The following is a 57671-nucleotide window of genomic DNA, read 5'->3' on the forward strand; positions in this document are numbered from 1 at the left end:
TAGAAGATATTCGTCAAGGTAAAGTAATAATTGTAGTCGATGATGAGGATCGCGAAAATGAAGGTGATTTTTTGGCTGCTGCCGAGAAAGTAACCCCGGAAATGATCAATTTTATGGCTACACACGGACGTGGATTAATTTGTACACCGCTTACAGAAAGCCGTTGTAAAGAACTTGATTTACGTGCCATGGTTACTAATAACACAGATCACATGGAAACTGCTTTTACGGTTTCTGTTGATTTAAAAGGAAATGGCGTTACAACTGGAATTTCTGCAGCTGACAGATCTAAAACAGTACAATCGCTAATTGACCCAAATACAAAACCACACGATTTAGCCCGTCCGGGACATATTTTTCCTTTGATTGCCAAACAAGGTGGTGTTTTAAGAAGAACCGGACATACTGAAGCTGCAATTGATTTTGCAAGACTGGCCGGCTTTAAACCTGCCGGAGTTATCTGCGAAATTTTGAACGAAGACGGAACAATGTCCCGTTTGCCTGAATTAATTAAAGTTGCTAAGAAATTCAACCTTAAATTAGTTTCGATTGAAGATTTAGTTGCTTACAGAATGCAGCATGACAGTTTAATCATCAAGAAAGAAGATTTCGATATTGAAACTCGTTTCGGTACTTTCAGGCTTAGAGCTTACGAGCAGACTACAAACAAACAGATTCATATTGCTTTAACAAAAGGAACCTGGAATCTTGGTGAACCAATTTTAACAAGAATTCACTCTTCTCAGGTTAACAATGATTTATTAGGCACTTTAACTAATAATGCAGAACAACAGTTAGACGATATGTTTAAGGTTATTAATGAAAATGGCAAAGGCGCCGTTATCTTTATTAACCAGGATATGACTGCTGTAAACTTATTAAACCGAATTGCTGAGCTTAAATCTTTACAATCAAACGGAACATTAAAAGCACCGAAGATCATTATTGATAGTAAAGATTACGGAATTGGAGCTCAAATCCTTCATGACATTGATATTTCTAAGATTAGATTAGTTTCTAATACAGAACAAACAAAACGTGTTGGAATGATTGGATATGGCCTTGAAATAACTGAATATGTAACTTATTAATATGGGAACTGTAGAAGAAAGAATTTTAAAATCGGAGACACGTATTTTTAAAGCGGTTTTCCCTAGTACAACGAATCATTATGATACTTTATTTGGCGGAACTGCGCTTCATTTAATGGATGAAGTCGCTTTTATTTGTGCCACGCGTTTCAGTCGTAAAAAAGTAGTTACTATATCTACAGGTCAAATTGACTTTAAAAAAGCAATTCCGGCCGGAACTTTAATTGAGTTAGTAGCAAAAGTAGACAGTGTAGGAAGAACAAGCTGTAAAATTCACGTGGATATTTTTATGGAACAAATGTATTCTGAACTTCGCGAAACAGTAGTTTCAGGAACTTTTTCGTTTGTTGCTGTTGATGAAAACAAAAAACCAACGCCAATTTTAGACGATTTAGAATAATATTTTTAAAATTCCTTGTTTCGCAAATACTGATAATTAGATACTTAAAAAATTACTCGAAAAACTTTAAAAAAAAGTCTAAAAAAAGTTTTAATAACCAAAAAACAGTCTTATATTTGCACCCGCAATCAGGCAATGATCGCAACATACTGGAGAAATGGCAGAGCGGTCGAATGCGGCAGTCTTGAAAACTGTTGACTGTAACAGGTCCGGGGGTTCGAATCCCTCTTTCTCCGCCAGATGGAGTTTCAAAAGAAACTTTAAAAGTCAAAAGCCTTTAAACACTAGTGTTTAAAGGCTTTTTCGTTTTTACACACTTTTCAAAAAGCACATGTTTTATCAAAGAATGGTTACCCTATTAGTTACCCAGTCTTTTTTTGAATATTTTTTATCAAAAATGGGTAACTAAAACAGAAGAATTCCCCGGGAATTCCCTGCTGTCAATGGGCTCTCTTAAAATTTTTAACTCAATTTGATTATTAATTTTAAAACTAGATAACATGTTAAAAGTAATTTTTTACCAGAAATCCGACAGAGTAAACAAGAACGGCGAATCTCCCATCTATGCACGTTTGAGCTACAATGACAAACAAATTTCAATATCAACCGGACAAGCCATTTTAAAAGAAAGATGGGTCAGCACTAACAACCTTAGAAACCAGCTTAAAATTGAAAAGGAAATAGTAATCAAAAATCTTCTTGATCTTTTCCAGCTTAATGCAGCCAAAAAATTTACTGAACTCTTCAGAATTGATCCTGAGGTTAACCTTCAATTATTAAAAGCTGAACTCACAGGAAAAGTCAAAATCGACCAGCCTGAAGGCCCAACCATAATTCAGATTATGGACACTTACATCTTATTTTTCAACAAAAGAGTTAAATCAGGAGAGCGTGCGCCGGCTTCACTTCAGAAATACAAAAGGGCAAAAGATCTGCTTTTGAATTTCATTACCGTTACCTACAAAAAGGAAGATATGCCAGCATTTGAACTATCAAGCTCGTTTGTCTTTAAACTCGAACAGTTCCTTAAATACGAGAGCAGTTTTAAAGACCAGACAGGCATCAAAAACAATTCAGTGGTAAAGTATATGAAAATGTACAAAACTGCCTGCAATTACGCCATCAAGATGGATTTGATCATAAAAAACCCATTCAATATCTATGACGGCAGACTCAGCGTAAAAGATGCCGTTTTCCTTACACAGCAAGAATTGAACACAATTGAGAATAAAATATTTCCAACGCCTCGTCTGGAAAAGGTTAAGGATATATTTCTGTTTAGCTGCTATACCGGCTACGCCCCTGTCGATGCACTGGAATTGACAGAAAGAAACTTATCCGAAGATTCAAATGGAAACTTATGGATTATGACCAGCAGAGCCAAAACTGCCATTAGAGCCAATGTTCCGGTACTGCCTACTGTTGAGAAAATTATTTCTAAATACAAAAATCAGCAGAAAGGTCTTATCCCGAAAATATCCAATCAGAAAATGAATGCCTATCTTAAGGAGATTGCAGATGTCTGCGGCATAAACAAACATCTTACTTGGTATGTTGCCAGACATACATTTGCCACCACTGTCACTTTGGGAAATGGAGTAAGACTCGAAAACGTATCAGCAATGATGGAACATACCAATACAAAGCAGACACAGCATTATGCAAAGGTTTTAGATGTTAATATAATGGAAGATATGGAAAAACTTAAATCTAAGTTTAAGTAATATTTTATTAAAAACAGTCTTCTATTTCGAAACCTCTTTTCGTAGTTACCTTTAAAAATCTGATTATTTATTTTTCAAGTATGACAGAATTACGGTGAGTCACATCAAAAAAGAAAACTTAAGTAAAATCATGAGACCAAACTCTAGATTCGAATCACAGACATCCCTTATATCGCATATTGCGATATGCAATATGCGATATAAATAATCTATTTATCAACAAAATAGAATTGACTAACATCTCCAATTGCGTCCGCAATGCGGACGCAATTGAAATGAATACTAAAAATGTATATCCCTTTTAGTTTCTTTAGCTGACCATGTTTACTAATTCTAACACAACCGAATATACTAATTTAAACACGTACATATTTACGAATTGAACGGCAGGGAAAAGAAAGAGCCAATTACTGTACTTACTTGATTAAATCTCTTGCAGAAGGAGATAAGCATCAGTGCGGAACTGGCTTTCACACTGCTAATTAATTGGTATCTAAAATCTTACAGAATATTTCCAATTGTGTCGGCAGTGCGGACACAATTTAACTGGTACATTGAACTGATGCAAAATTATTTACAACCATACGGATTGATTTCTTGCATTATAATGAGCAATCCTATTCTCAGGATTTACAATTTATTCAGGATATCAAATTTTTAATTCAAATTCGATAGACAAAATTGACAAAAAAGATAAAATTTCAGTTGAACCCAATAATATAAATATCTTCGTAAAGAAAAAAAAATAAACAATGCAATAAGTATTAATGTTTTAAAAAATATTAAACTATAAAATCGATTGTGATAAATTAACTATTGTTGATTAAAAATAAAACCTGTTTTGCAAATGAAAATCCAATACTGCTCAGACCTCCATCTAGAGTTCCCAGAGAACAAAAAACACATAGTTGACAATCCCATAAACCCAGAGGCAGATATTCTAATTTTAGCTGGAGATATAGTTCCGTTTGCTATAATTGATAAACATCAAGATTTCTTCGATTATATTTCTAGTAATTTCAAAATGACTTTCTGGATACCAGGAAATCATGAATATTACTATTATAACATTGCTGAAAAAAGCGGTTCTTTAGATATCCAAATCAGAGAGAACATAATTTTAGTAAACAACTGTATGAAAGAAATTTTGGGTGTAAATATTATTTTTTCTACCCTTTGGTCAAATATTTCAGAAACAAGGCGCTGGCTAATTCAACAAAGCCTTTCCGATTTTAAAGTAATTAATTGTAATGATAGATTATTAAATGTTGATGATTACAATCTATTACACCAAAAAAGTGTAGAATTTTTACAAAACACATTAAATGAAAAATCAAATAAAAAAACAATTGTTGTAACCCATCATGCACCAACATTTATTAACTATCCTGAGAAATATGCCAATAGCAATATCAACGAAGCTTTTGCTTCGGAATTAGAAAAACTCATTGAAGATAGTAATATTGATTATTGGATTTACGGACACCATCACGTCAACCTTGCTGATTTTGAGATTGGAAATACAAAACTAATAACCAATCAATTAGGATATATTAAGTACAATGAAAATACAGGATTTAATGATAAAGCTATTATTTCGATATAAAACTGATTTCTTTTATACAATAATAACTGTACTTTATTCATTAATAAATTAATTTTCAATATAATAAACCTATATTTGCACAATAAACCTATGTGGTTTATTATTAATTTTATTAGTTTATTCTAATTTATTATGGAAAAATTAAAAGACTATATCCAACAAATACTTGGCGTACAACTCGAAATAAAAGAGTTGCAAAATGAACAATTGAATAAGTTGCCTTTTATATTCATGAGCAATTTTAAATTCTATAGCACTACTTTAAGTAATCACGAATTAATTTTATTGGAACTTAATAAAGAAGATATTCTCAATGCAAGCCAATTGAGAAAGCAAATAGTAGAAATTCAAAAAAAGCTTGAAAAAAGAATAATTATAGTTACTGATACTATAAGCGCACTAAATCGTAAACGACTAATAGAGCATAAAATCAGTTTCATTATTCCTGGGAAGCAAATGTATCTAACAGAATTATTAATAGATATTCAAGATTACGAGAAAGAAAAGGAATTTAAAAAATCTTTCTTGTTACTGCCCTCAGCTCAGCTAATCTTACTATATCAAATTTTACACAAAGACGATAATTTAAGCCAATATACATTCAAAGAACTAGCAGAAAAGTTACAATATACCCAAATGGGAATAACTAAAGCAATAGAAAATCTGAGAAGATTAGCGATAGTGAAAGTTGAAGGAACAAAAGAAAAGAATATTATTTTCGAAAAAGACCTGCAAAAGCTTTGGGGAGATAGTGAACGATTATTAATTAACCCAGTTATGAAAACTGTTTATGTTGATGAAAAGCCAAAAGGATTATTAAAATCTAATACAACTGCACTAGAAGAATATACGGATATGAATCCAAGTGCATTAGAATATTTTGCTATAGAGAAAAAACAATTTTACGAGTTAGAGAAAAACAATAAGTTAGTTAATCTGAATAATGAAAATGGAAATTTTGCATTAGAAGTTTGGAAATACAATCCGGAACTAATCACAAAAGGAATCACAAAGAAAAATAATGTAGATCCACTGTCTTTATATTTAAGTTTAAAAGACAGATTTATTGACGAAAGAACAGATATGGCATTAGACCAAATAATTGAAAAATACATATGGTAAGAGGTTTAGAAATTTTCAGACAACACTTTAAAGAATTCACAGACAACTATATTATCATTGGCGGAACCGCTTGTGATATTGTTATTAATAATGTAGGACTTACACCAAGAGCAACAAAAGACATCGATATCATTTTAGTAATAGAAGCTTTAAGTCCTGAATTTGCAACTCACTTTTGGGAGTTTATTAAACAAGGAAATTATGAAGTAAAAGAAAAAAGCGAAGAAGACCGAAAATACTATCGTTTTCAAAAACCTCAAGTAGAAGAATTTCCATTTCAAATTGAATTGTTTTCAAGAATCCCAGATTTGTTAGATTTAGAAGAACAAGCACATCTAACGCCAATTCCAGTAGATACCGAAATTTCAAGCCTTTCAGCAATATTAATGGATGATGATTATTACAATTTTACAATCAAACATAGCCAATTAGATAACGGCATCCATTTAGCCAATACAGAGGCTTTAATAGTTTTAAAAGCAAAAGCATTCCTAGATTATAAAACCCGAAAAGAGAATGGAGAAAAGATTGATGAAAGACAGTTACGTAAGCATAAAATGGATGTATTCAGATTGTTATTATTATTAACACCTGAAGATAATTTCACAATTCCTACAAGTGTAAAAGCAGATATAGCAAATTTTACTGAAGCTGTAAAAACAGATTTACCAGATAAACAAATTTTTAAAGAAATGGGTGCTGGAAATGTAAACGTAAAAGAATTATTTGAGCAATTAATTAAGGTTTTTTAATATTTAATAAAAATAAGCAAAGTATCTGTCAAAAATAAAAAACTTTAGAAATTTTAAAGGAGTATTATTTAATGTAAAACTCTCAACAGCGTTGAGAGAAATTCAATCTAAGATAATCAATACATTAAAAGACAGCTTAATAAATATTATATGTTAAAACATATAATTAACAATTATATACACATTTTATATGTTTAAACATATAAATTATTATATTTACTTAAATTCGTTGTAAAAGCATATAATTATGACACTTGCAGATTTTGTAAAAGAAAAAAGAAAAGAAGTAAACCTAACACAAGAGGCTTTTGCTGAGCGTGCTGGAGTAGCGCTAACTGTAATCCGAAAAATTGAACAAGGGAAAGAAAACCTTAATCTGGAAAAAGTAAACCAAGTACTCAAAATGTTTGGACATACCCTGGCACCAGTTAATGCAAGAGAATTATCCAAAACCAATAAATAGTAAGGATGAGAAAAGCGGCTATATACTATAAAGACCTCTTAGCAGGAATACTCACGGAAACTGACGAAGGTGAGTATGTTTTTCAATACGAAGAAAAACATATTAAAGAGCACCCAAAGCAGTTTCTCACGTTTACTATGCCGGTAACTCCAAAACCTTATAGCGACAAACGTCTATTTCCTTTTTTTGAAGGATTAATTCCTGAAGGATGGCTATTAGATATTGCTTCAAAAAACTGGAAAATCAATCAAAATGACCGCATGGGCTTGCTTTTAGCATGTTGCCATAACTGTATCGGAGCTGTAAGTGTCCAACCAATACCACAGGAAAATGAATAATAAAAAGTGCTTATATTGTTACAAAGTATTGGATGAAAATACAACCGGAGATTTTCACGAACAGTGCAGTCTGGATTTTTTCGGAACCAAACAGCAGCCATTATTTGAACATTCTCTGAAACAAATGGTTGAATTGGCAAAAAATGTAGTAGAAAGAAGCATAGCTGTTCCAGGAGTGCAACCTAAGCTTTCCTTATCATTAATAGATGACACTATTCAGGAAGGAAACAAAGGACGTCTTACCGTAGTGGGTGCTTTAGGAGGGAATTATATTTTCAAACCACCATCCGATCACTTTCCCGAAATGCCAGAAAACGAACACCTAACGATGCGTATTGCTGAAGCCTTCGGAATAAATGTCGTAAAATCAAGTTTAATCCGGTTGCAATCAGGAGAGCTTTCTTATATTACAAAACGTATTGACAGAACAGATTCAGGAGAAAAAATCCATATGCTAGATATGTTCCAAATTACCGAAGCTTTTGATAAATACAAAAGCTCAATGGAAAAAATAGGTAAAGCTCTTAACGAGTATTCAGATAATACTTTGTTGGATAAAGTTTACTTTCTGGAATTAGCTATTTTCAGCTTTTTGACTGGAAACAACGACATGCATCTTAAAAACTTCTCCATGATAAATATGGGAGATAAATGGACATTAGCCCCAGCATATGATCTCCTAAACGTAGCTATAGTCAATCCAGACGATACCGAAGAACTCGCTTTGACTCTTGAAGGAAAAAAGAAAAAGATCAAATGGGAAAATTTCGAACGATTAGGTAAAATGTTAGAGTTAAACGACAAACAAATTGGAAGTATAAAAAAACGTTTCTTAAAGAACAAAAACATAGCCATTCAATGGATCGATAAGTCATTCTTATCAGAAGAATACAAAGAAAAATATAGAGTACTTTTGGAAGACAGATATATCATACTTCTTCAATAAAAATTATCAAATCAAACACTATTTTTTAAATTTTACCACAACTAAAACCTTTAGCAGGTTTAAAAAAAATCTAATAATTGAAAATGTAGGAAAGAGAGGGTTCCCAGCTTATGGTTCGAATCCTGATCTCCCCATTTACCACAAGCGTTACCAACTTTATATTTCTAGTTATTTTACCAAGTTATTTTTATGTTGCGGAGTCTGAAGTTCCGTACTAGAATGTTTCTCCAGCGAAGCTTCCAGATTAAACAAAGTTTTTATAAATAATTAGTCATCTTGAAATTTCCATTGGTCCAGGCATCCCTGAATTTTAGTTTAGCCCTTAAATTCCAGCATAAAAAAAAGACCAAAAACTGAAGAAATTACTTAACTTTATCTTTCTTACTAGCGTTCGTGTGATAATCCATTTTGAAATCATTTAAGAATTCAAGTAATAGCATAAAAAAAGCATCAGCAGATGAATACAGTAAAAATCGGAGACAATTTTGAAAACAAGTCCTACGACATTATTATTGCTGCATTAAACAGCCAAAAGTTAGGCCTGATACCAGACTACTGCAGTGTTTACAGAAAGAAGGGATATTATTCCGTTAGAAGAAAAAAAGAGATAATATTTGATTTATCCATAGAAGTCAAACCTCCAGGTGCGGACAGACCAACCCTGCTCTACCTTATCGAGTGTAAGAATTATTCATCCTCAATTCCTGTTGATGATGTGGCTTTATTTGCGCAATACAAAAGTGAAATTCATGATTATGCTGTTAAAGGTGTTTTTGTAACTAACAGCAAACTGCAAAGCGGAGCAATCGAAGAGATTAAATCGCATGGCATGATGCTGATCGAGGTGGATGAGGAAAACTATAATATTGTCCACTATAAAAATGAGAGAAAGGATTATCCACAAGATGATATCGATCAGATTATCATCAAAGCCATACAGGGAGCGCTTTTACCGGCAGAAGTCGAAGGTTTAAAGAAATTATCTGCCAAGCATATAGACGCTATTGCCTCCCAACTCATTACCGAGTTCAGACCTGAAATCTTGAATTATGGATTACCTATCCCATTGCCGGAACTTCTTAAACACCTCAATAAAAAACACAAATTGAAGTACAGTTATTCCGATATGGAAAATGAGGCAAATAAACAAGTACTAGGATACTTCGATGCTGAAAAAAATGAAATAATACTAAGTTTATCAATAAAGGACAGCGTGAGAGAACCCTTTGTTGTAGCCCACGAAATAGGGCATTTTATATTACACAAGAACTTAAGGGTAAACAAAGCAAGATATAATAATTTTAAGGATACCAGTTTTAGTCTTTTTGAACAGAGCTATACCCTGAAAAATCCTAAGAACTGGATAGAATGGCAGGCAAACTGTTTTGCAGCAAGTCTACTAATGCCGCAGTTCAGTATTCAGGCCATTCTGATTTTAACCCAGAATAATTTGGGAATCAGTAAAGCCGGAAGTATTTTTCTCGATGACCAGGAATGCAACAGAAGGGACTTCATCGAAATAATCGAAAGGATGGCAGGTCATTTCAATGTATCTAAGCAAAGTATTGAGTACCGTTTAAATGATCTTGGGCTTATAGTGAGACCCAAAACCAGAAAGGAACCGGATGCTGGCAAGGAATTGCTTAGAAGAATCAGTATACTGAATTCAAACCATAATTTTTAGATGCGGGCATCCGAGCATAAGAAAGTAGGAAAATATAAAAGACAGAAAAATGCAACGCTTTCCGCTAAAAGTACTATCCAATATATTCCACATCAGATCAAATCAAGGAGCAGAAGGCTCTTTAAAGATACTGATATTGCCCTCATTTCTTTAAAACGGTGTCAGAGTTGCTCCAAGTCGCCAATAGCACTCTAGACATATCTTTGTGCAAGCGCCAGCTGGTCGTTCTTCACTAAAAATGGGATTGTCTGCAAACCTAAATAACGGCACAAGGCTACTCTGTGCTTGCCGTCCACAATATTGACCTCAGCATTGGTGATATTAAGGATCGGAGGAACCAGTTGAGTTCCTTTTTCTATTGTTTCTATCAACCGGGCAATACTTTCATCGGTATGGATAGTCCACAGATTGTTACAGGGAAATACATCTTCTACGACATCGCAGTAAGCGGCTACTACGTTTTCAAGGTTCAGATTTATCACTGTAAACTCGTCCAGAAAACTTTGCTTATAATCATCCTCAAAAGGGGTCTGCAGTGCATCAAGCATCTTCATGTCCAAAGTTTCGGCCCATTGAATATCTAGTAATAGGTTTCCCGCTTTGGTTCTGCGTTTATATCCTTTAGCTTTTCTACGCAATCTTTTACCTTCTGCAATTCCCGCAATTATTTTGTTGTACATTTCACTGGCTTCCTCCATCGAAATTTCACTCATTAATCTATTTTTCGTTAATATTCTTTATTTTTTACTGCTATCGCTGTTTAGATATTTTCGATAGACACTGCAAAATTAGTCAAAACAGAAATCATAAAATGCGATAATTCCTTATAAAAAAACTATATCTGCATAGGATTATTCTATAAAAAGAGCTTCAATAATATTGAAGCTCTTTTTAATTAACCTAAAAATAAATACATTAATCCTTTTTTTATAAAAATTCTATAGCTGTGAGGCTAATCGATAATAATCATTCACCAGTTCTCCGTAATATTTTCCTTCACTATTCTTATGGCCTTGTTTAAAATCTTTGGTTACATCTGCGGTACCTTTATTATAAGCAATAGCCACATATATCTTCTCATTAGCACTAAGTGTCGATTTGCCTTTTAAAGACGGAATTCTACTTTGCGCGGCATGCAGTTCAGATACTGCAAGCTCAATCAGCTTGTCCATATTTCCCCAACCTTCGCTTAGAAAGAAATTCGGATTACTTTTAAAAAATTGCAGATCGTATTGAAAAATTCCATATCCGTGACAGAACTTATCGGGTTTTGTTTCGTAAATAGTGTTGTAGACCGAGTCCCATCTTCCTATATTTTTCAAAGCCTTTCTTGCAATCTGAAACATTTTATCACCATTAGGATGTGCAAGAAGTTCCGTCTTGTCTTTAGGAAATGCCTTTCTGTTCGGAAAATCCAGGGTATCTCCCGTACAGCTCATTAAAAGATCATCAACAGTCGTTTTATCTATCATCCTGCTCCATACGAAACCCGTTTCCTGGTAAGCAATAGCCATGAGCAGAAACAGATCAAATGGAGTATTATTGATTTTCTCCCAAATCTTATTTTCAAAATTTTGTTTAAACCAAATCAGACTTTTTTCAATTTGAGTGTATTGTTTTACTTTTAAGGAAGTTAAGGTGTTTTTCCCCAATACTCCATCTACCACAAGACCTTTTAAAGCCTGATAATTAGAAACTGCAATTGAAGTCTCTTTATCATAGCTCTGGTCGAAATTTCCATGATAAATTTTCAGTGATGCAAGTTTGCGTTTGGTTTCCTCAACTATGGAATGTTTCATCAAAGGAGTGCTGACATAAAAATTAAAAGGCGGATTACTGTAATCGAATTCAAATGCCTTGTTGGCCTGATAGACCACGTCATTGATTAAAATTCCATATTCCCACTGTCTTCCTGCAATGGTGCTCCTGCAGACATTATCTTTGGAGCTTTTTGCTTCAATTGTCCCCCCTACGCCATCGCTAAAAGCGATATGTCCAATTTTGATTCCTTTATATCCCGGAGATCTAAAAAGAATGGCTCCGTAAGTCTGCGCCGCATCGCTGACACTTATCTGTGTGCAGAGCTTACCTACATCACTGGCCCAGTAGCCGGTATAAGCTTCCTTGCCTCTTATTCCTACTTTAATTTTTGAAGATTGATAAACTACCCAGCTTACAAATTCTGCGCAGTCCCAAGGACCTTTATAATTTGAATTTTCAAATGGCACCATCGCACCAAACACATATTTTTCACCAATATGCTTTTCCGCTAAATCCAGTAATTGCTTTCCTGTTGACATGGTTATAATTATTTATGGTTAAGAATTAAAATCATAAACCAATTCATGTAAAATAGGTCTACAGGCATTTTTGGGGTATTAAAATTAGGTTGTAAAAACAAGCATTTGCTTTGTTTAAAAATTATTGGCGGGTATTTAAATAGCAATAAGTTGATACATTGCCCTGAAAATTTGTGGCAGACCAGCTTAATTAAATTCTTTCGTGCTCAATGAGAGTTAAATCATTCTCAGGATTCAAGTATAGGCCTTAAATGCCAATTAGTTTTAATTACACACCAAAAATAAAAAATAAAAAAGACTCCAACACAAGTATATATACCTGTTTATCAAACAATTAAATCTTTACAAATTATTTTTATCTGGAACTAAACACGCAGGTGAAACCGCAGTAATAATCCAAATGAAACTTAAATTCTAAATCAAATCCTAACAAGAAAAAAAAATGTTACAATAATGATCTAATAAAAAATACAGTTAATAGGATTTATTTTACACTTAATCGAGAAAATTATCGCTCTATTATATAATTCAATAAATTTCCTGCTCAAATATACCTAAGGACAAAAGTTAATTATTAGCCTGCACATACAAATAGTCCCGAAAAGGACAAAGCTTGGTTCAAATGCGTTTATGTCACCGTAATAAATAATTCGCAAAAAATTCTACTCAGAAGTCGATCTTCTACAAGCCGCTAAATTTCTCTTTATTTAGAATCTACATTTTTTTTAAGCCGTTCTCATTTACATACAATTTAAATTAAACCCTTAGAAAAAATTCTTTTCTATAAAATTTAAAATTCTACAATTCTTTTATTGCGATTAACCCTAAAAATAAAATAATTATGATAGCTGTTCTATTTACTTTGTTAACTGCGGGAATTATGGCAGGACTGATTCAATATTTTGTCGACTTTAGAGGCCTACCTGTTTACCAGCCTCCAAAAAAAGAAGCAGACCCTCATAATTTTGAAAAAGAGCTGAAATTATCCTGGATTATTGTATTATACAATTGGATGAAAAGACACTGGCAGTTCGTAGGCTACCTAACCATTGGTACAGCAGGTGCTTTATTAACGCCTCTAATATTGAAATTGACCGATCCAAGCGTTTCAGAAAAAATCGAAATCATTTCTCCATGTTGCTGTGTATTGTGTTTTTGGAATTACCTGATCCTTTTAGGTTATGGGATTGTGTTCGGGTATTCCAGCGTCTGGATTATCAGAAGCATTGGCATACTATTAACCGGGAACTTATTGCGTAATCAGGCTGAAATCCAGAATCAGATTGACAAGCTAAAGCAAAAAATAGAAGAACCAACTCCTAAAAGCCCGCAACCTGATGGCAATGCCCACCTATCTGCACTGACCTCATCAATTAGTATGGAGCACCTTAGGGAATCCCCTGATGATTATTACAACAAAGTAAAGGATGACAATGATAAACATCGATACTACTTCAGCATCAACATGTCTGATAACGATTCTCTTTATAGTTCTTTAAGCCAGCTCTTGAGCAGTACACACAAAATCCAGCCAGCATACCAGCCCTCGATTCATTTGTACCCTAAAGCAGATCGTCATCAGGGTGGTCTATTAAAAAGTATATATTCAGGCAAAAGCTTCGACTTAGAAACAATTCTCTTTCTTGATGCATTACAGGATAAAAAGAGGGCTGAAGCAACCGCAGAAATTAGCCTACACAATCTATCTGCTGAACAAATTCAGACAAAACTGGACAAAATAGAAAAAGAACTTCCTTACAACTGTGAACATGTCATTCCTCAGTCCTGGTTCAGTAAAAAAGAACCGATGCGCGGAGATCTGCATCATCTTTTCACCTGCGAATCGGATTGCAACAGCTTTAGAGGCAATAACCCCTATTATGATTTTCCAGAAATTGAAAATGTAATAAGAAAAGACTGCGGTATTCTTCAGGATAATAAGTTTGAACCTGAAATCAATAAAGGAGTCGTTGCAAGGGCAGTACTGTACTTTCTGACCAGATATCCCCAGGTAATTGATCATGCCATGGGGTATACTGCTGCACACATCCCGATGCTTCTGAAATGGAATGCAGATGAAAAGGTGACACTGTATGAAAGCCATCGAAACCAGACTATTTTTAAAATGCAGGGAAACAGAAATCCATTTATTGACTTTCCTGAATTGGCAAATAAAATAAACTTTGATCAGGCTTTTAAAAATTAATCAGCGCCTGAGAAGGTTCGAGTTTTTTGTTGGAATATTTAAACAGCTCGAGATTATAGCCGTAGTTGTGTGGGAATCGGCAATCTCCGAATTTCCATTATTCTCATCATATTAAAATTTAATCTCGCTTACTCAGTCGTCACTTAATTTGCAAATCAAATAAGCTATACTCTTAAATGGTGCTTACTTTACACTTATGTTTATGGCGTGTCATCTTTTTTCTTTACAAATAGTATTAAAAAAATTTCTGCAATCAAAAAAACATTTTATCTTTGCACCCGCAATGAGAAAATGATTGCGTCTTACTGGAGGAATGGCAGAGCGGTCGAATGCGGCAGTCTTGAAAACTGTTGACTGTAACAGGTCCGGGGGTTCGAATCCCTCTTCCTCCGCCAAATGAAGTTCGAAAAGTGACTTTAAAAAATTAAAAGCCTTTAAACATCAGTGTTTAAAGGCTTTTTCATTTAGAATGGTATCGAACCCTGCTCGAAAAACGGTTACCTTCTTAGTTACCCACTCTATTTTAAACTCTTTTTTTCAAATCTGGGTAACTAATTAAATATTGAATTATGATTAGTTGCTTTTCAGCATTTTATCGATTTTGCCGCTGTCATATAAAAAAACATCTCCCAGCTTAGTATAGGGCAGAATTCCGTTATGTCTGTATTTTATAATGGGTGTTATTGGACAGTCCAAACATTCTTTTCAGATCCTAATTTCTATAGTATTCAGGCCTTAAAACTTTCCCCTGGCTGATTTTTGAATAATTGTTTCCACTCTTGCTAACACGTACTATACTAACTAACTAACTAACTAACTAACTAACTAACTAACTAACTAACTAACTAACTAACTAACTAACTAACTAACTAACTAACTAACTAACTAACTTATTTACTTTCATCACATAAGATAGCTTCTTTTCTTTCTTCATTATTAGGGACGAGGGCGACACCCTATACCATTGCCTTTTTACCAATGAATTTCATAAGAAGAAAAGCTGATTGATACTTTCTGCAGAGGTAGACAGCATCTCGGTTGAAGTCATCGAGGTTTCCCTGAAATCCATGGAAATTATTCAGATTCTGCAACTAAGCAGGAATCTTTATCAGATAAAGGCATACATAAAAAAAAAACCGAACTTTCTTAAAACTGGCTTTACTGCCGTTTTTTTTTATAAAAAAAGATGACGTCGCATTGATAAAAAAACCGCCTGCTTTCGGCCGGAGGGCTGGATTAATTACAGAGGATTTTCATATAAAACAATTTTCCAAGCCGATGCATCGCTATTTTGCTAAAAAAAAGATCCTGTGAAATTGATTTCTTTATCAGGTATCCAATAAAATTCTTACTTTCGAAAAAACTTTACAAAAGGTTTAAAATTTATATTCTAAAAAAATCCTATCAAATTGATGAACTATCCACAACTGCATCTCCCCAAAGATTTTTTGGATAATATAGATAAGGTTTTCCTTCCACCGGTAAAACCCATATTACCAGTCGCACCTGAAAAGCCTTCAAAACTGGAATTACTAAAAATTTTATTCCCTCTGATACTGATCGGAATATTTATGTTTTTTGCAAAACAGAACACACTAGGAATGCTTTTTATCGCACCCTGCATTTTTCTGCTCTTCTCCAATTCGGATAGAAAAAAATATGAAAATGATTTATGGCAGTACAATAAAACATCATCCCAGTACCCGAAACTTCTCAGTCAGTACAGCTATGAAATGGAAATTCTCAAGGTCGATTCCCAGAACTATCAGGATTACAAAAGAAACATCGCAAATGAACGGATACTAAACCTGGCTGCCGCCCACTTCCCTGGTAAGGACTATAAAAAAGGAAAGTCCCACGATTATTTCAAAAGTTTCCTACACCGGTCATTCGGTGAAAAAATTATGGAAAGCGCATCCATTGCAGACAGCAGCTATAAACCTTATTGCAACGGGGAATACATGCCCTATGTTACCGATTTTGCCTATATCGATCCTTATATTAATTTAAGGATCGATATAGAGATCGACGAGCCTTATGACTTAGAGCTCAAAAAACCCATTCATCTTGACGACCTCCAGCGCAATGAGTTTTTTACAAGGAACTGCTGGGTAGTAGTGCGATTTGCAGAAGAACAGGCAGTTCTCTATCCAGAATTGTGCTGCCAATACCTCGAGAAAATCATCGAGGGATTCTACAATGCGCCTGCATCCCTGAAAGATTTTAAGCATAATGTACCGGAAATAAAAAAATGGGATTTGCGTACTGCCGGAATTCTCATCTCAAAGGACCACCGCGACACATACCTCAACGGCAGGGTTTATTATAAATTATAAAAAACAATATGGATATTGCTTCGTTTTTGGCATTAAAAGAATTTGACGGCATCGACGAAAGAATCCGCGATGTGCAACATCAGATGGAGCTCAACCGGTTTAATCTTTTTACCATTTCATCTTATAATTCCTATCTTGAAAATTTTCACAGCGATGTGATTAAACTCCTGCTGGATCCGCAGGAGAGGCATGGACATCACAGTGTCTTTTTGGATCTTTTTTTGGATTATCTGATTTCTTTAGGTGCCCGCATAGACAAAAGCCAATATACGCTTTGCGAGCTCACAAGAGAAAGAGGAAATATCGATATCTGGATCAAAGATCCCACTTCAAAAAGATCAATAATAATTGAAAATAAAATAAACAATGCCAGTGATATGGAAAACCAGCTTGAAAATTATTACAATTATGCCCACCTATGTGGGTTTCAGGTTGATTCCATTCTGTATATAACCCTGCATAGCAATAAGAACGCGCCTTGGACAGACAATATTGAACTTAATTCGAAGATCCTCAATATCAGCGCATTTAAAAACAATGATGACTTATGTCAGGGATGGCTTGAGAAATGTTATGAAATGGCAGCAGACGAACACTCGCGCTCATTTATTTTCCAATACTTAAAACTAATTAAACATTTATCACAGCACGGAATGGACAGAGAGATTAAAGAAGACTTTTATAAGATAGTAAGCAGCGCTGAGGGTTATCAAAAAGCGAAAGCGGTAGCCTCACTGGTAGCAGGATTGGACCAGTACCGCACAGACCTTTTGGTTGAAAAAATAAACGGGGACTATGCCCCTTTTAAAAAAATCTACAGGTACCGTCCCAACCATCAGCTCTTCGAGAGGTATCACGATAATGATATTCTTTTCAAAGTCGATGTGCAGCTTCTCTCGGGCGGCAATGCCCAGATTGATTTCTGGAATCCCGACCAGCCCCACGAAATCCAGAAACATAATGTGTCTGAAAAGCTTAAATCCTTAGGCCTTTATGACGATTTTGAACATGGCGGCGCAGGAGGAGGAATGTATAGATATTTTGATTCAGGCAAGATAGGCTCTATTGAAGAGGTGGATAAGGAGCTTTTCTATTATCTAATGGCTTTTTTCAAAAAACTCAGATGAGAAAGCCCTCTGCATATTCGCTTCTAAACACCTTAATTGATATGAAAAAAGCTACAGCACAAAAACAGCAGGTAAAAACATTTGACAGCCAGTTTTATCTGGTTTTTATTCCATTCTTAATCTTTATCTTCATTATTGTAACGTGTTTCCCTTACTGGTTTACAAGGCCAAACTTCAGCGGGATCGACTTTACTGACAAGGGCGAGATTGGAGACACAATCGGAGGTATTACAGGCCCATTTATAGCCATTGCCGGTGCTGTTCTGACCTTCTTTGCCTTCTGGGTGCAATTCAAGGCAAATGAGCAGCAGAAGCTGGACCTTAAAACAGAACGCTTTGAAAATAAATTCTACGAGCTTCTTTCCCTGCATAAGTCCAACGTCTCAGAAGCCGTAATTGGCAACCTTGACGGCAGGCGCTCCTTTACGGCCATGTTTTATGAACTCAGGCTCAGCTATCATGTTGTGCAGCATATAAAAGAAAAAAAACTTAAATCGAATAAATTAAGAAAAGAAATCAAAAAAATAAAAGAAATTGATGTTCTGGAGTTTGCCTACATGATTTTCTTTTACGGCATCGGGCCCAACTCCGAAAAACATTTTGAACCAGGCCTTACAAAGATTCATAAAGAGTTATTTGTCGATATCAAAAGCTTTATTGAGAAAGAGATTCATAAACCGTATGAAAGATTTCTCAAAAAGCGCCCGGATGCAAAATACTATATGTTTAAAAAAATAGATACAGAAGTAGAGTTGTACTTTTATCCCTTTGACGGGCATGTCAGCAAATTATCTCATTATTACAGACATCTATTCCAGACAGCACGCTTTGTCGTGGATCAGGAATTCTTAGACCATCACCAAAAATACAGCTATTTAAAAACACTCCGGGCACAGCTTAGCAATTTCGAACAGCTGCTGCTTTATTATAATGCAGCTTCATGGTTTGAGGACCAATGGAAAGACTTGTTCATTGAGTACCGTATGATCAAGAACATTCCAATCCCTCTGGCTGATTTTGGCACACCTCCCGAAATCCGCTACAAAACCGAAATTGAACAATACCAGGCAAAAGGCATCAAACTCTTTGAATGGAACAAATAAATATAGTGCATAAAAAGATGCCTTGGCCTGTCTGCACTATCCTATTTTTTTGAACTCAGCTTTGCCGTTACTGTAAATCAGGCAGCATCCGGCTGTTACTCTCTTTTGTACGCACTCTATATAGCCCTGCTTGTCTGTTATAATCATGCTCTTGGGGCTGTTTTTGGGAACAAGCTTATCAAAACGGGTATCGCCACTGAATTCCATTGCCGTCAGTTCCTTTAAAGCGCTTGGATCCGGGCTATTCCATTCTTTGCGAAGTTCTGTGTTGACAGCCGCTATTTTTTTTAGCCCGCCTTTAATGGCCCGCCCGCAGAGCATTGCCACCAAAAAGGCTCTGTAGGCTTGGTTATTGAGAGAGCCCGAGATGTCAACAAATATCTCATCAATCTCAGAACTCAAAAATAAGGCCTGCTGTTGCGCATCAAGATAATCTCTCACATCGGCATTTTCCTGTTCCGGTTTTGAAATTAATGCTGAAAGCCTTTCTGTAAGCTTGTAGGCATTATCGCCGTCCGGTCTGATCTTTCCCATGTAGATACTCCTCTGGGGAAATACAAGCGGCAGATGTTTGCTCACAGGGCCATAGTTTGCCAAAACTATAAGGGCATTTGGCAGTGCCACTGCGTAGTCATTCAAAGCCTCAAGAAAATTTTTTCTGCTGGTTGACTTATGCTGTTTGACCTCCACAGCCGCAATATGCTTTTCAGGTGAAGCCACACTTCCTGCGGGCAGAATTCTATAATCAGGCTGGACAGCCTCTTTTCTCTTCTCGCTGCTTGGATTCTCCAGCGGACTTCTCACCTCGCACCACAATTCCAGAATTTCGTCCCTAGTTTCAATGGATAAAATGTGGGCCTGCTTGAAACCAAGGGCAAGCCTTCCTTCTTGATGATGAAGCTCGACCTGGCAGCCCTCAAAAGCCTTATCTATTCTTGTGAGTATCCATGTTGAATACAATTCATGGCGTTTGCGCCATACTGGAAGGCTCAACAGGTTGAGGAGTTCCTTCACCGATTTTTTCTCTTTTATAGTGACGGTATTTTTGCCAAGAGATGAAACAATTTTTTTCAAATCATTGCAAAGAAGGTTCAACTGCATTTTGCGGTTCCCATCGTGCATCTTTTTAATTTCCTGTACCCTGCCGAATAGTCTTCCTAAAAAAAACTCAGGCCAATAGTCCTGGGCCTGCTGGCGAAGCAGTTTTACATCATTCAGCACATTTTTGTCCCGGTCAGTTTCTCCCCTCCCACCGGCAGCATTTTCAAGGTCATCAAGCGTATGTCCATACTGGCGGCAGGAATTGACAAAAGAATGCCAGATATCCATCAGAACTGCCAGATAATGGTCTAGTTCATCATGCCCCGTAACAGGCGCTCCAACATCGGGTTTATTGAAAACCGCTGTCCTTCCATTCGGCCGGTGTGCCCTCATCCAGTCTCTGGCTAAAGCATTTTCAATAGTTATTCCACTATCATACGTTAGTATCCGGTTCAGTTTGCTTATCTGGTTGGCGGTAATTTCATAAACCGTCAGCTCCCGCTCTAAAACCTGAAAGTGATGCAGCGTCTGGCGGAAATGCTCCAAATTAAACCCAACATCGCTGAGCTCCTTATCAAAATTAAACTGGATTTTAATATTCTCTGCGGAGTACTTTGCCTGATATTTCTCAAAAAAAGCGCAGACCTCAACCATCATCAGGCTGTAGGGTTGAAAGGCCTTAAGCAGGACCTGAAGAAATGCTTCTGTACTGACCCCGCCAGCCACAAGGTTTTCTTCCACACTGCCATAAGTGCTCTTTATGCCCAGCAACGAATAAAGGTTTAGATCTGGATCCTTGGAATTGAAGATCTCCTTGTCGTAATATTTGGTATCAACACCTGCGCCCTGCTCAAGAAAACGCCAAAGCTGGGCTGCATCTTTAATTATGGTCTGTTCTGTTTTCGGATCAATATTTTTCTTACTCATTTACCAAATCGAATTTAATTGCTTGTATTTTTTTCTCACTCAGGCGCCCCAAACCAAATGTTTAATTGGTTATACAGTGATATTGTAGATGGTGGTTAAAAATCCCTAAAATCAATATACTATCATTTTCTTTATAAAATCAGCTTCCTTCTCACTGCACTCCCGAATATAAGAGTCATGAATATCCCTGATAAATTTCGATTTATCTTCTAATGGAAAGTCCTCGGGATCAAAGCGTGTCTCCAGTTCCTCATAATACCAGTCTTTATACATCTGTTCGTCATAGCTGTCTTGCATTTCATTGTAATAAATATGAAGCGACTTAAGTCCATTTACACGTTTATCTACGATATTGAGCACTTTTTGTGCCTTGGCTATTTGATCTGAGTATTTTTCTTCTAATTTAAATACATTGATATTTCCCTTTTCAAATCTTTTACTGCTTGTATCGGTGCAGTCTCCAAAAATCTGCTTATAGTGGTCAGATCCTGGTCCACAGTTAGCATTATATTTTACTTCAATCCCCGTCACTTTTATCCCATTCTTTACAGGACTGAAAAACATCCTCTCGCCAAAGCCGTCCACATAAGGATTCAAATGAAATTCCTTGGTAAATTCAATCTCTCCCTTATTATCAGCTCCATTGCATTCTTTGCCGCAGGGCACAAGGTTGTACATGCACAAAGCCAGCATGGGAAATTTTGCCTGGCAGAAATAGTGGTCCAGCACATGCCCTTCAGCTGTCCCATTTTTTCCTTTCGTATACTTTGCATTCTCCTTGTTGCAGTAGGGGCAGGAATGGACAAAATTATGGGTCCTGAAAAAGGTTTTTGCAGCACCTGAAAGCTCACCATAATCATAAGAAATAGCATAAGAGAGTATTTTGATCTCCATTTCATCAAATCTGCTTTTCAGCGATTCATTGAGATCGTAAAGGTCAGCAGCAGGACACAAAAGCATCTCTTTGAGCTTTTCTGCATTATTTTTTTCCAGCTCGACCAGATAGTCCAGCAACCCCTGGATTTTATATTGTTTTAATTTATTTCGGCTGCCACGATACTTGTCTATAGTATCCAGATAATTTGCTTCATGGAAAGAGTCTTTCTTGCCATGTCTCTTTTTTGCCTCGATCAGCAGTATTATCTTTTTTGTAATGATCTGGTAGCTCCTTATTCCATTATTTTTGGTAATCCTTGAGCTTCCCAGGATGTGCTCAAGAGACAGTTTAAGATGACCTATCCTTTTGAGAAAAGGTGCCAACATTGCTTTAATATAATCATCCTCCCTGTCAGAAGGGTCTTTAATTGTTATCTTTATCATGGGATTTTTTGAAGGTTCTAAGACTGGTTCTCAAATAGGGGTCGCCAATAAGCTCGATAAATTGATCATCCCGGTCTAAAGGATTAGATTGGTTTATTCTTTTGATGAGCGAGATGATCTGATCAGAGGCAAAATCACCTATCAGAGTATCCTCTAGAAAAAAATTATCTGCAAGCAGATCATTTATATTGGCAGCAAATGTCTCTCCCTTATTGGCCTTAACCACTGATCTTCCTTGGCTGTTGCGCTCCAAAAGAAGCACATTGCTGGCTGGTATATCCGAGAGAATAAAAGGGGAATGCGTCAGGATACAGATATTGACAGCTCTTATCCCACTGGACTCCTTTAGATTTTCAAGTGAACTGATAAGATTTTTGACCAGAGCCCTCTGCATCTGTGGATGATAGTACAGCTCTACTTCGTCCAGCACGATATTCACATTGGAATATACAGCCCTTGCAGAGAACGTCGTTGCTTTTTTTGCCTCTTGTCCCTTAGGATGTATCGACTCGATATTGTATAGATGATAAAGTATGGTGTTTAAATTAAAAATCGACTGCTGCTCTCCTGAACTCATATCACTAAGTTTGATATTAGGGCTTTTTGTTTTGGTGTCCATAAATTCAAAGTCAATATTGAAAAAACCAGGAAGTGCAAACTTGATAATATCCTCAGGTTTTGCATGATCAGCCTCCTCTCCAAAAAGTTTCAGATAGTCCTTGAATTCCTCCGGCATGAGTGAAATTGGTCCATATCCTTTGGATTTGTTCCAGATTTTATCGTGTGAATCTGTATTGGCGAATTTCAAAAAGTTAAGCGTCCCGTCAATCTTTCGCATTACATGGCTATTATCGGTAAAGATGTTGCTTTCCGAGTTCAGCTCATCTCTGTACTCCTTGTCTTTTAAAAAATCATAATTTTCATAAATTTTTGAAATTTTCTTCTTGAGATACCCAAAGGCTACAGCACCATAACTGCCTTTTCGGGAATGAAGATCTATTGCCGCCCTTTTTTGCGCAACCTCCAAAGTAAGCGGATCGATATGTCCCAATGCCGGACCATTCTTGGGCGTAAAAATATACTTGGTAACCCTGTATCTTTCAAGCAGCAGATTATCATCTCCATGCATCAGGTCATAAGCCAAGGTTGAAAGAAGGCGCTCGCGGGAGAGCTTTAGCTCATCGTTGATATTGAAATTCCCATCATGACGCATCGGATTGATAACCACAGGGGTCCTGTACCCGTCGTTTTTATGAAAGAGCTTGTTGATCCAGTGTCCAAGGTTTTTTGAATTCAGGCTGTGATGTGAGTAATTAAGGCTTATGGTGTAAAAAAAGTCATTCAGACTGAACTCTTCCAGCGGAAATTTCCCAACATCTGATTGCTGGTCAAACCTGAAATGTTCCACCACTCCGCCTCTGCAGAGCAGTTCCCTGACTTCTCCCTCTGTCTCATAAAGCACTGAAACCTTAAATGATTTGTCAAGGAGCGCTTCTTTTGCTTTTTCCTTTTGAATCTCATTGTTAAGATCAGAAATTCTGTTAAGCAGCTGCGAAGCTGTATGTCTGTATACTTGAGAGAGAGAAGAATAACGCCTCGAATTGATTTTCAGCTCATTTTCACGAATAATCTCGAAGATGTAGGCTTCAAGATTTTCTATCTCTTTTACTTTTTCTTTGTCTATTTTCTCAAATCCATGAAGCTTTGCCGTAAGAATCAGGGACAAGCGGTGTTGTTCAGCTTTGTCTCTTTGATGTTGAAGGTAGCCCCATGCCTTATTAAGAAGGGCATTTTCTCCAGCTGATGGACGTGTAGCAGTTAAATAGACAACATAATAAAAAAGTTCAAAAATTGTGCTCTTTCCAGATCCGTTCTTTCCCGCTACAGCTGAAATATTAAGCTTGATGCCATTGCTCAATTTATATAAATCATTTATTCCCTGATGCCTGTCATTTTTAGTTACTTGTGTGATTTTTTCTTTTCCTACTGTTTTAATATCGTACTGGTGATAGAATTGAAAAGGCTTTCCCAAAGTAAGGCTTTTTGAAAAAGTGCCACTGCAGCCCTTAAGCGGTGTGATGGCGATTAATTTGAAATCATTCATAATTCAGTATTGATGCTGTTTGTAAATATATAGCTAAATTTTTACAATGCTTTTTTCGAAGAAAAATAATTAGGCAAAAACTGCCCGATAAATCTGAGTAGAAAAAGCATTGAAAGACAGTTTTTTATTATAAGCATACTTTTCGAGCAGCTTTGTTTTTTGACAACCATAAATAGATCCCGATCCCAGATTATACTACTGATCCAGAATAATATGGATGTAAATGAAGTTGCTTATCTGATCGGATACAAGCATACAAATTTTACGGCTGTCTTTAAAAAACATTTTGGAGCGACAAATGGTAAATTAAGAATTCATGATAATCAAAGACGATTCATTATATAATTCACGAGCAGATACAACCCTAAAACCGATTAAGAGCCTGCTCTATTCTAACAGCTTTCTCCCCTTTACAATATGGTATTTTACAAATGGGACTGTAATAGCAGTTCCCATTAAATTTGTAATCAACTTCTCCAGAGACTAAAATACCTATTACTTTATTGGTTAGAAAATTAAATACCGGAGAGCCTGAATTCCCTTGAAAACTGTCCAGAGAAGTGTAATAATACAGCCAGTTAGAGCTGTCTTCTACCCTTGCATTAACCGCCACCTTGAGAGGCAGTCCCGAGGGATGGCCAATCATGTAGATTTCTGTATCTTTTGCTGCTGCTTTTACGGAATCTTCCCATTCCAGAGCAGGCCTGTCAAAATTTCTATCAACTGAAAATTCAGCCACATCAAGCTCATCTGATTTATGGATAATTTTTTTTGGATAAAATATATTCCTCGATTCAAAAAAGCTTTCCACCATTCCGTCTGCCTGAACTGTCCTATATCCAAAAATTATAATATAGTCTGAAATCGGCCTCTCCAATACGTGAAGGGCAGTAATCATTGTATTATTCGAATAAATAAAAGCAGTTCCAACACCAGCAACGGACTGGCTGCAAAAAGACTCTGATGGGCATAAATTATATACACCACCAAGAGTCTGCGAAACATCTAGGGCAAAAATACCTTTGGAAACTTCTTGCAGTTTTTCCTTTTCTATGATCATAGCTACAGATTCGCTTTTCTGAAAAATCGAAAACTGCCAGTCAATATCAGGTCTCATCTGAAAAAGCTCAATTCTGCTGTCGTACTGCGACGGTCCGCTTAATCTTTTTCTACTGAACAAATCTTCACTAGGATCCTGTATTTCCCTAAAAGGAACTAAATTGAAACCCTCTAAATCAGACTCTACGAGCCCCTCTCTACTCTCAATTTTTTTCATGCTCTGTACTGATTCCTGATACCAGCTCCTATTTATTTCATCCAGTTTTAACTCTCCTGCACCCTCTTTGTATGGGATTTTTTGGTTAAAATCACGTAAATTCTCAAGAGTAGGATTGACTTTCATCAATGATCTATCAAATCTGATTTTTTCCTTAGTCAGTTCTTCATGCTTTTGCATCAGTCTGGAACTGGTCGTGTCAGTCTGGGCGTAAAATGCCACGCAGATAAAAAAAAATAAAATGCCGAAAATAAATTTCATTTAGTCTTTGTATTTGCTTGATAGCGTCAGAAGAGGTATATCTATGGTTAGGCTTAGATTTAAGCTCCATGAATCCACCGAAGTCAGATCTGTATCAGCATCATTTGGAATATCTCTGAGTTTAGGGCCGTACTGCCCGCCAAGACTCAAAGCGAAAGGCGACTTTCTAAAGCCGTAAGTCAGATACAAACCTGGTGAAAAAATATCATCGAAATTAAAATCAGGCAGTGTCTTAGTGTCATTATTTCCATCAATTCGAAATTTTACAGGTGCGGCGATATCGATTATTGGAATAAAAAATCCCAGGCTGCCTCCCTTTTTACCTGAACTCCATGGCTGAAGATAAAATCCTACCGGAGCAGTAAAGCCAAAAGTGAATGCCGCATCCAGATCTTTAGCAAAAGCGGCGCCGGCAATAACACCGGGAAATGCATTTATGGAAAAATACAATTCCGACTTTTCTTTCAGTGAAGAGCTTCCGACTGGCAGAGCAAATGCTTCGATTGCCTTTTCAACATCTTTGGAATCTTTTGATGCAGCAATATCATTTATAAAATAAATCAGACGGATAGCTTTAATATCATTTATCTTAGTATAAGATTCAACAAGCTGTGGGATAAACTCAGAGATAACAGTTTCTATGATCTGCTCCCCTGTCAATTCATCATGCAGGATTAAACTTAAATATTTGTCTTTAAGGTACTTCTCGATAAGCTTCCAAATTTCCTTTTGAATATCCTCATTATATCCATTTTTCGCAAGCTGCTGTAAAACCTTTTTTTCAATTTCAGAGTTTGATATGCCATAGAACTCCATTAGTTTCTGACTATTGATCCCGTTTTTAATACTTTCTTTAAGCAATTTGATCTTATCATCTAATTCGCTAATTTTCACAGTGTCGACAGTGCTTGCATAATCGCTAAATGCTAGAATATCTTTCTTTAGGGCTTTGAGGTTATCATCGCTTCCCATTTTTATTGCTATAACCTTCAGCCGCGACTCCATTCCTTTTAACTTTTCAACGTTTTTTAAGATGCTTGGATTGGAAAAAGCATCCGGCTTAAAAATGCTGCTTAAAAAATTCAGATCTTCTTCAAGGACAATCTGATCCTCCATGTTCAATAAGTTATGAGCTTGAATATCTGCCTTTCTGAAGTTCAATGGAATCTCTACTGCCTTGATAACGGCATTGGAATACTTTTTCTGGCTTAAATCCAAAACAATTGTATTTGCTATTTTTGCCACATTAAAATAAGGTGCAGTTTTATCTTCAAAACTGATTTCAGCATTAGCAGTCCCATCAGTAATATGGTATTTTTCATTCATCATTAAATCAGCCGTTTTGACAACTTCCTCAGAAAATGAAATAATATCATCTACAAAGCCATATATTTCCTCATACTTTAATTCTTCATTATTTTTCTTTTTCTTTTTTATAGCGAGGCTTTGAGCATAGATTTTTTCAGCATTTTCAGCTATGGAAACCATATTGCTTTTCAGGAAAATGAAACTTTCTAAAGTGTTGTTTACTTCTGAAACGGGAAACTTCTCCATCATTTCACTAATTTTAAAAGGAGTGATGGTACCGTCTTTTTTTAAAAAATTTATATCAAAATATTTTACATTCTGCTGATGGAGCATGCCGAAGTATAAAAAATAGAAGTTGACCTCATTTCCATAGTTTGCGGCAAAATCAACTGTTGCAAATTTAACTTCCGCATTTTCCACTATAGTAAAGCTGTAGGCCAGCATCGAGGCCAGACGCAGACTCTGGGCAATATTATATTTGACAATGAGATTAGGCACACTTGCATCCGCAGGCACTGTTCTCCAGCGTGCAAGTGTCCTGCTGTTTTCTAGAATTTCAAAATAGTCAACTGGGGATTTTATTTTAGAGAGTTGAGGAATTAGCTCCAGCCCCTCAAAAGCAAATTCCAGATCAGGATTTTTTGCAATCATATTTTTCAGGCTGGGCGTCGATTTTAAGTTTGCAGCATTCTTCAAAAGATTGTTAAGATCTTCTTCAATGTGCTGTTTAAGCTGATCTGTGAAATTCAAAAGCTGTGAAGCTTCAAATTTTTTAAGGTAATTTGTAGTTTCTGGAAGAATTACTAGAAGCTCATAACAATAATTCTTAGGTGTCGGATTTTCAAGATAAGTCCTGATTTTATCAATTGCATAAACCGTCAGTTCCTCTTTGATCCTTTTAGCCAGAAATCTGCTAAGCCCATCTATGACAGTTTCAAAGGCCATGTCCCCTCCTAAAAAGGGCAGGGATTTCTGTACTGAGGAAAAACTGTTCTTTTCAGCGAAATAGTCAATTTGTTTATCTTGATTCAACTCATATTTAGCAATAAACAAATACGCGACATGGCAAAGGTATGGATTGTCTGAAAAGTATAGCTGGGCCAGATTATCCAGTTCATTAATGTCATACTTGCTTTTATTTTCGTAATAGCTTGCTTTTAATTCTGCTTCTGCAGCTTTCAAATTCACAAAAGTCGATGAGCTAGCATCCAGTGTTTTTTCTGTAATGCTTAAATTTCCTTTTGACAGCATGGCAATTGCATCTTTATAATTCTGGATCGATACAAAAGTGTCAGTAATTTTTTTTATTTCCGGCTTATCCAGATTCTGCGACAAACCAGGTTTATCAGAATCCTTCAAGTAGGATTTAAAAATAGCAATTGCCTTTCCCCTATCTGTATTCAGCTCATCATTGCGGGTGTCAGGATTAACTGTATTGTAATCTTTTTTCAGCAGATCAATCAAAGCGGCAGCGTCACCGGCAACTGGCGACGATTTCTGCGCAAGCCCGCTGAAAAAAATAAATAAAAAAGTAAAAGCAATTACTGTTTTTCTCATTTTGCATTTTTTTAGAATTGGAAATAATTACATGACAAAATAACAAGCGGAATCTTACGTCAAATTTACACTTATAGCACCAATCCTATCCACGTAGAAATACTCATTTTTAGCCAGTTACAAACTTTATTTTCCTTTTCCGTTCACACAAAATCTGCCGCCGGACGTAAACAAGCATAAATACAAGTTCCACAAGCAATTCCCTACAGTCCTTCAGGCCAGGCTCAGCTATAAAACCGAATTTAACGGCTAAGAGCTATAGATGCCTAATATCAAAAAACTTTGTATTTAAAGAAATTTGTATGTTCTTCAGAATTTTATGACAGCAAAAGAAATTGCATGATTACGAAATTTCTCATCTATTTAATAAGTAAATAGTTTTCTTAGTTAGAAAAACTGGAGGCAAAACTGAAGCTATTCAAGTTGAATCTAGTTTTGAAATTGAATAATTTCAAGCAAATAAATCATAAAAAACTTATTTTACCTTCCATTTTCGTGAAGAATTTTTTCTATTTGAGCTGCATCGTACAAAAATATATCTCCTAATTTAGTAAATGGAAGTATTCCGGTCTGTCTGTATTTTATGATAGTATTGTTAGACAATCCAAATATTTTTTTTAAATCTTCATTTCTGTAATACACTGGTCGCACACCTTTGCCCTGCCCGCTGATTTTTGAATCAATTGTTTCCAGCCTTTCAAGTACAGGCTCTATTAACTGTTTTACTCTCATAACAAAAGAGAGCTTTCTTTCTTTATTTGTCATCACTAAAAATTTAAATTTGACACTAAACTATTTTTAACCGGTTTTACCAGCTCTCAAGCCTTTTTTTTCTCTCCTGAATTCTTGTAATCAGCTCGTCTAAAAATGTAATCTGCTTCTCTTTATAGATGTAGCCCTTACATTCTGAAAACTGTCTGCTAATCGACTTAATTTTCGACTGGATGCCAGCATCGCCAGAATATGTAAAATTATTTTCGAGAAAAAACTGGAACTTGCTTCTATTACTTTTTTTGTCTGTAGCATCAAAAAACAACAAACCTTCATCCATCAAAACATAAAACAGCTGGGCAAAGTCAATTTTGTTATAACAGGATTTACATTTTTCATTTGAAGAAATGGATTGCATTTTGTTTTCCCGGTCACTTACACTAATTAGATTTTCTACTAATCGAAGCCTTTCATCAAATTTTACTATAACATTTAAGTACTTTATTAGCTTACCACTTTTCATTGTCTCTAAAATTTAGTCACCATCCTGTAAATGAAAATATACACTGCTGCGTTTATTTTACTCCTTGTTATATATAAAATATTCACCTATACAGCTTGCGTATACATTTATAAGACAAATATAAAAATGCTTTTTGAAGTCATTCTGACTATAGTCATTGTTTGCTTTCTTCGTCTTTCAATGGCATAACGTTTATACAAATTTGTTCTCAGCTTATACCTGAAGACAGATTATCTATTGAAATAAAAAATGAACAGAGAAGAGAGATCATAGATTAATCAATTACTGAATCATAGGAAATTTAGCAACCTATTTTTGAGTACAGATTGTTCTTTGATGACAGAAAACTCAAATTTACACCTACAATCTTCTGCGTTTAACCTTTCGTTTCATCCTATTGTCAAATACATGTTCTTCGTAATCCTCTGTGTGCGACTGCGGCAATAAACCGCCCAATACGTTAAAACTGTTTTGTTCATAAGCATGAGGCATCTTTTCATTTATTAAAAAGTCAGCTGTGTCAGGCGATTGGCCTGTCTCTGGTTTTATAATAACATCTTTTTTGGAAACACTGCTTTTATGTGCCGAATTTTCTGTTTTCTTATTATTCCACCAGTCGTTAAATGTATTGGCCGAGAGGTTTTTAGCCAGCTCTGATCCGTTCCATACACTGCGGGATTTGTGGTCGATAAAAGTGATGCCGTAAATTCGTCCTGCAGCATTTCGTCGTACAACAATACTGATCCCTTCCTGCATCAGCTTTTTCCTAAATTCGGATTCGTTTGATGTATTCCGCATTACTGATTCGATCCTTTCCTTGACTGATCCCTTAGTAGGACTATCTTTTAGTTTTATCCTGTTCTGGCCGCATTGGGATTGTAGTTGCAGATAACCTGCACTTTTGCCAAATAGGGAAGCCTTAAAGGGACTGCTTCCTTTTTCTCCCTTTTCATTTAATGCAAAATATACCAGTCCTAGTTTTGGAATTCCATTATATTCGCCTTTGACTTCCTGGGCAGTAATATTAAAAAGTGAAAGCACGGCATTGTATGCCCCAAAAGTTTGGAACTGGTAATATTTAGGCAGATGACGCAGTATCGAAGCCATCTGGCTTTTTATATCGCCAGCCTTATAGTCAACTGGTTTGAATGTTTGGTTGTGTGCCTCTTGCTTTTTATCTAAAGCTGATATAAGACCGTATTCTTTTTCCAACATCCTGCAGACTTCCATGGAATGCCTTTTTTCAAATTTATCGGATATTTTCCTGCCGTCTGCATCCACGCACACCGATACGATATGGATATGAGTACGGTCTATATCGGTATGTTTAAATACCACAAAAGGCTGATTTCCGTAGCCCATCTGCCTCATATAGTCCTGTGCCATATTCTCAAAATTAGTATCACTTACATTATCTTTCGGATCAGGATTTAAAGAGATATGAAGTATCGGCTTTTCTGTTTTTCTGTTGGCCAGTAAGTGTAATTCAAAAGAACGGGAGAGCTGTTCTACGTTATAACTCCCGTCAGGGGCTTGGATTATATTTTGGGTAAACAAAACCTGTCCAGTTTCTTTTTCAACTTTTTGATAATTATAGGCTAATGCTCCATACAGATTGCTTCCTCTTCCTATTTTTGCTATCACTTTTTCAGGTATTTTTCTTCAAATTCCGCTGTAAGCTGGATCATCTTTTGGCATAAAACACCTAATTCTATTGTTTCTTTTACCAATTTGTAGAGATATACCGGAGCTTTCTTTTCGGAAAAATTGCGGTGCATAATCTTCACAACCTGATTGTAATTAACCCCAATAGAGCGAAACTGACCGAATAAGGCAGTTAGAAGTATGTAATAATCCATTGCTGCTTTATCGATCTTAACTATCTTGATTCCTTTTTGAAAAATACACGCTGTAATGAAATGCGCCATTACATTCATGCCTGATGTTTCAAAAAGAGTCAGAAACCTTGCATTTTCCTCAGCTGTAAGACTGATCGAATAGCGATGGACGGCCGGATCTGCTTTAGGATGCCTGCCTCCTTTGCGTGGATTGTCTGTGTTTTTGTTTTCCATAAGCATTGGCTCTTATAATTACTTAAAAAAAACAATATATATTATTATCAGCAGCGCTGCTTAGATTTGGAAATCTCTGGAAGCATTTGGCCTTAAATGTCTCAAAACAAATAACTGATAGTTTTTTTTTACATGTACCTTTATATTTTAACCAAAGGAACGGTAAAAAAGAAAAACAAGGTAGGACGTTCTGGATCAGCCCGGCCAAAAGACTACGGCATAATGTTTTGCTCGTTCCTCACAAAACACCCTTCGGGACTTATTCCGTTTCCTTATGGTCTGTCTGCATCCCGTCCTTTTAAATTGCTTTCTTTTTCTTTTTTCCTTTTCTGTTTCTTTTGGAAAAATATCTTTTTTCTTATTGGTAATGCCGGACTGCCTGAGCATCTGCTTACCTGTGTGCAGGCTTGCAAGCGTGACTGCATGACTGCATGACAGCGTGCAGGCAGGAATGAACCCCCGCATACATGCATACATGCACACTGGAATACATGATTGCATGATTACATGGATACCTGCACACTTGAATACTTGAATACTTGAATGAAGGAATACCTGAGGACTTGTCTGCCTTCATAGGCGGATAATCACATATAAGTTAATTACAGCCATATCTCAGCCGGCTTTATTTAAAATCTTACTTGTACTGGTGAAGTATTGCAGATCTGTATTGCTTTTACAACTTAAATAAATTACTTACAGCCATAATAATAAAAAGGGCATGAAGACCTTTCAACTAAAACTATTGCAACAATATTTTCGAGAGAAAATAGCAAGTTGTGTTTTGAGATGCTTAAAATGAATTCAGCATCTCAAAACAACTTGCCCTGCGGGGTTGGAAAACACCTCCGAAGTCGGGGTTTATCAGTTATCAACATAGTTTTCATCTTCCGGATTTCTTTTTTTATAAGTTTAATATTCAAAATAGTTATAAAATCTGGACATACTTTCAGATTCTCAATATCTGATATTCAATAAAGCAATTTATGGACTTCTAATATATAAACAGACAATTTTTTTTCCGGCAGTTAGTCAGCAATCTGCCAGCCTTTTATTTAAGTTTTGATTTGAGAAAAGTGTAAAACTGATCGCTTTTGATAATTTTTTGGATTGTTTTTCATAATTAATTCATATCATTCTAGACCTATTAAAACTGATAAAACGAGGATCATTAAAGAGAAGATTTTATAGATTGTCGACTGTAATATGAATTTACTCCATTATTGACAAGTTGTATTCCAAAATCGACAACAGATTAATCAATTAATTTACAGAATTTTACATTGTAAATTTTTAATTACATCGCCATGAAATTTAGCCCGCATCATAAGTATATTTTTATAGAAGCAGTTTGTTTTCTATATGTTCTGTTATTTGTGTATGCGGCAATAAGTAAACTGCTCGACTTTGAAAATTTTCAGGTGCAATTAGGACAGTCGCCGCTTGTTGGTTCCTTTGCAGGAATTGTATCATGGGCTGTGCCAATTATAGAACTCCTGATTGCTGGATTACTGCTGTTTTCTTCCACACGTTTCTTGGCGCTGTGGGCTGCATTCAGCTTAATGACCGTTTTTACGGCATACATTTTCATTATTTTAAATTACAGTCCATTTGTTCCATGTTCCTGTGGAGGAATTTTAGAAAAAATGGGATGGCAGGAGCATTTCATTTTTAATTTGCTTTTCATGATCCTGGCCGCAGCAGGTATTCTGATACTGGCCGGTATGGTGCCAAAAGTGCATCCTATTTCAAAACCTGCTGCACTGGCCAGTGCCTTTACTGTGACGATGTTACTCAGCATCGGCATTGTTACTTTACTGTTTATAGCTTCAGAAGACATAATCCACCACCGCAATAATTTTGTACGCAGATTTCCCAAACACCCTACTGCTGACAAAAGAACAATCCTGCTTCCACATGCAGCATATTATATTGCCGGTTATGATAAAGGACAGATTTACTTAGGCAATCGGACTGAACCTCTGGCCGTTACTATTTTTGATACGAGTCTTGTTGAAAAAAAGAAAATTCGTATCGATCTGCCAAAGTATAATTTTTCTTATACCGTACCGCGTCTTGCTGTAAAGCCTCCCTATTTTTATTTTATCGACGGGAACGTTCCCTGCATTTTTATTGGAGATACTGTCTCTTGGAAAGCAGAACTTAAAATGAAGGGGAAGGCATATTTTTCTATTCTAAAACCGATTGACAATAACAAAGCAGTTATCAGGGCCGTAGATTCCAAAACAAAAAACAACACACTAGGGCTATTTGCTTTTAACAGCAATGCACAATTAAAGCTGAATGGAAGCCTGCTGCAGAAACAGGTTGACGGCGTATTCGACACTGACGGATCACTGCTTTACAATTCCCAGCTGGATAAGATAATTTACACGTACGCCTATCGAAATGAATTCCTGATAATTGATTCTAAACTTGGCAGCCATACTTCCGGACATACCATTGACACTATCTCCCAAGCACAGGTTTCGGTTGCCAGTATTAAGTCAAAAAACATTAAGACTCTGGCCAGACAGCCTAAACTTGTCAATAAACTCGCTGCATCTTTCGGCAGTTATCTTTTTGTCAATGCAGCTCTTATTGGAAAATACGAACCTGAAATTATGTGGAGACAGGCTTCGATAATAGACGTTTATAATCTAAAAGAAAACTCCTACGCTTTTAGTTTTTATGTATACAATATAGAAGGACGGACAATGGATGAATTTGTGGTTTTGAACGACAGAATTGTTTCACTCAATGGAAGACATCTCACAGTTGAAAAATTAAAAACCAATTATTACAAGCCTTTTTACTCATCAAGATAAGATCAGCATTTATGCTTTTAAAATACACTGTACAGTCCAGGGGAAGGTCGAAAACCTGAAAAAGAGTAGACCGTTAACATTAAATTTTAATATTATGAATACTAAAGTTTTAAGACCGGCGCTTTCAATATCAGCAATAGCATTTGCTGTATTTGCGGCCTTTGCATTTTCAGCTGTCCCTGAAGAAGGAAAGCTGATAGATGTCTATGGGCATAACCCTTTAGAGGATTGTGATGTTACTACAGTAGAATGTAGCACCATACAAAATCCTAATGTTTGTAGAGTTAGTTCTGGAGGACAGCAGTTGTTCAATATGAGCAGTCCGACCGAATGTAACGTCGAATTATACAGAAAAATCAATTAATCTAATTTTAAAAAAAGCAGGAGGTTCTTAATCTCCTGCTTTGCTAATTAATGATTTAAGGGATGCCGTTTGTAAGTGCCTTCTTTTGTTCTTTCAGATAATAGTCAAACCAGTTCTTGGTTTTTATAGTCAGGTCTTTTTGAAGTTCAGGTGTGGTAATTGTATGCGCCTCATTTTCATAAAGAATAAAAATATTTCTTTTTCCAAGTCTTCGAAGTGCCATATGAAATTCGGCAGACTGTGTCCAAAAAATAGTCGGGTCTTTTTTTCCGGCCCAGCTCAGAAGCGGTGTTCTGCAATTTGCCGCATTTGGAAACGGCGCGTCCCGTTCGTAAGCTTTCCAATTCTCAAAAGGTGAAAACGGCATGCGTCCCTGCTGCGATTCAAACCGCCATGCATTCGAACGCGGTATGCCTGCTGAATGCACAAAATAACTGCTTATTGTATTCATAAGTCCCGAACCGCAGACGGCTGCGGCAAAAGCATCGGTCTGGGTAATGATAAACGAAGTCTCATAACCTCCAAAGGAATGGCCGATAATTCCGACATGATTTTCCTCGACAATTCCCATCTGTTTTACAATGTCCACTGCGCTGAGCACGCAGTTAAGGGCTGACCTTCCGGGCTCTCCCAATTTATAATGTATATCCGGAAACAGCACCAGATAGCCATCCAGAAAATAGCTGGACGGTGTAAATCCCATCGGTCCATATTCTGTCGGTATATGATAATTATTAATTTCCTGTGACTGTCTTTCATACACATGAACAACCATCGGATATTTCTTTCCCTTTATATACCCTGCAGGTTTGTATAGAATTCCATCAAGCTTATTCTCGTTTTGATCATCGTAAGTGATCATCTCAGCTGTCCCCCATTTAAATCTAGAAGCATGAGGATTGGATTGGAAGAGCAGTTTATTTTTCAGTTTTCCTGAAACAGCCATTAATTTTGGGGCATTGGAAGCTGACTGCTGGATGTAGATGTACTCTTCTGCATTTTTTGCTTTTTGCATCCTGCTGTTTCCCGAACTTCCAAACACCAATTTTTCTAAACTGCCGTTGTTATTCCATTTATAATAACCGCTGGATCCATCTCTGCCACGAGCCTGCAAAACCAAACCCGCATAAAGATCAAATTTTCTGATCAGAAATTCATCCTGGCTAGGCTTTTTGACAACGGGATATAGATCCAGACAAATTCTGTAGGTAATTTTATGCTTTCTTCCATCGGTAATCCTTCTGGCTTGTCTTGACCTGATATCAATCATCCAGATGTCGTACTGGTCATACACTATGAAATATTTCTCATCAGATGACCATCCTGGACTGCCGTATGCCGCAGGCGGGCCCGCATCATTTTGAATACTGTCAATCATAGAAACTGGGAGATTTTCCGTTAAATCAAGATGCTGCATTTTAGCAATATCATAAGCATGCCAGTTTCCATCACGGAAATAATGTATAAAATTTCCTTTGGGAGATCCCCCCATCATCCCTACAGCTGTTGACTGTTTCTCTAAAATCAGATGCTCTGTACCTGTTTCGATATCTTTCACATACATATCAGCCGGAGCGTAATACTCGTACTGTGGTTCATATTTCAATAAATTGTAACACAACGCATTCTTTCGATCAGCAGTAAGGATTGTTTTCGGATTCTCGATTGTTCCGATTTTTAAAATTTTACCGCTTGCAGGAGTCCATACAGCCGTTTTTGGCAGTCGATTTGGATCTCCAAACATTTTATTCTGGTTATATTCCAGCACTGTTGCAGAATCCCAAATTTCATAAGCTGCAGCTCTTGGCTCCTGCTCAGGGCTGATATAATTGAAAAATACACTTTTCCCGTCTTCTGAAAACCTCAGCGCAGAACTTCCCCCGTATGGAGTTATATTTTCCGCAGCCAATACTTCTGTTGTCCTGCTGTCAAGAACAGCATTTGTACCTGATGCTGCATCATGATAGAATATCCTGCAATTTTTGGCTGTTCCCTCTGGCTCCTTAATTTCTTGAAGAAAGGAAAGAAATTCACCGCTCTTGCTCCAGAAAAGTTTTTTAAATCCTGCATCTTCATTCTGTGCAATAATCTTTTGGGTAAATCCCTGTTTTGGCTTTAAAAGATACACCTCATAACCAGTACTTACAGCTATAGTGCCGGATTTGCTGATATTGAATTCTGCAACATCATTGAAAATATATTTTTTACAGTTGGACAGCGCAATTATAATCAAATAATCTGATGAAGCATTTTTACATAATACAGCCAGGAAATTTTCTTCACTATTGAATTCGTGACGAATCGCATCCTTGAAATACTGTTTATTACCAGTTGCAAGGTCATTCAAAGCTAATCCTTTTTCCGGATCGGAAAATGTGAGCCACCTCCCGTCACTGCTGAAATACGCATCAGAACATTTAGGAAATGACAGCCGCTTGGCAGATTTTATATTCTGTACAAACAATGTATCCATGCCGTAATCATAATGCAGATTATAAGAAAACCACCTGCCGTCCGGAGATATTGTCTCTGACTGCAATGAGCTCCACTTTGCATAGTCTGCAGTCTTTATAACTCGCTTTTGTGCATACAATTTTACCGCCATAAATAACAGCGGTAACCAATATGCGATTTTGAAGAAAAACGCCCGCATTTTAGTAGCCTGGATTTTGCGGGAGAAGATTCTGATTTAACAGCAGTTCTGACTGCGGAAGAGGCAGCATTATCTGAGTATCTTCCCATCCCGTTTTTATTGACCCCAGTACAGTGGCTGCTTTTCCAGTACGTTTCAGATCGAACCAGCGGTGTCCCTGTTCTGTAAAAAGTTCAAAGCGCCGTTCCTCTGCGATTGCTTCCAATAATTCTGTTTCTGTATCTGCAGCAGTATCTTTAAGACCCGCACGGCGTCGAATTTTGTTTAGATCTGTCTTCGCCTCAGATATATTGGATAGATGAGCATTGGCTTCTGCCCGGATAAGGTATTGTTCGGCTAATCGGAACAAAATAGTATATTCCTGTGACGAGGCGGTGCCTAAAGGCTGTTTGTATTTATATGATGAATACCAAGAACCATTGGCATTTGATACGGTGCGGACCCACTGAATGCGGCGCAGATCCCCAGATTCAAAACCGACTGTAAATGACGCAGACAATGACGGTTTGGAAGGCGGACCGCTTGAAAAGATAAAGGTACGTGCATCTTTAGTGTTAAGCCCGGCTGTTCCGGGATGAAGTGCCCAGATTGTCGCAGTGGACTGGCGAAGAAATTCCTTTGAAAGATCATCAACCCATATGTACTTTGGATTATTAATTACAGCTGCCGCCTTGGCCGCTGCATTTACCCAGTCTTCACGATAAAGGTATATTCTTGCTAGAAAAGCGGAGGCAGCTGCTTTGTTAACTCTGACTCTTTCTTGGGAAGGATATTCAACAGTTAATAATTTTTCAGCTTCAATTACGTCATCTATAATATTGAGCCACACTTGTTCCTGGGGTGTTTTTGATACTGCTTTATTGGCATTGTAATCAGTAGTTTTAATGTAGGGAACATCACCAAAAAGGTTGACCAGATAAAAATGAAGATACCCGCGGATAAACAATGCTTCCCCTGATAATCTCGCCTTCTCATTCTCTTTTAATGACTTTGAATTCTGCAGTCCTTCCAGCATTAGATTCACAGCATAGATTTCACTGTAAGTGCTGTTCCATAATCCTGTTATTAAACTGTTTGAAGGCGTAATTGTATGGTTGTTGAACTGCATAATTTCGACACTTGAGCCTGTATACTGCATTTCATCAGAGTAGTTTGACAAAAGACTCGACAGTCCATTCAGCGTGCCCGCAACCATTCCTTCCTCACGAAGACGGGCATAAATGTCAGCCATAGCCGCATCAGCGGTTTTAACATTTTCAAATACAGCAGGGGTCGTCAGCTGTGATTGCGGCGTATCTACTTCGGTAAAGCCTTCGCAGGCTGTAAAACTGATAAATACAGCTCCAATGATTATTCTTATGGTATTAAATCTTGTTTTCATGTGATAGTAATTAAATTAAAAGCCAAGCTGAATGCCCATCGTAAACTGTCGCAATGGTGGAAGTGCCGAAGAAGACTGGTTTTCAGGATCAGCTCCACGAAAATCAGTGATGGTTAATAAATTTTGCCCCTGAAGGTATACCTTTCCTGTAAAGGTTTTTGACCATACTGATGGTATTGCATAAACAAGAGTCAGACTCTTGAGTCTCACAAAAGATGCATCACTGTATGCGGCATTGCTGTCAATCAGATTGTAATGGCCTTCTAGCAATGTGCCATTCTGACCAGTAGTGTACTGCTGCGAAATTGCATTTGTGCCATCCTGCGGGAAATGGTTTTCCATAGCTGCCGGCTGATTTACAAATGAACCGGGTAAGGCTGACGTGTATAGATAGTTCCTCCCGGTCTGCTTTACAAACTGGAATAAAAAATCTAGAGACCAATTTTTATATGCCAGCTGATTATTTAGGCCCCCATAGTATTTTGGAGAAGTATCGACGATTGTCTGGCGATCGTCTTGATAGGTTATCTGCCCATCGCCATTAAAATCCTGAAAAGTATAGGCACCAGTTTGAGGATCTATACCGGTGTAATTAAAAACTTTCTTTATAAAAAGTGATTCACCAACCACCAGCTGGTTAGCATAAGTAGAGCTGTCAAGCCCTGGAAAAGAGACCAGTTCATTTTTTGATACAGTAAGATTTACTGCAGTTGTCCATGAGAAATTCCTGCCCTTCAAATTGTTGGTACGAAGTTCCAGTTCCACACCCGTATTTTCCACAGTTGCATCAAAATTTGACTGGATAGAAGAAAATCCTGTCGTTCCAGGAAGCGGCACCCCGACCAATTGATTGGAGGAGCGGTTGCGGAACCAAGCAGCAGAAAGGAAAATATTATCCTTTAAGAATCCGAGTTCCAATGCGAGCTCAAGTTTTTTGTTCGTCTCCCATCCAAAATCAGGATTGTAAAGACGCGACGGTAAAAGTCCTACCACTCCGTCATACAGATAAGGAGAAACCTTATAGGTATCCAGATACTGGTAATCTCCAATCTGGTCATTGCCTGTAATTCCATAACTCCCGCGGAGCTTCCCAAAACTAATTATAGAATTGTGCTCTTTGAAAATATCTTCATTAGAAAACAGCCACGCTGCGCCAACAGCTCCAAAGTTAGCGAAACGATTATCGGGGCCGAAACGGCTTGAGCCATCACGGCGACCCGTAAGGTTCACGATGTACTTTTTATGCCAGTTAACGTTGATCCTCCCAAATAGTGCACTATAATTGTACTGCGTTACCTCATGATTCAGCACAGTTACCGTATTGGCTGCTGCTAAACTATTAATCAACGCATCACTTGCAAATCCAAATGCAGATTGTGCCAGTTTTGTCGTTTTTTGGCTCTGGAATGTTGTACCCACTAAGAAATTGAGGTTTATGTCGCCCAGCTCTTTTTGATAGCTTATCTGTGGTTCAAAAATATAGGATCGTCCAGTACCGGAAGATACAAAAAGTGTTGATTCATGTTCGCTTGTATCATATGGGTTGTAGATACTTAGAGGGCTGGTTACGTTTTGGGACAGTCTGGTGTCGTTATATCCTACGCTGGCTTTAACCTCAAGATCTGGAAGCAGCTTATAAGACAATAATGCATTTGCAATAAGGTTCTGGCTTGTGGTAAGATATGTACCGTTAAGAAATGACAATGGATTGATGAATGTGCCGTTTTCCCAGTTGAGACTGCCATCACTGTTGTAGAGCTCCGGTGCGTTTGGAGCCAGCGTATAGGCTCGCGATGTTAGATCCCTGCCCGGCAGTGTATTTTTATCGCCGGAATAAGTGGCTGAAAAATTAAGGCTAAAGCGTTTATCATCGGATTGGTGTGAAATGCTGCTGTTTACTGAGCCCTTTCCATAATGAAAATCGCCAGGAAATACCGTTGTTTCTTTGTGATAAGTACCGCTTAATAGGAATTGTGTATTTTTATTACCGCCTGAAATGGATGCCTGAACACTTTGAATGTAAGAGGTGCCTCCGATTAATTCCTTCTGCCAGTCTGTATTGCGATTTGGATCCCAAGTGCCATTAATATCGTAAGCGCCTTCAGGATATTCAATGATGCCATCATTAGCAAAAGCTTCTGCACGCATCGACAGATACTGGTTGGTCTGCATTAAATCCATTTTTCTTGCCACTTTCCCGACAGTAGTAAATGCATTTAAATTAAAACGTGTTTCTCCTGACCTGCCTTTTTTTGTCGTGATCAGTACCACACCATTTGCCCCGCGAGAACCGTAAATTGCTGTCGCATCTGCATCTTTCAATACCTCGATGCTTTCTATGTCGGATACATTTAAATTGTTCAGTGGATCTGTAACGCCAGAGATAGCGGCTGCCGAAACAGTCGGATCTCCTAATGACTGCGAAGAATAAGGAACTCCGTTTACAATATACAAGGGATCATTGCCGTCTCCGCGAATACTATTAAGACCGCGGATTTGAATATTAAAGCCACCGCCCGGCACTCCCGTATTTTGAGTGATGTTAACTCCTGCCATACGTCCCTGCATTGCCGCTAATGGATTGTTGACAGGCTGTTTTTCAATATCCGCCGCTTTAATTTTCGCAATACTGCCGGTACGTTCTTTTTCTTTAACGGAATAATAGCCTGTATTTACGCGAACTTCCTGAAGAGTGGTAGAATCATACTGGAGCGAAATGTCTACTTTTTTCCTTCCCGCAAGAGGAACTAAAGCCGTTTTAAATCCTATGAATGAAACAACTAAAGTATCATAAGGAGAAGCAGAAATAGAAAACTGTCCACTGTAATCCGATATCACAGTATTATTGGATTTGTTTTTTACTACTATTGTAACACCCGGCAACGGAGAACTTCCGTCAGTTACAGTCCCCTCTATTTGATGCTGTTGTAAAATGTTATAGAAATGCCGTTTTGAATTTGCGGCAAAAGAGGATAAAAAAGATAAATTAAGCCAGATAAAAATTAGGCAATAAAAAGCTTTCCTATCCTTGTAAAATGAAAAATTATTCATAATATTGGATTGGTTAGTTAAACGTTGGTTTGATTGACTATGGTCCTCTATACTAGTTTGGTCGCTGTCATAGAGGGCCATTTTTTATTTTATTGCAGCTCTAATTGAGCTGTCAATTTAGTTTTGAAGTTTATTATTTCATGGGCATAAGCAGTTTTATGATTTTAATGGATTAAAATAATAAGGGTATGATTTTTCAACCTGTAAAATGTTGTTAGGCATAGAATCGATAATGTAATAACCCGGCTCTTCATTTGACTAATTCAACGGCAATAAAAGTAACGGGCCGGGTATTACAAATAATAAATTAACAACTACACCACACTCAAGCTATTTATAGGTTAAACAAAAAGCCGCGATTCTTAATATTTGAAGAGATTACTTTGAGAAGTTGAGGTAAGGCTAAAAAAAGAGGCGCGGAACTCAGCTTATCGTATCAAAGGCACTGGCGGCACCCTACCACAAATAAGTGAGCCCACGCCATAAAGCGTGAGCATCTTACTTATCGTCTCGTGGTATGTAAAACGCCAGTTTTTTGATACGAGATTCAAAGCGAATGCTTCAAATATTTTATATGAAGAAACGCAAATTTAATAAATGATATCTAATTTTTTGGATAAATATCAAATCTTAATCAAAGATATAAAATATTAATTGTAATCCAAGTGGATTACAGAATATTATGAAAAATTTTCAAAATTGCGGTATGGCAGAATTAACTCAAGAAGATACTATATTAAAAATAAAAATTGCAGAAAGAATCCAGTCTTTAAGGCTAAAAACGGGTCTTTCGCAAACTGATTTTGCTGAAAAACACAATATAGATAGACAGCTTATAAATAGATGGGAAAGTTTAAAGAATAAAAGAGGTGTGACTATATATACTATTCAAAAATTTTGTAAAATGATAAATGTAACATTGCAAGATTTTTTTGATGATGAAACTTTTAATTAAGGAAAAAAAGATGCTTAGGCATCTTTTTTTATGCTCAAATAAATTTAAAACAGGGCACCGCTGAGAAATTAGTTGGAGTTCTTGAAAGCTATGGCAATGATACTATTCTAAGAAAACCGATGATGGAAAACTTTATGGAATTACTTTTATGGATCATAAAACCAAATGTGTTTTTAACGGGAGTAGTCTGGTAAAGCAGTACAGTGCAAAAGGAATTTTGGAACGTTGCAAGCTAAATGTGAATCAGCATGAGAAACATTATCCGAAATCGAAAATATTTTTTGCAGAGATATTCATAATGCGGAAGTAAATTAGTTAAAAATTAATCCAATTGATATTTTATTGCGTGTAGATAATACCAGTGATTACGTTCCAAAGCAATTTAAAGAAAAGAAGAAACATATAATAAAAAGAGGGATTTAAAAAGAATTATAAATCTATAGTACTTCCACAACTTTGTCTTCTATTTTGTTAGTACATCTAACTTATATCTATTCGATTTTTATATAGGTTATTTTAATAAAATCATATACTTTTAGCATCTAGACTGATCTTAAATCAAATCCTGAATGAAATTTAACGAAGATTCCCGAGTAAAAATACCTGCCATATTACACTTGATGCGATTAGGGTATAAATACATACCTCTTAATGAACAAAATAGGATAGTAGATAATAATATCTTCCCTTCTATTTTCATCCCAAAAATTGCAGTATTAAATGGAATTTCCGAACAGGAAGCGCAACGTTTACTAGACGAAATCAACTTAGAACTAGATTATGAAGACCTTGGTAAGAAGTTTTATGAACGGTTAACTGCTACTTCTGGAATAAAACTAATTGATTTTGAAAAATTCGACAATAATGACTTCCATATTACCACTGAATTAACTTGTAAAACGGGTGATGAAGAATTCCGACCTGATATCACTGTTTTAATAAACGGAATGCCATTGGCTTTTATTGAGGTAAAAAAACCGCATAACAAAGAAGGTGTCATTGCAGAAAGGACTCGAATAAATACACGTTTTAGAAACAAACATTTTAGACGTTTTGCTAACATTACGCAATTACTGGTCTTCTCCAATAACATGGAATACGAAGATGGTATAGTTGAACCTATTTTTGGAGCTTTCTATGCCACGCCGGCTTATGATCAAGTTCATTTCAATTATTTCAGAGAAGATGTTGATTATCCTGTAATCCAAAAGCAGAAAGAAATTGACGAAAAAGTAGAAAACGAACTATTAAAGGATAACAACCTAATTGTTATTAAAAACAGCCCGGAATATATTACTAATAAGCAGACAAACACCCCAACTAACCGTATATTAACGTCTCTGTTTAGTAAAGAACGCTTAAAGTTTATATTGCAATATGCTATTGTGTATGTAGAAGAAGAGGTAACAGGTAAAATAGCATACCAAAAGCACATCATGCGCTATCCGCAGTTATTTGCAACAAAAGCTATTGCTTCAAAATTAGAAGAAGGACAAAACAAAGGAATTATTTGGCATACTCAGGGGTCTGGAAAAACAGCATTGGCGTATTACAACGTAAAACATCTCACAGATTACTACGCTAAAAAACAGGTAATTCCTAAATTCTATTTTATTGTCGATCGTTTGGATTTATTGATTCAGGCATCGAGTGAATTTGCTAACAGAGGCTTAAAAGTAAAACAGGTTAATTCGAAACAAGATTTTATTGCAGATCTTAAAGTGGTTGGTGCTATTCATAATGATAGTGGCGTTCCGGAAATAACTGTAGTCAATATTCAGAAATTTTCTGAAGATGCAATTGGCATGAGTAACATCAATTACGATATCAACATACAGCGAGTATATTTCTTAGATGAAGCGCACAGAAGTTACAATCCTAAAGGTAATTATTTAGCCAATCTGATTAATTCTGATCGTTCTGCTGTAATTATTGCTTTAACAGGTACGCCTTTATTAAAAGAAGTTGCTAAAGAATATGATTCTAAAATGTTGTTTGGTAATTATTTTCACAAATATTACTACAACATGTCGATTGCCGATGGCTATACCCTTCGCCTAATTCGTGAACAGATTGAAGGTAACTTCAAGATGGAAATGAAAGAGGTGATGGATCAAATTAAAGTATTGCAGGGCGATATTAGTACACGCAAAATTTATGCACATTCTAAATTTGCAGAGCCCTTATTAAAATATATTACCAACGACTTAATTAAATTTAGACGAGACCAGCAGGATGCCTCTTTAGGAGGATTGGTAGTATGTGATTCTGCAGATCAGGCCAAAGAATTGTTTAGTTTATTTCAGGAAAAATATGGTATTCAAGAGACTGATTCTAGTATTTTAATGGCAGCTGAACCTCCAGCTAAATATGGTAATCATGACGACCCTATTTTAACGGCAGCTCTAATATTGCATGATGAAAATGATAAAACTATTCGTAAAGAACTAATCAATACTTATAAAAAAGGAAAAGTTGATTTACTCTTTGTGTATAATATGCTACTCACCGGTTTTGATGCCAAACGATTGAAGAAATTATACCTTGCTCGTGTAATTCAGGATCATAACCTATTGCAGACCCTAACCCGTGTTAATCGTCCATACAAAAAATACCAATACGGTTTTGTCGTAGATTTTGCTGATATTTCTAAAGCTTTTGACCGCACCAACAAAATGTATTTTGACGAATTGCAGGAGCAATTAGGAGATGAAATGGAAATGTATTCTTACTTGTTTAAATCGGAAGAAGAAATTCAGCAGGAAATTCAGGAAATCAAAGAAACCTTATTTCATTACGAAACACAGAATAGGGAATTGTTCTCCCAGCAGATTGCCCAGTTAACTGATAAAAAAGAGTTATTGCGTTTAATTAAGGCTTTACGCACTGCCAAAGAATTGAAAAACATTATTGCAGTAAATGGATACGAAGCTTTAGATGGCATTGCTGATTTTGATATTTGGAACCGTTTATTACTGGAAGCACAAAACCGCTTGGACAATCTCAATTTTGTGGAAAGTATTGGTAACGAAGAAGCTTCTACCAATTTATTGAATACCGCCTTAGAAGACATCATTTTTCAATTCATAAAAGTGGATGAAAGCGAATTGGTATTAGCCGATGAGTTTAAAAATATTTTACGTAAAACAAGAGAATCATTACAAAACAATTTTGATCAGTTTGATCCGCAATTTGTAAGTTTGCGCGAAGAATTGGAGCGTATTTTCAAAAAGAAAAATCTAAGCGAAGTGACACAGGCTGATATGGTAGAAAATATGCATTTACTGCAAAAAATATACGACCAAGCCAAAGAACTAAACCGTAAAAATGCTTTATTCAAAGCGAAATATGAGAACGACGAAAAATATGCCCGAATCCACAAACGGCTGACTGAAAAAACAACACTGAATGCAAAAGAGACGCAGTTGCATAAAGCCTTAATGCAGGTAAAACAGCAAGTGGATATTAAGCTGGAAGGACAGGAAGATTTGATGAAAAACGAAGCCTTCTTTAAACGTTATCTGCTCCAGTTAGTAGTACAGGAATTTAAGAAAAATGAAAACATACCGTTGGATTTCCCAACGACCGAAACGATCAATAATTTAATTGTAAACGAATATTTACAACAATATCAATACAGATAAGATACCATGACGCAGGACATTACTTTCATGACAAAAACCAAAGCACTAATTGATAACCTCAAAAGTGTATGTGCCAATTACGGTTTAGGAAATGACGGAAACGAATTTAAAATTATTACCCAGATATTTTTATATAAATTTCTGAACGATAAATTCCGCTATGCGGTAAAACAGGAAAAGCCAGAATTAAGCAACGCCGATAATTTTTCGCAAGCTTTGCGTGATTTAAAAGGAGACGATTACCAATTTTTAATAGCGAGTTTAGATCCTAATATACCACGCTTACAGCCTGAACATTTAATTTCGCATTTATTTGTTAAACAAAATGATAGTGACTTTGCTAAGACATTCGACGACACACTGCGTCAAATTTCGATAGAAAACGCAGAAGTGTTCTCTGTAAAATCATTTACAGGAGCTAAAGATACTTTGTTTGATGAACTCACACAATTTATTTCAGACAGCTCCCAGCGCGATGCTTTTGCCAAAGCTTTAATCAATAAGTTATTTGAGTTTAGCTTTGAAGAAATGTTCGAGCAGAAATACGATTTCTTCGCTACTATTTTCGAATATCTAATTAAGGATTACAATACCGATTCAGGAGGTAAATATGCCGAATATTACACTCCTCACGCCGTAGCTCGTATAATGGCGCAAATAATGGTACCTGAACCTGTAAAAGGCGTTAAAGTATATGATCCAAGTGCGGGATCTGGGACTTTACTAATGAGTATTGCTCATGAAATTGGAGAAGAAAATTGTACTATTTATTCCGAAGATATCTCTCAAAAATCGAGTAATATGTTGCGTTTGAATTTAGTATTGAATAACCTGACGCATTCCATCCCAAATATCATCAAAACAAATACAATAGCACAGCCCTCCTATTTAGATAACAAATTTGATTATATTGTTTCTAATCCACCTTTTAAATTGGATTTCTCCGATTTTCATGCCGACTTGGATAAAGATGCTTTCAAAAAACGTTTTTTTGCCGGAATTCCGAAAATACCGAATAAGGATAAAGACAAAATGGCAATCTATTTATTATTCATTCAGCATATTATGCACAGTTTGAGTGACACTGGTAAAGCAGCTATTGTTTTGCCAACTGGTTTTATTACAGCTCAAAGCGGTATTGAAAAGAAAATACGAGAACGTCTTATTACAAATGGCTGGTTACGCGGTGTGGTAAGTATGCCTTCTAATATTTTTGCTAGTACTGGTACCAACGTATCAGTTTTGTTTTTAGACAAAAAAGCCGATAGTAAGCACATTATTTTATTGGATGCTTCAAAACTGGGCGAAACCGTAAAAGAAGGCAAAAACCAACGTACCGTATTAACCCCTGCTGAAGAAAACCAAATTGTCGAAACTTTTAACAGCAAAAAGACAGTTGAAGATTTATCAGTAGTGGTAACCAAAGAAGAAATTATTGCAAAAAACTATTCATTCTCGGCAGGACAGTATTTTGAAGTTAAAATCGAATATACCGACATTACTCCCCAAGAATTTGTCACCAAAATGAAAAGTTTTGAAAGCAATTTAGAAAGTTTATTTGCTACGAGCAAATCTTTGGAAATTGAAATTCAAAATAATTTGAAAGGGCTGAGATATGAATAATTGGAAACAAATATCCATCGGAGATTTTATTGATTTTAATCCATCAGAGTCTTTACCAAAAGGAAAAGAAGCAAAAAAAATTCCAATGGCAATGCTGACTGAATATGTTAGAAAAATTAGCGGTTTTGAAATTTCGGAGTATAACAGTGGACCAAAATTTAGAAATGGCGACACGTTGGTTGCAAAAATCACACCTTGCCTAGAAAATGGAAAGACAGCTCAAGTAGATATTCTTGAAGATAATGAAGTCGCTTTTGGTTCTTCAGAATTTATTGTTTTAAGAGAAAATGACAATTCAATTAATGAATATATTTATTATTTAGCAAAAAGTCCCGTTTTCAGAGAAAGAGCCATCAGTTGTATGGAAGGGACTTCAGGCAGAAAAAGAGTTAATGAAGGTGCTTTAAAGAGACAGGAGATTATTGTTCCAGATAAAAACATCCAACAAAAAATCGCGAAAGTGCTTTCTGATTTAGATACCAAAATCGAGCTCAATAATAAAATCAATGCCGAGTTAGAAGCTATGGCTAAGACTCTATTTAATTATTGGTTTGTGCAGTTTGATTTTCCAGATATGAACGGAAAGCCTTATAAATCTTCCGGTGGTAAAATGGTTTGGAATGAGGAGTTGAAAAGAGAAATTCCTGAGGGATGGGGGGTAGATTTCTTAACGAATGAAATGGATTTACAATATGGCTTCCCTTTTAGTACAAATCTGTTTAATGAAAATGAAGAAGGTGTTCCAATTATAAGAATCCGGGATATTTTAAATTGTACTATTTCAAATTATTCAACAGAGAAAGTTGATGAAAAATATAAATTATTTAAAGGAGACATTTTAGTGGGAATGGATGGTAATTTTCATATAAATTATTGGAATAAAGAAAATTGCTATCTAAACCAAAGAACTTTGAGAATAAGAGCAACTGAAAATTCTATTTCTGAAATTCAAGCTCGATTTTCAATTGAACCATATATAAAAGCAAGAGAGAAGAATGTTTCAAGAACAACTGTAGGACATCTAAGTGCTAAAGATGTTAATGGCTTAAAAATTTTAAAGGCTACTTCTGAAATTCAATATAAAGCTAATGATTTTTTCAAATCAACTCTTAAGAAAATCATATCAAATAGTATAGAAAACCAAGAACTCGCTTCGCTTCGTGATTGGCTATTGCCAATGTTGATGAATGGGCAAATAAAACTAACTTAAAAACAAATTAATATGACTGATGAAAATTTTGACGATATCGATTTTGACGATGATAATAATAATGAATTACAATTTGCTGAGAACATTGAAATCACAGAAGAAGACTTTAATCCACTTGATTCGTATGAAGAGAAAAGAAAGCTTTTAGAAAAAACTAAAATTTTAAAACAAACTTGGTCAATTCTTGAGATATACCAAAAAATAAATAAAAAAAACCTAATACTTTCTCCTGCTTACCAAAGAAATTCAATTTGGTCAGTTGATAAACAAACAGCCTTTATAGAATCTATTTTTATGGATTTATTAATTCCACCAATCTATGTTGTTGAAATTCCTGGAACAAATATGCTGGAAGATAGCTCTTATGAGGTTGTTGATGGTAAACAAAGATTAACAGCGATATTTAGATTTATAACAAATGGATATAAACTTAAAAAAAGAGCTCTAGAATATTTTACTGACTTATATGGGGATAAAAACTATACTGAAATTGAAATCGATTTTTCTTCGGAGATAAAAAGTTTATTGTCATCGGTATTGGATATTTATGTTATTACTGCTAACTCTCCTGAATTTACTAAGTACGATATATTTTCTAGATTAAATAAAGGCTCTGAAAAATTAAGGGTAAATGAAATTAGAAAAGCTATTTATAGATCAAATACTTTGGCCAAAATTGAAGAATTTGTCGATGCTTATATTGAAAATAAAATTCCAGAATATTTTAAAATGTTTTCAAAAACAGATATACATAGATTTGAAGATTTTGGTCGATTCTATAGAAGTATAGCATTTTATATTAATTCTAGACTAGGTGATGTTGATGAAGATATCTTTGTGGAAAATTATAATTCTAGACCAAGAGATATGATTAATAGCGTTTTGCAGGGCATTCAAAATAAATCCATATTACTTGATCAGGAACAATTAAATAAAATATTAAGTTTTACTTTAGAACTCGGTGTCTGGTTAATAGATAATAAGACTGTAAAATCTCAAATTGATCATATCATAGATATTTGTGTACCTTTTATTGATAAAATAAATGGTGATTTTGAATTGATTAAGGCCATAATGACAAACGAAGATTTCTTAAATACGTTTGAAAAATCACCTTCAACTACAACTAATGTTAATTCAAGACTTAAAATAGCTTCTAGACATTTTAATGCTTAAGAGTAATTTATGGATAAAATAGAATTTCAAAATTTTAAAACTGGTGCGTTACTTAGAACCTATTATTTCGACTATTTTTCGAAATTAGAAAATGAAATTCGGACAAAATTTGAGAAGTCTCTTAATGGACTCAATGTCAATTTTAAGAATAAATTATTCTTCTATTTTGGGGCTAATCATATGTTCAAATTTGGTTTGGAGTACACAGATGATAAAACTACTGGAACTCATAAGAGATTCAAAGAGGATGAATCATTTAAAGATTTTCCTATAGCAAAAATCATAAAAATTGATAAAAAAGATAAAATGATTTCTGAATTCAAGCTATCAATACATTCAATTAATAAAAAGACAGTAAGCTATGAATTTCATGATGTTGTAATTAAGCTAATAAACATGAGGAATATTTTAGCTCACGAGCCTATTAATTTTAATTTCACGGAAAAGGAGCACGTCATAGAATCATTATCAATTGAAAAGATAAATGAATCAAATCCCTTTGATATTGATGGATACATTTTTTCTCATGAAAATGAGCAGAACAATCAAATTATAAGTAATTTATTGTATATGCTAAATGTTGTGGAGGTACTTAAAAGCATATAGTGTTTAAGTGTCATATTTTATCAATTAGAATTTATAATGGATTTAGAACTAAAAAATAAAATAAATACTGTTTTACAACATCCGAAATCTTTAGAGATAATAAGGACAACTGATTTTTATTTTCAGAAGGCCAAAGATGCTTTTCAAGATTTTTTGCAGTTAGAAGTAAATGAGGAAACTAAAACATTCCTCCTTACCAATAGAAAAGAGTATAATGAGCTAAAACAGTTATTTGTGGACTCCCAAGATCTTGCAGTTTTTGGGAAGTTACTTTTTACTGTAATCACTTATTGCGATTCTAACGCACATAAAAAAAGAGAATTGAATGCATACGAAGACAAAAGAGTTTTGGCATTAGCATTCGTCAGGATGAATAATTGGGTTGAACAATTAATTACATACAAATTTGAAGGACAATTGGCAGAAGGCTCTGTTAAAAATGCAGTTGAGTATATGTTGAATCCGATTGATAATTTCACAATGTTGAGTGAAAATCATCGCAGTCAAATTTCTCAAAACCTATTTAAAAAAATATACAATAAGACTACATTCAAAGAAGATTTTTCTACTTTCTTTTCTCAATTTTCAGTATCTGTTAAAAACTCAGAAAATTACACTCATCTATTAACACGGCTTGCATATCATATTGAGACAAGTTGGAAGGACAGTTTAATTGGTCTCATATGCCCAGATACAACTGGCTGGCAGGAAGATGCAATAAATGACTCTAAAAGCGGGAATCATATTGTGCTATGGAATCATAAAAAGCCCAATGGCACATCAAATACCTTAAAGCTTTTAAGGCAGTCGATTGAAGAAAAAGGTTATTTTCAAATCTTTTATACATCAACTTTTAAAGTTAATTACATTGCTGAAGTAATTGATTTTGTGGAAAATCAAAATGAACTTAACAAAGTTAAATGGACAAAAAATTATGGTGATATTGAATGGTATAATGATGACTGGTCGTACTATAAAGATGGCAATAAAACAGCAAATTGGATTTATTTAGCACGAAAAATCGAAAAAGTCAAGAGTAATGATTATACTGATTTTCAGTACTATAAAACATTTGATTATCCTAGTGTTGGCTGTCAAGCTCCAGTTGTATCGTATAGAAATAGTTTAGAAATTAATCGTGAAAACAAGATGAATCAAAATATTAACCTCCTTGAATACAAAAAACAAATCATCTTACAAGGCCCTCCGGGAACTGGAAAAACGAGAGAAGCAAAATTGATTGTTAAAGAAATGCTTAGTTTGGATGATATTGAAGATTTAAAAGATAACGAACAATTTAAGTTAATACAATTTCATCCTTCTTATACATATGAAGATTTTGTAAGAGGAATTGTGGCTGAATCAAAAGGAGATCGGATGGAATACAAAAATGTAAATAGAACACTTGGTTTGTTTGCAGAGAAAGCTTTCAAAAATTTTAAGGATTCAAAGAAGGTTCCAGAATTAATCTCTAAAGAAATTTGGGCTGAGGAACATTATTTAAAATTCAAAGAGCATTTAGAATCTGAATTAGAGAAATCAGAACAATTATTAATTAAAAAAGATACAAAACCCAAAATAACCGCACTAGAAGATAACGCTGTTAGGGTTAATCGATATAGTAATGAGGATGATTCTGTTTTGATTAAAGATATTGATATTATTAATGGCTATATAGGGTTGCATTTGTCCGATCCTATTGTTAAAGTTAAAGACAATATAATCTTATCAAAATCTGCTAGAAGTGGCATGTATTATCTTTATCAAAATCTGATTGAAAAATTCAATCAATATTTGAAAGATGCTAATTTAATATACAAGACTGATGGAAATTTAGAAGCAATTAAACTTAAGAAATATGTTCTTGTAATTGATGAAATTAATCGTGCCAATCTTTCTTCACTATTGGGTGAATTAATTTATGCTCTAGAATATCGAGGCGAAACGGTAGAAAGTATGTATGCAGTAGAAGATGATAATAAACTCATTTTACCTTCCAATCTTTATATCATAGGTACCATGAACACCGCCGATCGCTCGGTGGGTCATATTGACTATGCTATAAGAAGACGTTTTGCTTTTGTTGATGTTTTACCACAAGATTTAAGTGATGATAATGCAATTATTTTCGATAGAAATTTATTTTTAGCAGTTAAAGAACTTTTTACGACAGATGATTATAAAACACATTCAGCTTATTTGTCAAAGGAATTTGAACCTAAAGATGTAGCATTAGGACATTCTTATTTCATTGATAAATCAGCAGAAGGTGGTTCTGTGGAAATCCGTTTAGAATACGAAATTAAACCAATTTTATTTGAATATGTGAAAGATGGTGTTTTGATTGGTGACGATATCAAAACTAAAATTGAAGATTTAAAAGCTTCAATCTAATGGGATTTCGTTTATCCGAACATAAAAGTATTGTTCTTGAACTAAGTGATGGACAAATTGTTCAATCCAAACGTTTTAATCAGAGTAGTCATTGTTTTATTGCTACCAAAACAGAAACTGGTTTAGAGGTTCAAGCCAATTATTGCATTGGTTTAGATTGGATTGGTACTACTGGTAGATCTTTGTATGTGGAGCCTAAAATTAACTCCAAAACGGCTAAGATATTTAATGCACTTACTGATTACGAGGAAGGAATTTCAAGAACAGATGAAGATTCTAATACTATTGAATCAAATATTCGAGAGTTGGATTATTTGAAAATGCTATTGCAAATTACAAATGTTCCTGAAAGTCATTCTGAAATAAAAGATTTAGTAAAAATAGATTGGGAAGCCAAACCCATTGAAATAGAACAAAAAGACGACAAACTGACTCCATTTTTAGTAGTTCGCTATTTACAATTACTTAAATCAATTGTTCGAAAAGGTTTGAAGAAGAGCTACTACAAAGTTCAGGAAAATTTAAACAACCGAGTAAAAGGCAAAATTTTAGTAGGCCAACATATTAAGCAGAATGTATTTAAAAATAGATTTACTAATACTTATTGTGAGTATCAAGTTTTTGGAGAAGATCATGCCGAAAATCATTTTTTTAAAAAGGTGTTACAGTTTGCCAGTAGTTATGTTGAGAATCATAAAGACATTTTTGGTAAAAATTACCAGGAAATTCAACATACGATTAATTACTGCTGTCCTGCTTTTGAACTGATTTCCGATCAGGTGAATGAATACGAATTAAAGCATATCAAACACAATCCGTTTTATAAAGATTATGTTGAAACCTTGAAAATTGGGAGCCATATCCTTAAAAAATTCGCTTTTAACATTACACACACTACTTCACAAAAAGTAACTACACCTCCGTTTTGGATTGACATGCCGCGTTTGTTCGAACTCTATATATACAGCAAAATGATCGAGTATAATCAAACAGATAAAATGGAAATTCACTATCAGTTTTCCACTTATGGTAACGCTTTGGATATCTTGGTGTCAAAACCCAATACTCAAATGGTAATAGATGCTAAATACAAATTACATTATCAAAACGGTCATTTGCATGAAGACATTCGTCAAGTAGCTGGTTATGCTCGCTTAAAAAAAGTTAGAGAGCAGTTAAATGTTAGCGATGATAAAAATATTGATTGTTTAATAATTTATCCTGATATGGAAAATGGTATATCTGTATTAACTTTAGAAAATATTATACAGTTTCGTCAAGAAATAAAATCATATTACAAGGTATTTAAATTAGGAGTAAAATTGCCTTGGATATAAATAACGATAATTAAAGTATTATAATGAAGAATTAAATTTCTTGTTTATCAATAAAAGATTTTACTAAATAATCATCTTTCTATTAAGTTAAATATAAATAGGTTAGAATAATAAATTTAATACTTTTTTAAGTTTAAAAAATATTGTAAAAAAAATAGCCCAAAAAAATATGTATTTTCGTACCTTGGGCTATATCAAATTTTTATCCAATCGTTACTTGAAAACTTTTTAAACCTGTTTTTATTTTTTCTCCGTTAAGGTTTTTAAATCCATCTGTAATATCCTGAATTAAATTTGGAGCAAATCGAAAAACTTTATTTCTAGTAAAAGCAGCTAATTGATAATTATTATTGTTCTTTGCATTAAGTTTATAATAAGTTCGGTATCCTCGTAACTCCATTTGAGCTCCAGCAAATTCAATTACTGGTTTATCAAGTAAAATCATTACTATTTCTTCTAAAGTTCCTGGACCATCTATATTTTCTATAAGAACCCATTGCCAATACCAATTTAGAAAACGATTCATTGACCTTACCTGTATTATATTAAGTTCATTTCCTGTATCTACAAAACTCCACATAGTTTCAACTGCTGTTTCTATAGCATCACAAAAAAAGGACTTCAATCCTTTTTTCAAACGTCCTCCCTCATATACAGAGCAATATTTATATTCCGTCAACAACCCCCAAACATCAGCCTGATAGTCAGCTTCTTCTATTACTTTAGGAAACTGACCAATACCATTAGCAACTTCTCTGGTCAATCTGTGTCCTTCTTTACTATAATGTAATGCTTCATGAAAGAAAAACAATCTTGCTGCCTGCATAATATCAGTATCTGTTTTCGTTATCAATCTTTTGCTAAGACCAAACAAAAATCCATCATCCAATAACCAAGTATTTGACTTTTCAATATATTCAAAACCGTCTTCAACATCTGTAGTTTCAGTATCTATTATATCGTGTTTCAAGCTAGTTTTATTAATGTCGGTAACTGATGTCCAAGGATGGCGGAAATGCTTACTGACTTTATTGTACTCATCATCAGTCGCACACACCATTTGAAGCCAGTTGTCTGTTGGTCTTCCAGAGATTGTATTAATAAAAGGTTTTAAAGTATTTTCTAATTGTTCCTGCCATTTATCTCGAATTTCTTTTGCTAAAATTCGATCTTCCTCAGAAAGCACAACACGATTATCTACCTCTTTAGTAACCAATATTGCTTCCTTGTATTTTGGAGTTTCATTTCTACTAAATTGATAAGTTTGGATATAAGGATAAATATTAGGATTTATTCTCGTTCCTAAAGCAAAAGGCAAACCTGACGAAGAAGCAATAAACAAATGAATTTTTTCTCTATCACTTAATTTATTAGCGTACGTATTTAAAATTTCTTGAAATGAATTAACTACATCACCAATATGTATTTGATTAAAAAGCGAATCTACATTGGGTGTTTCTAAACTTAAATCAAATTCATTTTCGGGATTTGGAACTACTTCATAGGTCGATTGTCTGTCAATATTAAAAGAAGTTGCAATGCGTATTGAAACATCACCTTTTCCTTTTTGAATCTCATTTGGCAACAACAATGGTTTAATTGAAAACTGATAATCTATTGAAGGCTTATCTGTTTCTTCATACCATTCATTTTTTGTATGATGGAATTGATAAATAATGTAAGGATGTGTATTTCCAACAAGATATCCCAGATGAAATGATAAAGGTATGGGGGTAAAACCGAAATATGCAATGGATGCATCTGGATGTGCATCAAGTACAGGTTTCAAAATATCTACAAATTTTCTTTGTTGAGATAAAGCGAGATTGTCAAATGAAAGATCATATAATTCACTCAATTTTGCATTACCAGCTTCAAAATCAATAAAAATGAATTTAGTTTTTGTATCTGGTGGTAACGCAGACATACATTCTTGTTCTGTAATCTTCCTATCTAATCCATAGTGCGCTACAATTATTGTTACTTTATTTATTGTCATATTTATTTTATAAGTGGTGAGGGTTTCGTATTTCTAATTGTTTCGACATAAACTTCCTTGTTAAAAGGTTGATTACTCTGAATAGCTTTATACAAAGACTGTTTACCTACTTTTTGTATCAAGTCAGAAAAACTATACGGCGTATCTGGATG

General features: G+C 35.4%; 41 protein-coding genes and 2 tRNA genes (2 of these 43 only partly in view). 26 read left to right on the plus strand and 17 right to left on the minus strand.

The genetic code is table 11. The features are described 5' to 3' along the window. From ribB to L1276_RS12525, 11 genes are all read left to right on the plus strand, one after another. Window positions 1–1091: the 3' portion of a 3,4-dihydroxy-2-butanone-4-phosphate synthase gene (gene ribB, locus L1276_RS12475; protein WP_256527391.1), read on the plus strand. The gene continues 40 nt to the left of window position 1, outside the view; 1091 of the gene's 1131 nt are visible here — the last part of the coding sequence; the start codon falls outside the window, past its left edge; the stop codon is at window positions 1089–1091. Between the two features lies 1 nt (window position 1092). Then, window positions 1093–1491, plus strand: a complete 399-nt coding sequence (locus L1276_RS12480; RefSeq protein ID WP_012024176.1) for an acyl-CoA thioesterase — start codon at window positions 1093–1095, stop codon at window positions 1489–1491. Window positions 1492–1642: 151 nt separating this feature from the next. Then, window positions 1643–1730, plus strand: a tRNA-Ser gene (locus tag L1276_RS12485). 261 nt (window positions 1731–1991) lie between these two features. Continuing rightward, entirely contained in the window at window positions 1992–3215 is a 1224-nt protein-coding gene (locus L1276_RS12490; protein WP_253788246.1) for a site-specific integrase, read from the plus strand. 847 nt (window positions 3216–4062) lie between these two features. Next, complete coding sequence (locus L1276_RS12495) at window positions 4063–4821, plus strand: metallophosphoesterase (protein ID WP_253788248.1); 759 nt, start codon at window positions 4063–4065, stop codon at window positions 4819–4821. 132 nt (window positions 4822–4953) lie between these two features. Further along, complete coding sequence (locus L1276_RS12500) at window positions 4954–5943, plus strand: MarR family transcriptional regulator (RefSeq protein ID WP_253788250.1); 990 nt, start codon at window positions 4954–4956, stop codon at window positions 5941–5943. Beyond that, entirely contained in the window at window positions 5937–6695 is a 759-nt protein-coding gene (locus L1276_RS12505) for a hypothetical protein (RefSeq protein ID WP_253788252.1), read from the plus strand. The genes L1276_RS12500 and L1276_RS12505 overlap by 7 nt, the downstream gene beginning before the upstream one ends. 244 nt (window positions 6696–6939) lie before the next feature. After that, window positions 6940–7158: a type II toxin-antitoxin system Y4mF family antitoxin gene (locus L1276_RS12510; protein WP_083558753.1), complete on the plus strand. Its 219-nt coding sequence runs from the start codon at window positions 6940–6942 to the stop codon at window positions 7156–7158. Between the two features lie 5 nt (window positions 7159–7163). Further along, window positions 7164–7496 (plus strand): HipA N-terminal domain-containing protein, encoded by a 333-nt coding sequence (locus L1276_RS12515; RefSeq protein ID WP_041519127.1) that lies wholly within the window; start codon window positions 7164–7166, stop codon window positions 7494–7496. Beyond that, a complete protein-coding gene (locus L1276_RS12520; RefSeq protein WP_253788254.1) occupies window positions 7489–8442 on the plus strand; it encodes a HipA domain-containing protein in 954 nt (317 codons plus the stop codon). The genes L1276_RS12515 and L1276_RS12520 overlap by 8 nt, the downstream gene beginning before the upstream one ends. Before the next feature lie 457 nt (window positions 8443–8899). Continuing rightward, window positions 8900–10126: an ImmA/IrrE family metallo-endopeptidase gene (locus L1276_RS12525; RefSeq protein ID WP_253788256.1), complete on the plus strand. Its 1227-nt coding sequence runs from the start codon at window positions 8900–8902 to the stop codon at window positions 10124–10126. Window positions 10127–10317: 191 nt separating this feature from the next. On the opposite strand, the gene L1276_RS12530 is transcribed toward L1276_RS12525, so the two are convergent. Beyond that, complete coding sequence (locus L1276_RS12530; protein WP_253788259.1) at window positions 10318–10839, minus strand: ParB N-terminal domain-containing protein; 522 nt, start codon at window positions 10837–10839, stop codon at window positions 10318–10320. A gap of 225 nt (window positions 10840–11064) precedes the next feature. Further along, window positions 11065–12426: a peptidoglycan-binding protein gene (locus L1276_RS12535; RefSeq protein WP_253788261.1), complete on the minus strand. Its 1362-nt coding sequence runs from the start codon at window positions 12424–12426 to the stop codon at window positions 11065–11067. 841 nt (window positions 12427–13267) lie between these two features. Between L1276_RS12535 and L1276_RS12540 the strand changes: the two genes are divergently transcribed. Next, window positions 13268–14632, plus strand: coding sequence for an endonuclease I family protein (locus L1276_RS12540; RefSeq protein WP_253788263.1), 1365 nt, complete (start codon window positions 13268–13270; stop codon window positions 14630–14632). A gap of 307 nt (window positions 14633–14939) precedes the next feature. Beyond that, window positions 14940–15027: transfer RNA gene (locus L1276_RS12545), tRNA-Ser, on the plus strand. A gap of 178 nt (window positions 15028–15205) precedes the next feature. Here L1276_RS12545 and L1276_RS25270 read toward each other — a convergent pair. Continuing rightward, window positions 15206–15328, minus strand: coding sequence for a hypothetical protein (locus L1276_RS25270; protein WP_256527392.1), 123 nt, complete (start codon window positions 15326–15328; stop codon window positions 15206–15208). Window positions 15329–16044: 716 nt separating this feature from the next. Here L1276_RS25270 and L1276_RS12550 point away from each other — a divergent pair. Genes L1276_RS12550 through L1276_RS12560 form a run of 3 tightly spaced genes read left to right on the plus strand, consistent with a single transcriptional unit; the run spans window position 16045 to window position 19198 of the window. Next, window positions 16045–16968 (plus strand): hypothetical protein, encoded by a 924-nt coding sequence (locus L1276_RS12550; protein WP_253788265.1) that lies wholly within the window; start codon window positions 16045–16047, stop codon window positions 16966–16968. Between the two features lie 8 nt (window positions 16969–16976). Beyond that, window positions 16977–18095 carry a PD-(D/E)XK nuclease family protein gene (locus tag L1276_RS12555; protein WP_253788267.1) on the plus strand — a complete coding sequence of 373 codons (1119 nt, stop codon included), beginning with the start codon at window positions 16977–16979 and terminating at the stop codon, window positions 18093–18095. 41 nt (window positions 18096–18136) lie between these two features. Next, the gene (locus tag L1276_RS12560; protein ID WP_253788269.1) at window positions 18137–19198 is read left to right on the plus strand and encodes a putative phage abortive infection protein; all 1062 of its coding nucleotides are present in this window, start codon (window positions 18137–18139) and stop codon (window positions 19196–19198) included. A 36-nt stretch (window positions 19199–19234) separates the two neighbouring features. Here L1276_RS12560 and L1276_RS12565 read toward each other — a convergent pair whose 3' ends face one another. The 9 genes from L1276_RS12565 to mobA form a co-directional block, all read right to left on the minus strand. Continuing rightward, a complete protein-coding gene (locus L1276_RS12565) occupies window positions 19235–21166 on the minus strand; it encodes a hypothetical protein (protein WP_253788271.1) in 1932 nt (643 codons plus the stop codon). A 111-nt stretch (window positions 21167–21277) separates the two neighbouring features. Then, window positions 21278–22486, minus strand: coding sequence for a hypothetical protein (locus L1276_RS12570; protein WP_253788273.1), 1209 nt, complete (start codon window positions 22484–22486; stop codon window positions 21278–21280). Continuing rightward, window positions 22467–24590, minus strand: coding sequence for a hypothetical protein (locus L1276_RS12575; RefSeq protein ID WP_253788275.1), 2124 nt, complete (start codon window positions 24588–24590; stop codon window positions 22467–22469). The genes L1276_RS12570 and L1276_RS12575 overlap by 20 nt, the downstream gene beginning before the upstream one ends. A 364-nt stretch (window positions 24591–24954) precedes the next feature. Next, window positions 24955–26127, minus strand: coding sequence for a serine protease (locus tag L1276_RS12580; RefSeq protein ID WP_253788277.1), 1173 nt, complete (start codon window positions 26125–26127; stop codon window positions 24955–24957). Then, a complete protein-coding gene (locus tag L1276_RS12585) occupies window positions 26128–28992 on the minus strand; it encodes a hypothetical protein (RefSeq protein WP_253788279.1) in 2865 nt (954 codons plus the stop codon). 480 nt (window positions 28993–29472) lie between these two features. Continuing rightward, window positions 29473–29757, minus strand: coding sequence for a helix-turn-helix domain-containing protein (locus tag L1276_RS12590; protein WP_253788281.1), 285 nt, complete (start codon window positions 29755–29757; stop codon window positions 29473–29475). 43 nt (window positions 29758–29800) lie between these two features. Beyond that, window positions 29801–30226, minus strand: coding sequence for a hypothetical protein (locus L1276_RS12595; protein ID WP_253788283.1), 426 nt, complete (start codon window positions 30224–30226; stop codon window positions 29801–29803). A 360-nt stretch (window positions 30227–30586) separates the two neighbouring features. Further along, on the minus strand, window positions 30587–31870 hold the full coding sequence (gene mobB, locus L1276_RS12600; protein WP_253788285.1) for a conjugal transfer protein MobB: 1284 nt from the start codon (window positions 31868–31870) through the stop codon (window positions 30587–30589). Then, complete coding sequence (gene mobA, locus L1276_RS12605; protein ID WP_253788287.1) at window positions 31867–32298, minus strand: conjugal transfer protein MobA; 432 nt, start codon at window positions 32296–32298, stop codon at window positions 31867–31869. The genes mobB and mobA overlap by 4 nt, the downstream gene beginning before the upstream one ends. A 1307-nt stretch (window positions 32299–33605) precedes the next feature. On the opposite strand from mobA, the gene L1276_RS12610 reads away from it, so the two are divergent. Both L1276_RS12610 and L1276_RS12615 read left to right on the plus strand, forming a co-directional pair. Further along, entirely contained in the window at window positions 33606–35126 is a 1521-nt protein-coding gene (locus L1276_RS12610) for a MauE/DoxX family redox-associated membrane protein (protein ID WP_253788289.1), read from the plus strand. Window positions 35127–35220: 94 nt separating this feature from the next. Next, a complete protein-coding gene (locus L1276_RS12615; RefSeq protein ID WP_229352855.1) occupies window positions 35221–35490 on the plus strand; it encodes a hypothetical protein in 270 nt (89 codons plus the stop codon). 55 nt (window positions 35491–35545) lie between these two features. Here L1276_RS12615 and L1276_RS12620 read toward each other — a convergent pair whose 3' ends face one another. The 3 genes from L1276_RS12620 to L1276_RS12630 all read right to left on the minus strand — a co-directional run bounded on the left by L1276_RS12620 (window position 35546) and on the right by L1276_RS12630 (window position 42575). Then, window positions 35546–38029 (minus strand): prolyl oligopeptidase family serine peptidase, encoded by a 2484-nt coding sequence (locus tag L1276_RS12620; protein WP_253788291.1) that lies wholly within the window; start codon window positions 38027–38029, stop codon window positions 35546–35548. A gap of 115 nt (window positions 38030–38144) precedes the next feature. Next, window positions 38145–39524, minus strand: coding sequence for a RagB/SusD family nutrient uptake outer membrane protein (locus tag L1276_RS12625; RefSeq protein ID WP_253788293.1), 1380 nt, complete (start codon window positions 39522–39524; stop codon window positions 38145–38147). A 15-nt stretch (window positions 39525–39539) separates the two neighbouring features. Beyond that, window positions 39540–42575 (minus strand): SusC/RagA family TonB-linked outer membrane protein, encoded by a 3036-nt coding sequence (locus L1276_RS12630; RefSeq protein ID WP_253788295.1) that lies wholly within the window; start codon window positions 42573–42575, stop codon window positions 39540–39542. Between the two features lie 706 nt (window positions 42576–43281). Here L1276_RS12630 and L1276_RS12635 point away from each other — a divergent pair. From L1276_RS12635 to L1276_RS12670, 8 genes are all read left to right on the plus strand, one after another. Next, on the plus strand, window positions 43282–43530 hold the full coding sequence (locus L1276_RS12635; protein ID WP_253788297.1) for a helix-turn-helix transcriptional regulator: 249 nt from the start codon (window positions 43282–43284) through the stop codon (window positions 43528–43530). Between the two features lie 569 nt (window positions 43531–44099). Continuing rightward, the gene (locus tag L1276_RS12640; protein WP_253788299.1) at window positions 44100–47174 is read left to right on the plus strand and encodes a type I restriction endonuclease; all 3075 of its coding nucleotides are present in this window, start codon (window positions 44100–44102) and stop codon (window positions 47172–47174) included. Between the two features lie 6 nt (window positions 47175–47180). Continuing rightward, complete coding sequence (locus L1276_RS12645; protein WP_253788301.1) at window positions 47181–48797, plus strand: class I SAM-dependent DNA methyltransferase; 1617 nt, start codon at window positions 47181–47183, stop codon at window positions 48795–48797. Further along, window positions 48790–50007 (plus strand): restriction endonuclease subunit S, encoded by a 1218-nt coding sequence (locus L1276_RS12650; protein WP_253788303.1) that lies wholly within the window; start codon window positions 48790–48792, stop codon window positions 50005–50007. The genes L1276_RS12645 and L1276_RS12650 overlap by 8 nt, the downstream gene beginning before the upstream one ends. Window positions 50008–50019: 12 nt before the next feature. Next, window positions 50020–51183, plus strand: coding sequence for a DUF262 domain-containing protein (locus tag L1276_RS12655; protein WP_253788305.1), 1164 nt, complete (start codon window positions 50020–50022; stop codon window positions 51181–51183). Between the two features lie 9 nt (window positions 51184–51192). Beyond that, complete coding sequence (locus L1276_RS12660) at window positions 51193–51789, plus strand: hypothetical protein (RefSeq protein ID WP_253788307.1); 597 nt, start codon at window positions 51193–51195, stop codon at window positions 51787–51789. Window positions 51790–51825: 36 nt separating this feature from the next. Next, window positions 51826–54183 carry an AAA family ATPase gene (locus L1276_RS12665; protein WP_253788309.1) on the plus strand — a complete coding sequence of 786 codons (2358 nt, stop codon included), beginning with the start codon at window positions 51826–51828 and terminating at the stop codon, window positions 54181–54183. Continuing rightward, entirely contained in the window at window positions 54183–55520 is a 1338-nt protein-coding gene (locus L1276_RS12670; RefSeq protein ID WP_253788311.1) for an McrC family protein, read from the plus strand. Before L1276_RS12665 ends, L1276_RS12670 begins: the two co-directional genes overlap by 1 nt. Before the next feature lie 202 nt (window positions 55521–55722). Here L1276_RS12670 and L1276_RS12675 read toward each other — a convergent pair whose 3' ends face one another. Next, on the minus strand, window positions 55723–57519 hold the full coding sequence (locus tag L1276_RS12675) for an SAVED domain-containing protein (protein WP_256527393.1): 1797 nt from the start codon (window positions 57517–57519) through the stop codon (window positions 55723–55725). A 2-nt stretch (window positions 57520–57521) separates the two neighbouring features. After that, a protein-coding gene (locus L1276_RS12680; protein WP_253788315.1) for an ATP-binding protein crosses the window boundary here: on the minus strand, window positions 57522–57671 show its 3' end. It continues 726 nt past the right edge of the window; only the last 150 of its 876 coding nucleotides appear in the window; its start codon lies off the right edge, out of view; it ends in the stop codon at window positions 57522–57524.

Source organism: Flavobacterium sp. HSC-32F16 (assembly GCF_024171645.1).
GTDB lineage: Bacteria > Bacteroidota > Bacteroidia > Flavobacteriales > Flavobacteriaceae > Flavobacterium.

Coding starts and splice junctions, on each gene's coding strand:
- L1276_RS12660 (WP_253788307.1), top strand. CDS start 51,193: ATGGATAAAATAGAATTTCAAAATTTTAAAACTGGTGCGTTACTTAGA.
- L1276_RS12550 (WP_253788265.1), top strand. CDS start 16,045: ATGAACTATCCACAACTGCATCTCCCCAAAGATTTTTTGGATAATATA.
- L1276_RS12495 (WP_253788248.1), top strand. CDS start 4,063: ATGAAAATCCAATACTGCTCAGACCTCCATCTAGAGTTCCCAGAGAAC.
- L1276_RS12525 (WP_253788256.1), top strand. CDS start 8,900: ATGAATACAGTAAAAATCGGAGACAATTTTGAAAACAAGTCCTACGAC.
- L1276_RS12655 (WP_253788305.1), top strand. CDS start 50,020: ATGACTGATGAAAATTTTGACGATATCGATTTTGACGATGATAATAAT.
- L1276_RS12635 (WP_253788297.1), top strand. CDS start 43,282: ATGGCAGAATTAACTCAAGAAGATACTATATTAAAAATAAAAATTGCA.
- L1276_RS12560 (WP_253788269.1), top strand. CDS start 18,137: ATGAAAAAAGCTACAGCACAAAAACAGCAGGTAAAAACATTTGACAGC.
- L1276_RS12530 (WP_253788259.1), bottom strand. CDS start 10,839: ATGAGTGAAATTTCGATGGAGGAAGCCAGTGAAATGTACAACAAAATA.
- L1276_RS12675 (WP_256527393.1), bottom strand. CDS start 57,519: ATGACAATAAATAAAGTAACAATAATTGTAGCGCACTATGGATTAGAT.
- L1276_RS12630 (WP_253788295.1), bottom strand. CDS start 42,575: ATGAATAATTTTTCATTTTACAAGGATAGGAAAGCTTTTTATTGCCTA.
- L1276_RS12480 (WP_012024176.1), top strand. CDS start 1,093: ATGGGAACTGTAGAAGAAAGAATTTTAAAATCGGAGACACGTATTTTT.
- L1276_RS12520 (WP_253788254.1), top strand. CDS start 7,489: ATGAATAATAAAAAGTGCTTATATTGTTACAAAGTATTGGATGAAAAT.
- L1276_RS12665 (WP_253788309.1), top strand. CDS start 51,826: ATGGATTTAGAACTAAAAAATAAAATAAATACTGTTTTACAACATCCG.
- L1276_RS12565 (WP_253788271.1), bottom strand. CDS start 21,166: ATGAGTAAGAAAAATATTGATCCGAAAACAGAACAGACCATAATTAAA.
- L1276_RS12615 (WP_229352855.1), top strand. CDS start 35,221: ATGAATACTAAAGTTTTAAGACCGGCGCTTTCAATATCAGCAATAGCA.
- L1276_RS12570 (WP_253788273.1), bottom strand. CDS start 22,486: ATGATAAAGATAACAATTAAAGACCCTTCTGACAGGGAGGATGATTAT.
- L1276_RS12540 (WP_253788263.1), top strand. CDS start 13,268: ATGATAGCTGTTCTATTTACTTTGTTAACTGCGGGAATTATGGCAGGA.
- L1276_RS12515 (WP_041519127.1), top strand. CDS start 7,164: ATGAGAAAAGCGGCTATATACTATAAAGACCTCTTAGCAGGAATACTC.
- L1276_RS12505 (WP_253788252.1), top strand. CDS start 5,937: ATGGTAAGAGGTTTAGAAATTTTCAGACAACACTTTAAAGAATTCACA.
- L1276_RS12535 (WP_253788261.1), bottom strand. CDS start 12,426: ATGTCAACAGGAAAGCAATTACTGGATTTAGCGGAAAAGCATATTGGT.
- L1276_RS12640 (WP_253788299.1), top strand. CDS start 44,100: ATGAAATTTAACGAAGATTCCCGAGTAAAAATACCTGCCATATTACAC.
- L1276_RS12575 (WP_253788275.1), bottom strand. CDS start 24,590: ATGAATGATTTCAAATTAATCGCCATCACACCGCTTAAGGGCTGCAGT.
- L1276_RS12580 (WP_253788277.1), bottom strand. CDS start 26,127: ATGAAATTTATTTTCGGCATTTTATTTTTTTTTATCTGCGTGGCATTT.
- L1276_RS12650 (WP_253788303.1), top strand. CDS start 48,790: ATGAATAATTGGAAACAAATATCCATCGGAGATTTTATTGATTTTAAT.
- L1276_RS12645 (WP_253788301.1), top strand. CDS start 47,181: ATGACGCAGGACATTACTTTCATGACAAAAACCAAAGCACTAATTGAT.
- L1276_RS12625 (WP_253788293.1), bottom strand. CDS start 39,524: ATGAAAACAAGATTTAATACCATAAGAATAATCATTGGAGCTGTATTT.
- L1276_RS12670 (WP_253788311.1), top strand. CDS start 54,183: ATGGGATTTCGTTTATCCGAACATAAAAGTATTGTTCTTGAACTAAGT.
- mobA (WP_253788287.1), bottom strand. CDS start 32,298: ATGGAAAACAAAAACACAGACAATCCACGCAAAGGAGGCAGGCATCCT.
- L1276_RS12555 (WP_253788267.1), top strand. CDS start 16,977: ATGGATATTGCTTCGTTTTTGGCATTAAAAGAATTTGACGGCATCGAC.
- L1276_RS12590 (WP_253788281.1), bottom strand. CDS start 29,757: ATGACAAATAAAGAAAGAAAGCTCTCTTTTGTTATGAGAGTAAAACAG.
- L1276_RS12490 (WP_253788246.1), top strand. CDS start 1,992: ATGTTAAAAGTAATTTTTTACCAGAAATCCGACAGAGTAAACAAGAAC.
- L1276_RS12595 (WP_253788283.1), bottom strand. CDS start 30,226: ATGAAAAGTGGTAAGCTAATAAAGTACTTAAATGTTATAGTAAAATTT.
- L1276_RS12585 (WP_253788279.1), bottom strand. CDS start 28,992: ATGAGAAAAACAGTAATTGCTTTTACTTTTTTATTTATTTTTTTCAGC.
- L1276_RS12610 (WP_253788289.1), top strand. CDS start 33,606: ATGAAATTTAGCCCGCATCATAAGTATATTTTTATAGAAGCAGTTTGT.
- L1276_RS12500 (WP_253788250.1), top strand. CDS start 4,954: ATGGAAAAATTAAAAGACTATATCCAACAAATACTTGGCGTACAACTC.